Below are 56100 nucleotides of genomic sequence, written 5' to 3' on the forward strand. Positions count from 1 at the left end.
TCGACTCGCTGCGGTTCGAGATCGGCGCCAAAGAGGTCTACGTCTTCACCCCGAAGGGGCGCGTCGTCGGCCTCCCCGCCGGCGCCACGCCCGTCGATTTCGCGTACGCGGTGCACACCGAGATCGGTCACCGCACGATGGGGGCGAAGGTCAACGGCCGCCTCGTTCCGCTCGAGTCGACACTCTCCAGCGGCGATGTCGTCGAGGTCTTCACCTCGAAGAACCCCGACGCCGGGCCCAGCCAGGACTGGCTCGGCTTCGTCAAGAGCACGCGGGCGCGCAACAAGATCCGCGGCTGGTTCACGAAGGAACGCCGCGAAGAGGCCGTCGAGCAGGGCAAGGATGCGATCGCGCGAGCGATGCGACGTCAGAACCTGCCGCTCCAGCGACTCATGGGGCAGGATGCCTTCAGCGAGGTCGCACACCAGCTCCGTTACGAGGACGTCACCGCCCTGTACGCAGCGGTGGGCGAGGGTCACGTCTCGACGCAGTCGGTCATCGAGAAGGTCACCGCGCTCGTCCGAGCCGAGGAGGACACCTCCACCGGTCCGATCGAGCTGCCCGCCGTCGGCCGGTCGCGGCAGAAGCGCGACAGCGACTCGGGCGTGCTGGTGCGCGGTGCTCCCGACATCCTCGTCAAGCTCGCGAAGTGCTGCACGCCGGTTCCCGGCGATGAGATCGTCGGCTTCGTCACCCGCGGCAGCGGTGTCTCGGTCCATCGCGCGGATTGCACGAACGTCGAGTCGCTCATGCGCGACCCGGAGCGGCTGATCGACGTCTCGTGGGCACCGACGACCAAGAGCCTGTTTCTCGTGCAGATCCAGGTGGAGGCGCTCGACCGCGCGGGTCTGCTCAGCGACGTCACGCGCGTGCTCAGCGAGCACCACGTCAACATCCTTTCGGCGTCGGTGCAGACCAACAACGACCGGCTCGCGCTCAGCCGGTTCGTGTTCGAGATGGGCGACACCGTGCACCTCGATCGCGTCCTCAACGCCGTCCGGCGCATCGACGCGGTGTACGACGTCTACCGCGTCACGTCGTCCTGACCCCCGCGTCCTGCAGCCAGGCGAGCGCCTGCCGCTTGAACGGCAGAGGACCGCTGGCCGCGAGCGAGCGGCGAGCGTCGAGCGCGAGGCCGGGGAACGTCGCGATCATGGCGATCGCTGCGGCGCCGGGAGGCAGGCCCTCCGCGACATCGGCCCTCACGAGGTCGCAGAGCGTCCGGATGCGGTTCGCCACCGGCATCCCGCCGAGGCGGACGGTCTCGGCGGGAGGCAGTCGCACGTCGCGGTAGCGCAGGCGGTGGTCGAGCACGTGGTTGCGTCGCCGCTCGGTGCAGCGCTGTACGCTGTGACGCAGCGGCGGGTCGACGAGCGCGCCGTGCACCCAGGCGGCCGACTCGTGCGTCAGCGCGAGCCCGGGCGCGACGAGGGGACGCAGGGAAGCAGCACGGATCTCAGGCGTCTCGACGGCGTCGGTCGGCATGAACGCCTCGCCGACCTCGATGACGTCGCCGTCGAGACGCGCTGCCGCCAGCTCCGAGGCCGAGAGGCGATCGCCGGGGGTGTATACGAATGGCCAGACCATGGCGTCAGTCTCCCGGCCGGGAGACCGCGCCCGTGAGCTGTGCGGCCCACCTGTGGACAGGATCGCGTCCCGGCGCCGCCGTGGCGGAGAGGAGCGATTACCCGCCGAGGGCGCTGAGCCACGCCTTGCGGGCGCTCAGGGCTTCCTTCGCCTGCGCGATGGCGCGCTTGTCGCCGGATGCCTCGGCCGCGCTGACTTCGGACTCGAGCTTGGCGATCGCCTCGTGCAGCTGCGAGAGCATGTCGCCCTGACGAGCCTTGGTCTCGGGGTTGTTGTTCTTCCAGTCGGCGTCCTCGCGAGTGCGCACGGACTGCTCGATCTTGCGCAGTTCGTCGTCGAGCGCCCGCTCCTTCTCGCGGGGGAAGATGCGTCCGATTTCGTCCCAGCGACGCTGGATGCCCGTCAGGAGTGCGCGGGCGGCGGCGGTGTCCTTCTCGGCGCCGACGGCTGCGGCCTCGTCGAGCAGTGCACGCTTGGCGACGATCTTCTCCTGCGACTCTTCGGCGTCGGCCTGCTCGCGCTCGGCTCGTGCGCCGTAGAGCGCGTCGCCGGCGGCCTTGAAGCGAGCCCAGAGCGCGTCGTCGGCCTTCTTGCCGGCGCGGCCCGACTGCTTCCACTGGTCGAGCAGGTCGCGGTAGGCGCCGATGCCGTCCTCGCCGCGCGGCGCGAGCGCCTCGGCGCGCTCGATGAGTCGCTGCTTGGCATCGCGAGCGCTCTTGTGGGTCTCGTCGAGGCTCGCGTAGAACTCGCGCCGGTGCTTGTCGATGATCGACCGGGCGTCGCGGAACCGCTTCCACAGCTGCTGGCCGATGCCACGCGGCAGGCGAGGTCCGTCGGCCTGGTGGCGCTGCCAGCGGTCGAACAGGTCGGTGACCTCGGCGGAGGTCTGCTTCCACTGGATCGACTTCGGATCGCGCGCGGCGATGGCCTCGATCGCGTCGACCAGAGCGGTGCGCTCGGCGATCGCCGCGTCGAGGGCCTGCTTGGCCTCGGCCGCTTCGGTCTCGGATGCCGCATCCAGCTCGGCCTCGAGGGCGACGAGACGCGCTTCGAGGGCCGCGAGGTTGCCGACGGCGGCCGCGCCCGCGATGCGCGAGCGGAGTGTGCTGACGGTCGAGCGCAGGTCGGAGGCCGAGGCACCGCCGCGGCGGTGGCGCACCTCGATGAGCGTCACCTCGCCCGCGAGGTCGGAGAACTTGCGCTGGAAGTAGGCCAGCGCCTCCTCGGGGGAACCGTCGGGATACTGGCCGACGACGCGCCACTGGTCCCCCTCGCGCACCGAGACGGTGCCGTCGTCATCGACGCGACCCCACGGGGCGTCGTCGGCGGGGGTGATCGTGGAGTCAGGGGTGGAAGTCACGGAAGGCACCTCGTCGCGGCTCGCGCCGCATGGGGGTCAGGTCGGGGGACAGCCTAGTACGGGCGGGGTCAGGGAGTCGGGATCGTTGTCGGAGTGGGATCCGGCGTCGTCGGGACCGGCGTTCCCGGCGTCGACGGCGTCGGGGAGGGCGCCGGCGTCTCGGCCGGCACCGGGGCGCCCGGGCCCGCCGTGAAGTAGACGACCTGGGCGCCGAGGGCGGCGAGGATCAGGGCGCCTCCGGCCAGCGCGGCGACGATGTTGTCACGCGAACGACGGCGTGCGAGACCGTCGTGGTACTCGCGTCGAGCAGCGTAGACGCGGGCGCGTTCCTGCGCCGCACGATCGTCCCGGTTCTTGCCGCGACCTGCCACGATGCCTCCTCCATGCCCGGATCCGAGCCGCTCAAGCCTACGGCGCGGCTCGGTACGGCGACAAAATCCGGGTGTCCCCCTGCGCGACTAGCCTGAGGGGATGACCGATTCGAGCGCGCTCTTCTCCGGGCAGACGCCGCTCGCGGTGCGCATGCGCCCGACATCCCTCGACGAGGTGGCAGGTCAATCCCACCTGCTGCGTCCCGGGTCGCCGCTCGTGGCCCTCGCGTCACCCGACGGCAACCGCAGCGGCGCCGTCTCGGTCGTGCTCTGGGGGCCGCCCGGCACGGGCAAGACGACGCTGGCCCAGGCGATCGCCCGTTCGTCCGGCCGCCGTTTCGTCGAGCTCTCGGCGGTCACCGCCGGGGTGAAGGACGTGCGCGAGGTCATGCAGGAGGCGATGAACCAGCGCGATCTGTACGGCATCTCCACGATCCTGTTCCTCGACGAGATCCATCGGTTCACCAAGGCGCAGCAGGATGCGCTGCTGCCGGGGGTGGAGAACGGCTGGGTCCTGCTCATCGCCGCGACCACCGAGAACCCGTCGTTCTCGGTCGTCGCCCCGCTGCTGTCGCGCTCGCTGCTGCTCACCCTGCAGCCGCTGAGCGACGACGATCTCGGCGGGCTCATCGACCGGGCCGTCACCGACGCGCGTGGCCTGGCCGGCTCGATCGCGCTGGCCGACGACGCGCGCACGGCGCTCGTCCGACTCGCGTCCGGTGACGCTCGGCGCGCGCTCACGTCTCTCGAGGCCGCCGCGACGATGGCCGAGCCCGGCGACGACGACGAGGTCCCCGTCATCACCGCCGACCATGTCGCGCAGGCCGTCGATCGTGCCCTGCTCCGCTACGACCGGCAGGGCGACGAGCACTACGACGTCATCAGCGCCTTCATCAAGTCGATCCGCGGGTCCGACGTCGACGCCGCCATGCACTACCTGGCGCGGATGATCGAGGCGGGCGAAGACCCCCGATTCATCGCGCGTCGGCTCGTCATCTCGGCGTCGGAGGACATCGGTCTCGCCGATCCGCAGGCGCTGTCGATCGCCGTCGCGGCAGCCGATGCCGTCGCCTTCATCGGCATGCCCGAAGGCCGCATCCCTCTGGCCGAGGCGACGGCGTACCTCGCCACGACGGCGAAGTCGAACGCCGCCTACAACGCCATCAACGCCGCGATCTCCGACGTCCGTGCCGGCGGGTTCGGGCGGGTGCCCCAGCACCTGCGCGACGCCCATTACGCGGGAGCGAAGCGACTCGGACACGGCAAGGGCTACATCTATCCGCACGACCTCGATGTCGGGGTCGCCACGCAGCAGTACCTGCCCGACGAACTGCGGGGCCGGCGCTATTACGAGCCGACGAACCGCGGCGTCGAACGCGACATCGGCGCGCGCGTCGAGAAGCTGCGGAAGATCCTGGGGGAGTGAGCGATGACCGGAGACGTCCCCGACTGGACCCTGCTCGGGTCGTCCCTCGCGTTCGACGGCTACGTCCGCGTCCGACGAGATCGCTACCGGCTGCCCGACGGCAGTGAGAGCGACTGGGACGTCGTCGAGATCGGCGACACCGTCACGGTGGTCGCCGTCACGCCCGACGACTCCATCGTGCTGTTCGACCAGTTCCGGGTCGGCCCGCGCCGCGTGCTCGGGGAGCTTCCCGGCGGCCTCATCGACGCGGGCGAGGATGCGGCCGAAGCCGGCGTGCGCGAACTGCTCGAGGAGACGGGCTACCGCGCCGGCGCGGTGTTCGACGCCGGCGCCGAGTGGGCGGCCGCGAACGGGCGGCGCCGGCGCCACGTGATCATCGCCGCCGGCTGCGTCCGCGTCGCCGAGCCGACCTGGGGGGAGCACGAGAGCGGCCGGGTGCGGACGATCCCGGCATCCGCGCTGCTCGAGCACCTCACGACCGGCGAGATCAGCGACGGCGGACCGGCAGTGCGCGGTCTCGTCCGGTTCGCTCGTGCCGATGCGGTCGACCCCGCGCTGCAAACCGCGCAGGCACTCGTCCGCGACCTCCTCGCCGGGGCCGGTGGGGGGTCGGCGGCGGATTCGCATACCGTCGCGGCCGGGCAGGCGGCGACCGACCCCTTCGACGCGTTCTGGGAGAACGCCGAGGAGAAGAGCGCCGAGCGCCTTCGAATCGAGCTCGAGGCTCTGCTCGCCGAGGTCGCACCCGGCGCGGCGATCGCCGACTATGAGCGGGCGTCCGTGCACGACTACCTCGGCGAGGAGGCCGAGGCCATCCCGCTGTACCGCGCGGCGCTGGCAGCGGGGCTCGAGGGGGAGCGCCGGTCGTCGTGCCTCATCCAGTTGGCGAGTTCGCTGCGGAACGTAGGGGATGCGTCGGGCGCTCTGGCGCTGCTGCACCGCTTCCCCGCCGGTGACCCCCTCGTCGACGCCGCGCGGGCGTTCGAGGCGCTCGCGCTCTTCAGCGACAACAAGCCCGCGCCCGCCCTCCGTACCGCGCTCCGCGCGCTCGCCCCGCACCTGCCCGCCTACCGTCGGTCGGTCGAGTCGTACGCGAGCGAGCTCGTCGCCCCGCCCCGCATCCGCGCGATCTCGGTCGCCGTGGTGGTGAAGGACGGATACGTGCTCGCCGAGGAGTACGCCGGCCGGGTGGGACGGCCGCCGTTCCTCCGGGCACCGGGTGGCGGCATCGAATTCGGTGAGACCGCTGCGGCCGCCATGAGGCGGGAACTCCACGAAGAGCTCGCGGCCGACGTCGATGAGCTGCGACTTCTCGCCGTCAGTGAGAACATCTTCGACGCGGGCGGCAAACGCGGGCACGAGATCGCGCACGTCTTCGCCGTCCGCAGCACCGAGCTCGCTGCGCTGCCGATCACGGAGCGGCTCGACGTCCTCGACGGTGACACGTCGGTCGGCTGGTACCGCATCGACGACCTGCGACGCGGAACGAAGCCGTTCTACCCCGACGGCATCCTCGACCTCGTCGTCGCGGAGGCCCGCGGGCCGGTCTGATAGACTCGACCGGCTCGAAGCCCAGTTTTCGGGCATCCCTCTCCTCTGATCAAGACCTCTCGGCGTGCCCCGGCGTGCAGTCCGAGATGGGCGAGGAGATGGAGATACGTCCGTGAGTCGCGAACGTCGCGACCACGTCATCGGAAGGAGAACTTCGTGACCACGAAGTCTCAGGACCGCCGCAAGGTCCGCCTGTCGCGCGCCCTCGGCGTCGCGCTGACCCCGAAGGCCGCCCGCTACCTCGAGAAGCGTCCCTACGCTCCGGGTGAGCACGGCCGCACCAAGCGCAAGGCCGACAGCGACTACGCCGTCCGTCTGCGTGAGAAGCAGCGTCTGCGCGAGCAGTACGGCATTCGCGAGAAGCAGATGCGCAACACCTTCAACGAGGCTCGCCGCAAGGACGGCCTGACCGGTGAGAACCTGGTCGAGCTCCTCGAGATGCGTCTGGACGCCCTCGTCGTCCGTGCCGGCTTCGCCCGCACGACCGCGCAGGCTCGTCAGCTGGTCGTGCACCGCCACATCCTCGTCGACGGCCAGCTCGTGGACCGTCCCTCGTTCCGCGTGAAGCCGGGCCAGCTCATCCACGTCAAGGAGAAGAGCGAGTCGCTCGAGCCGTTCCAGGTCGCAGCAGCCGGCGGTCACGCCGACGTCCTGCCCCCGGTTCCGGGCTACATCGAGGTCGAGCTCGACAAGCTGCAGGCACGCCTCGTGCGTCGCCCGAAGCGCGCCGAGGTGCCCGTCACGTGTGACGTGCAGCTCGTCGTCGAGTACTACGCCGCGCGCTAAGCGGGGCGTAGTACAGCCGCCACGCGGCCAGATGCGCCGTTACGCCGCGCGCTAAGCGGGGCGTAGTACAGCCGCCACGCGGCCAGATGCGCTGTTACGCCGCGCGCTGAGTCCATGGCGCGATGACTCTCAGCATCGCCACGAAGGGCGTCGGGTTCTCCCGGCGCCCTTCGTGCTTTGCGCCTAACATGGATGCCATGAAGAACGCGCTGTGGTTCGTTTTGGGCGTCGCCGGCGGTTTCGTCGCCGCGCACGTGGTCAACAAGGATCCGCGCGGTCACGAAATGCTCGCCGAGGTCGACGCCCGGATCTCGGAGTTCACCGACCGGATCGGCGACGCGTACCGCGAGCAGGAGGCCCGTATGGAGGGCCTCGCCGCCGACGTGAAGGGCGTCGCGCCCGACGCCCTCGATGCGTCCGCTGAGGCCGCCGCCGACGCGGCCGACGCCGTCATCGAGACAGCCTCCGATGTCGCGCCCACGGCACCGGATGCCGTCGCGAAGCCCCAGCGCGCGGCCGACGAAGCCTCACACTGACCCCCGAACCGACTGCGGCGTCGCGCCCCCGGGCGCGGCGCCGATGCCTGCCTGCCGAAGGAATCCGATGAAGACCGCCGAGATCGCCCAGCGCTACCTGGACTACTTCGAGAAGAAGGGGCACACCATCGTGCCCTCCGCCTCGCTCGTCACCGACGACCCGGCGCTGCTGTTCACCGTTGCGGGCATGGTGCCCTTCATCCCCTACCTCTCGGGCGACGTCCCGGCGCCGTACGCGCGCGCCGCAGACGTGCAGAAGTGCATCCGCACGAACGACATCGAGGAGGTCGGCAAGACCCCGCGCCACGGCACCTTCTTCCAGATGCTCGGCAACTGGTCGTTCGGCGACTACTTCAAGGAGGGCGCGATCTCGTTCGCGTGGGAGCTGCTGACCAGCCCCGAGTCGGAGGGTGGGCTCGGCTTCGACCCGAAGGACCTCTGGGTCACCGTCTATGAGGAGGACGACGAGGCGCGCGAGCTGTGGCTCGAGCACTCGACGCTGCCCGACGAGCGGATCCAGCGCCTCGGCAAGGACACGAACTACTGGAGCACCGGTCTGCCGGGTCCGGCCGGGCCGTGCTCCGAGATCTTCTTCGACCGCGGACCGGCCTACGGCATCGACGGGGGGCCCGCCACCGACGACGACCGCTACGTCGAGATCTGGAACCTCGTGTTCATGCAGTACGAGATCACGGACGTTCGCTCCAAGTACGACTTCACGATCGTCGGTGAGCTTCCGAACAAGAACATCGACACCGGCATGGGGCTCGAGCGCGTCGCCTTCATCAAGCAGGGCGTCGACAACATGTACGAGACCGACCAGGTCCGCCCGGTCCTCGACAAGGCGGTCGAGCTCGCGGGCAAGACCTACGGGGCGGACCACGACGACGACGTGCGCTTCCGTGTCATCGCCGACCACGTGCGCTCGTCGCTGATGCTGCTCTCCGACGGCGTCACGCCCTCGAACGACGGGCGCGGCTACATCCTGCGCCGCCTCATGCGTCGCGCCATCCGGTCGATGCGGCTGCTGGGCGTCGACGGGCCGAGCTTCGCCGAGCTGTTCGCGGCATCGCGTGACGCGATGAAGGAGGCCTACCCGATCGTCGAGACCGACTACGCCCGGCTGTCGCAGTACGCCCTCGCCGAGGAGGCGACGTTCCTGCGGACCCTCGCTGCCGGCTCGGAGTTGCTCGACGAGTCCGTCGCCCAGGCGAAGAAGGCCGGCGGCGGGAAGCTGAGCGGCGCGCAGGCGTTCCTCCTGCACGACACCTACGGCTTCCCGATCGACCTGACGCTCGAGATCGTCGAGGAGGCGGGTCTGAGCGTGGATCGCGGCGCGTTCGACACTCTGATGCAGGAGCAGCGCGAGCGCGCGAAGGCCGACGCCCGCTCCCGCAAGGGCCAGCTCGCCGACACGAGCGTCTACCGTGACTTCCGGGCACAGGGCGAGACGGTGTTCACGGGCTATACCGAGCTGGAGACCGGGTCGACCGTGCTCGGCATCCTCGTCGGCGGTGTCTCGGTCGATCGCGCGAGCCAGGGTCAGATCGCCGAGGTGATCCTCGCCGAGACGGCGCTGTACGCCGAGTCGGGCGGCCAGGTCGCCGACAAGGGCGTCATCGTCGGCCCCGGCTACGAGCTCGAGGTTCTCGACGTGCAGAAGCCGGTTCCGGGTCTGGTCAGCCACACGGTCGAGGTCACGACCGGGGAAGTCGCCGTCGGCGAAGCGGCGACGACCGTGGTCGACGCCGCGAACCGTCGCGCCGCGCAGCAGGCCCACTCCGCGACCCACCTGGTGCACGCGGCCCTCCGTGACACGCTCGGCAAGAGCGCGACGCAGGCGGGGTCGCTCAACCGCGCCGGCTACCTGCGCTTCGACTTCTCGTGGGGTCAGGCGCTGTCGCCGGAGACGCGCACCGAGATCGAGGAGATCGCCAACAACGCGGTGCGCGAGAACCTCGAGGTCACGACACGCATCATGTCGCTCGACGAGGCCAAGGCGGCGGGAGCGATGGCGCTGTTCGGGGAGAAGTACGGCGAGACCGTTCGCATGGTCGACATCGGCGGCCCGTGGTCGCGCGAGCTGTGCGCGGGGACCCACGTCGGCTCGAGCGCCGAGGTCGGCCTCATCAACCTCATCGGCGAGTCGTCGGTGGGTGCGTCGAACCGGCGCGTCGAAGCGCTCGTCGGTCAGGACGCCTTCCGCGAGCTCGCGGCCGAGCGCGCGATCGTCTCGCAGCTCACCAGTTCGCTGAAGACCCCGCGCGACCAGCTCGCCACCCGGATCGCGGAGCTCGCGGCGAGCTTGAAGGCCGCCGAGAAGCGCATCGCGCAGTTCGAGGCGCGAGCCCTCGCCGACCGGCTGCCTCAGCTCGTGGCGACCGCAGCAGCGTCGGGGCCGTTCCAGATCGTGGCCGAGTCGCTCGGCACCGCCGGTTCCGCCGACGACGTCCGCAGCCTCGCGCTGCAGGTGCGCGATCGTCTGGGCGCCGACGCCGCGGCGATCGTCGCCCTCGGCGCGGTGGTGGGGGAGCGGCCGGTGGTCGTGGTCGCCACCAACGACACCGCGCGAAACGTCGGCGCCAAAGCCGGTGTGCTCGCCAAGGCGGCGGCCTCGGCCCTCGGCGGCGGAGGCGGCGGCCGTGACGACGTCGCCCAGGGCGGCGGGACGGATGCCGCGGCGCTTCCGGCGGCCCTCCGCGCCGTCCGCGAATCGGCGAGCGGCCTGTGAGCGCATTCCGTCCGGGCGTGCGGCTCGGCGTCGACGTGGGCACGGCCCGCATCGGTGTCGCGCGCTGCGACCGTGACGGCCTGCTCGCCGTCCCGGTGGAGACCGTGCCCCGCGGGGACGGCGATCTCGCGCGGATCACCGCTCTCGCCGCGGAGTACGAGGCGGTCGAGCTGGTCGTCGGCCTGCCTGTCGCGCTGAGCGGACGGGAGACGGCATCGACCGCCGACGCCCGCGGTTTCGCGGAAGCACTGGCCGCCGCCGGTCATCCGGTGCGTCTCGTCGACGAGCGGCTCAGCACCGTGAGCGCGCACAGCGCGCTGCGGGGTTCGGGCCGATCTCAGCGATCGTCTCGTAGCATTGTTGACCAGGTCGCCGCCGTAGTGCTCCTCCAGCAGGCACTCGACGTCGAGAAGAGCACCGGTAACCCGCCCGGTGCTTCCGTCGCATCCTCGCAGGAGCACCCCTGACATGACTGACCGCCCGCCGCACGACGGCTCCGTCCCGCTGAGCCGCCGAGCCGCTCGCACGGCCTCGCAGAACGCGGCGGAGGAGTCGGGACAGATTCCTCCCGAGCCGGTGCCCACCCCCGCCTCACGGCACCTCGGTCATCACGAGGGCGCGGAAGCCGCGCAGCAGCCGCGTCGTGCGGCCCCCGCCGCCGGCACTCTCGACGCGCTCTTCACCGGTGAGGTGAGCACGCACGAGGTCGGCGACATCCCCAGCCGGCATGACCGCGACCGGCGGAAGAGCCGGATCGCGAAGTGGACCGTGCTCATCGTGATCCTCGCGATCGTCGGCGGCATCGGCGCCGGCGCGGCGTGGGTCTGGAACACCTACGAGACGCAGATCCGGTCGGTGATGGGGTGGGAGGAGCCGAAGGACTTCGAGGCGGGTGAGGCGACCGGCGAGGTCCTCATCACCGTCGTGAGCGGCGACACCGGGTCCACCATCTCGCAGACGCTCTACGACCAGGGCGTGACGAAGACGCCGACGGCCTTCTACGACCACCTCATCGCGACCGCGCAGGACCCGCCGTTCCAGCCCGGTGTCTACGCGCTGCAGCAGCGGATGACCTCCGAGGCGGCGCTCGAACGCATCCTCGATCCCGAGAGCAAGCGCGAGAACGCGGCGCAGGTGCGGGAGGGGCTGACGGTCGAGCAGACGGTGGAGATCCTGGCCGAGGGCACGTCACTGCCCATCGAGGACTTCCAGGCCGCCGTCGCGGACCCGTCGGCCTACGGCGTGGCCGCGGACTCGCTCGAAGGATGGCTCTTTCCCGCGACGTACCAGTTCGACCCCGGGACGGCGGCGACCGACATCGTGCGGACGATGGTCGAGCGGACGATCGAGTCCCTGGACTCGGCCGGAGTGCCGGAGGATCGCCGCGAGGAGATTCTCACGACGGCGTCGATCATCCAGCGCGAGGCGCGACTGCCCGACGACTTCTCGAAGGTCTCCCGTGTGATCGCCAACCGCCTGGCCGACGGCATGCCCCTGCAGATGGACTCGACCGCCCAGTTCGGCTACGACGAGATGCACGACGGCACGGTCAGCTCGTCGGCCGAGGCGCTCGAGGACGACAATCCCTGGAACACCTATGTCCGAACGGGCCTGCCGGTGGGGCCGATCGCGAATCCGGGCGACGTGGCGATCGATGCCGCGATGAACCCGGCCGACGGGCCGTGGCTGTACTTCGTGACCTGGAACATGGACACCGGCGAGACGATCTTCTCGGCGACCTACGAGGAGCACCAGGCGGGTATCGAGCAGTGGAATGCGTGGTGCGACGCCAATGACAACCGCGGCTGCTGAGGCAGCCTCGGGCGCACCTCGACGTCTCGAGGTGTGGGGCTCGCCGATCGCGCACAGCCTGTCACCGGCCCTCCATACGGCCGCCTATGCGCAGCTCGGACTGCCGTGGCGGTACGACCGGCGCCGCGTCGACGAGTCGTCGTTCGCGCACGAGCTGGCCCATCTGCCGTCCCAGTTCCGCGGTTTGTCGCTCACGATGCCGCTCAAGGCGCTCGCGCACGACGCCGGCAGCACGCGCGATGCCGCGGCGGCCGCCACCGGCGCCGCGAACACCCTCGTGCGCACGGACGACGGGTGGGCCGCGTTCAACACGGATGTCGGCGGGCTCGCGGCGGCGCTGAGCGAGGTCGGGCCCGCGGGGGTCGACCGCGCCCGCATCGTGGGCGCCGGGGCCACGGCGACATCCGCGTTGCTCGCGCTCGAGCGCATCGGAGCCCGGCGCATCGACATCACGGCCCGGCGGCCGGAGGCGGCCGCGCCGCTGCGGGAACTCGCCGAGAGCCGCGGTCTCACGGCGACGGTCTCGGCGCTCGGCACTCCGGACGGCGAGGTCGAACTGACCGTCTCGACCCTGCCCGGCGACGCGCCGGTCGCGGACGCGGACGGTGCCCGGCTCGCCGACGCGGGCGGCACGCTCTACGACGTCGTCTACGGCACGTGGCCGACCGCACTCGGCGCCGCCTGGCTGAAGTCGGGCCGCCCCGCGCATCCCGGCGCGACGATGCTGCTGCACCAGGCCGTGCTGCAGATCCGGATCTTCGTCACCGGGTCGCCCGATTCGCCCCTGCCCGGCGAGGAGGACGTGGTCGCCGTCATGCGCCGGGCGCTCGTGGGAGGATAGACGAATGCTCCGCGTGCTCACGGCCGGCGAATCGCACGGCCCCGAACTCGTCGCCCTCATGGAGGGCCTGCCCGCCGGCGTGCCCGTCTCCCGCGCCGCCATCCAAGCCGACCTCGCTCGTCGCAAGCTCGGCTACGGTCGCGGCTCGCGGATGAAGTTCGAGGAGGACGAGCTGACCATCTCGACGGGAGTCCGTCACGGCTTCAGCCTGGGCAGCCCGATCGCTCTGCGCATCGGCAACACCGAGTGGCCCAAGTGGGTCGAGGTGATGAGCCCCGAGCCGATCGAGCTCACCGAGAAGTCGCGCGGACGCGGCGCCGCCCTCACGCGCCCGCGTCCCGGCCACGCCGACCTCGTCGGCATGCAGAAGTACGGCTTCGACGAGGCGCGTCCGATCCTCGAGCGCGCCAGCGCCCGAGAGACGGCCGCACGCGTGGCTCTCGGCGCCGTGGCGCGCTCGTTCCTCGGCGAACTGGGCATCCGCCTCGTCAGCCACACCCTCTCGATCGGTCCGGTGCGGGTGCCGGACCGATCGGCACTTCCCACCCCGGATGACGTCGACGCGCTCGACGCCGACCCGCTGCGGTGCTTCCACGCCGAGACCTCGGCCGCGATGGTGACCGAGGTCGACGCCGCGAAGAAGGACGGCGACACCCTCGGCGGCATCGTGGAGGTCCTCGCCTACGGGCTGCCGCCCGGGCTCGGTTCCCACGTGCAGTGGGACCGCCGGCTCGACGCGAAGCTCGCGCAGGCGCTCATGGGCATTCAGGCGATCAAGGGGGTCGAGGTCGGCGACGGCTTCGAGACGACCCGCCGCCGCGGCTCGGCGGCACACGACGAACTGTTCGCGACGAACGCCGGCATCGCCCGATCGAGCGACAGGGCGGGCGGCACCGAGGGCGGGATGTCCACCGGCACCGTGCTCCGTGTGCGCGCCGGGATGAAGCCGATCGCGACCGTGCCGAAGGCGCTCCGCACGGTCGACGTCGTCTCGGGCGAAGCGGCGACCGCCCACCACCAGCGTTCCGACGTCTGCGCCGTCCCGGCCGCCGGTGTCGTCGCCGAGGCGATGGTCGCCATCGTGCTCGCGGAGACCGTGCTCGAGAAGTTCGGGGGCGACAACGTCGCCGAGACCCGTCGCAACCTCGAGGGCTACCTCGCTGCGATCCCCGAGACGCTGCGCTCGTCGGCCCTCAGCGACGACGCGATCGGATGACCGGTCCGGCAATCGTCCTGATCGGGCCGATGGGGGCCGGGAAGTCGAGCATCGGGAAGAAGCTCGCTCGTGTGCTCGGCACGACCTTCACCGACAGCGACGGGCTCGTCGTCCGCGACCACGGTCCGATCGAGCAGATCTTCGCCGAGCACGGGGAGCCTCGTTTCCGCGAGCTCGAGCGGGGGGCGGTCGCCGAAGCCCTCGGCCGCGGCGGGGTCGTCGCTCTCGGCGGCGGGGCGGTGCTGCACCCCGACACGCAGCACGAGCTCGCATCGCACCGGGTGGTCCTGCTCACCGTGTCGGAGCAGACGATCGCCACCCGTCTCTCCGGCACCCGTCGGCCACTGCTGCAGGGCGACGACCCGCTGGCACGCTGGCGCGAGGTGGCCGAGGGCCGCCGCGAGCTGTACGAGCGGCTCGCCGATGCGAGCTTCGACACATCCACCGGCCGGATCCAGGACATCGTCGACGCCGTCGCGGCGTGGGCGCAGGAGGCAACGTCATGACCGACACCACCGTCATCACCGTCGCGGGCACGGCCCCGTACGACGTCACCATCGGGCGCGGCATCCTCCCGCTCGTCGGCGCGGCCCTGCCTGAGGCCGCCCGCAAGGTGCTCATCGTCCACCCGCCGACGCTGTCGGCGCAGGCCGAGCGGATGCGCGAGATGCTCGGGGCCGACCGTCAAGTGCTGCTCGCCGAGATCCCCGACGCGGAGCAGGGCAAGCGCATCGAGGTGGCCGCGTTCTGCTGGCAGGTCATGGGCCAGGCCGACTTCACCCGCACCGACGCCGTCGTCGGATTCGGCGGCGGCGCGGTCACCGACCTCGCCGGCTTCGTTGCCGCGACCTGGCTGCGCGGCATCGCCGTGGTGCAGGTCCCCACCACGGTGCTCGGCATGGTCGACGCCGCCATCGGGGGCAAGACCGGGATCAACACGGCCGAGGGCAAGAACCTCGTGGGAGCCTTCTGGCCCCCCGTCGCCGTCGTCTGCGACCTCGACCTGCTGGACGGGCTCTCCCGCAACGAGCGCGTCGCCGGGTTCGCCGAGGTCGTCAAGGCCGGCTTCATCTGGCATCCCGAGATCCTCGACCTCATCGAGGCCGACCCCGAGGCCGCCGTCGATCCGCACAGCGACGCCTTCCGCCGCAGCATCGAGCTCGCCATCGACATGAAGGCCCGCGTCGTCGGCGAGGACCTGCGCGAGGCGGGGCTGCGCGAAGTGCTCAACTACGGACACACCCTCGGCCACGCGATCGAGCACGCGGAGCGCTACCAGTGGCGCCACGGCGCCGCGATCTCGGTCGGCATGATGTTCGCGGCCGAGCTGTCGCGCCTGGCGGGGCGGCTGCCGGATGCGGCGGCGCAGCGGCACCGCGACATCCTGGAGGCCCTCGGGCTGCCGACCTCGTATCGCGCGGGCGCGTGGCGTCAGCTGCTCGCGACGATGCAGCGCGACAAGAAGACGCGCGGATCGATGCTGCGCTTCATCGTCCTCGACGACATCGCCAAGCCGACCGTGCTGCAGGCACCCGACGAGTCGCTGCTGTTCGCCGCCTATCAGGAGGTCGGCGCCTGAGCCGCCGCGACGTCGGTAGGGTGGGCGCGTGAACACCCGCCGACTGCTGCTGGTCAACGGACCGAACCTCAACTTGCTCGGCACGCGCGAGCCGGCGATCTACGGACACGAGACGCTCGCCGACGTCGAGGCGCTCGTCGCTGCGACCGCTGCCGAGCGCGGCATCGAGGTGCGGTGCGTCCAGAGCAATCACGAGGGCGTGCTCATCGACGCGATCCACGCGGCACGCGAGGACTGCGTCGGCATCGTCATCAACCCCGCCGGGCTCACTCACACCTCGGTCGTGCTGCGGGACGCCCTCGCGGGCGTGTCCCTGCCGGTGGCGGAGGTGCACATCTCGAACGTCTATGAGCGCGAGGCGTTCCGTCATCACTCCTACGTGTCCGACGTCGCCACCGTGCACGTGATCGGGGAGGGCGTGGGCGGCTACGCGCGCGCGACGCAGCAGCTGATCGACATCCTCGCGTAGAATCGATCGTCGGCCCGCCGGCCGCCCGACCTCACGAACGGAACTCCACACCCATGGCATCGACCGCAGACATCAAGAACGGCGTCGTCCTCAGCATCGACGGTCAGCTCTGGAACGTCATCGAGTTCCAGCACGTCAAGCCCGGCAAGGGTGGCGCGTTCGTGCGCACGAAGCTGAAGAACGTCGTGTCGGGCAAGGTCGTCGACCGCACCTACAACGCCGGCGCCAAGATCGAGATCGAGAACGTCGACCGTCGCGATTTCACCTACCTCTACAACGACGGCGACAACTTCGTCTTCATGGACGTCGCCGACTACGACCAGATCACCGTCGCCGCCGCCACCGTCGGCGACGCGAAGAACTTCCTGCTGGAGAACCAGCAGGTGCAGATCGCGCTCAACAACGGCAACCCGCTCTACATCGACCTCCCGGCTTCCGTCGTCCTGGAGATCACGTACACCGAGCCGGGCCTGCAGGGCGACCGCTCCTCGGCCGGCACGAAGTCCGCCACCCTCGAGACCGGTCACGAGATCCAGGTCCCGCTCTTCGTCGAGCAGGGCACGAAGGTCAAGGTCGACACCCGCACGGGTGACTACCTCGGCCGCGTGAACTGAGGCCGGGTCTTCGCCCGATGAGTGCCCGGTCCAAAGCGCGCAAGCGCGCCCTCGACATCCTCTTCCAGTCCGACGTCCGCGGCGACGACCTGGGTGTGACGCTCGCCGCCGAGGCCAAGCGTGCGGCCCTCGAGCCCGCGCGCGAGGCGTCGTGGCTGTACGCGCGCGAGATCATCGACGGCATCATCGACAACCGCGAAGACATCGACGAGCAGATCACCACGTTCGCCAAGGACTGGTCGCTCGCCCGGATGCCGGCGGTCGACCGGGCGATCCTCCGGCTCGCCGTGTGGGAGATCGTGTACAACGACGGCGTTCCGGCAGCCGTCGCGATCGACGAGGCCGTCGAGCTCGCGAAGGAGTTCTCGACCGACGGGTCGAGCGCCTTCGTCCACGGCGTCCTCGGTCGCGTGGCTCGACTGGGCTGACCGACGTCCGAGGTTCGCGCGAGAATCCTCGCATGAGGTCGGATCTGTGACCCGTCGAACGACGCCCTCCTGGCGCGCCGTCCTGTCGACCGCGGAGGCGGGGGCGACTCCCGTCGCACTCGGCGTCCAGCTGCGGCAGCGCGAGGGCGCGTCCGAGGCTCATTGGGGCCCCCGGCGCGTCCTTCCGGCGACGGCGCGCACGGTCGCCACCTCCGACGGTGAGCTGCGCCTCGCGGCCCGCCCGCTCTCGCGGAGCGGATCGAGCGGGCGGTGGGTGCAGGCCGACGAGAGCTGGGAGTCGCTCCGCCGGGGCGCCTGGCGCGTCGATCCGGCTCGAGCGCGCTGGTTCTCGACCCTCTACGGCATCGCGCACGACGCCCGGCTGCTGGGGGGCTACGGCGACTCCGAGTGGCTGACCCTCGACGGTGCGGACTCGGAACTGCTCTGGCCGCACCTGCGGGCTGCGGCCGCGCTCGGCATCCCGATCGTGTCCACGCGTCCCGACCAGGAGGTGCGCCTCGGCGAGGCCGCGGCGGTCGAGGTGCGCGTCGACGCGGCGGGCGACGGTCTGCGACTCACGCCGGTCGTGCGCATCGACGACGGTGACGTCGCAACCCACGCCCGCCCGCTGGGGCACGTCGGGGTGTACGCCGTCGACCAGATCGGCGAGTCGCTCCGGGTCGTCTTCGCACCGGCCGTCCTGGGTGCGGGGGTGCGCGCGCTGCTCGCCACCGGCGGCCCGGTGACCGTTCCGGCGACCGAGCGCGGCGAGTTCCTCCGCGAGGCCCACCCGCGACTGGCCCGCGAGACGGTCGTGGTCGCGGCGGGCGGTGTGCACCTGCCGGCGCCCGACCGCACGACAGTCGTCATCAGCGTCGACCAGCGTCCTCGCGACGAAGCGGACTACGTCATCGCCTGGCAGGTGCCCGGCGTCGGCCGCGCGCCCTGGCACGGCGAGACCGGTTCGTCCCCGGGGGAGGACGGGCTGCGGGCCGCCGTCGAGGCGGCATGGGCGAGCGCGACCGACGAGCCGTTCGCACCGGCAGGCCGGCGCACCGGCATCGATGCGGCGGAGTTCACCAACGAGGTGCTGCCGGCGCTGCAGCAGGTCGAGGGCGTCCGCGTCGAGATTTCCGGGTTGTCGCGCACCTACCGCGAGCTGTCGGGTGACCCTCGCATCAGCGTGCGGACGGTGGAGACGACCGATGCCGACTGGTTCGACCTCGGCGTGCACGTCGAGGTCGAGGGGCGCCGCATCCCCTTCCGGCCGCTGTTCACCGCACTGGCGCAGCGTCGCAAGAAGATGCTGCTCTCGGACGGCGCCTACTTCTCGTTGGCGCACCCCGCTCTGGATCGGCTGCGCGACCTCATCGAGGACTCGCGAGACCTGGTGGAGTGGGAGACCGGCAACGCGCGCGTCAGCCGGTACCAGCTGCAGGTGTGGACGGATTTCGAGGACCTCGCCGACGAGGCCGAGCCTGCGCTGCGGTGGCGCGAGGCCGTCGACCGCCTGCGCGGCAGCCAGTCCGGCTCGCCGTCCGGCGCCGAGTCCGGCTCCGAGCCAGACCAGCCGCCGCCGGCGCCCGCCGGTGTCGTGACCGCGCTCCGCCCGTATCAGCTCGAGGGCTACGGGTGGCTCGCCGCTCTGCGCGATGCGCGCCTGGGCGGCATCCTCGCCGATGACATGGGCCTCGGCAAGACGCTGCAGCTGCTCGCCCTGCTCCAGCACGAGCGCGAGCGCGGCGAGACGCGTCCCGCGCTCGTCGTCGCTCCCACCTCGGTGGTGTCGGCCTGGCGCGACGAGGCGGCTCGGCACGTTCCCGGGCTGCGGACGGTCGTCATCGGGAGCACGGGAGTGCGGCTCGACGGGGTCGACGCGGACATCGTGGTGACGTCATACGCCCTCCTCCGGTTGGACGCGGCGTCCTACGCCGAGCGCGCGTGGTCGACGGTCATCCTCGACGAGGCCCAGTACGTCAAGAATCCGCGCACGCGAGCGCATCGCGCCGTGCTCGGGCTGCGCGCCGATGTGGTGTTCGCGGCGACCGGCACCCCGCTCGAGAACGGCCTCTCCGATCTCTGGGCCATCCTCTCGCTCACGAGTCCCGGACTGTTCCCGTCCGCCCGCCGCTTCCGCGAGGAGTACGTGACCCCCATCGAGCACGGCCGGGTCGACGAGAACCTCGAGGGTGGTCCCGCGCGAGAAAGGCGGCTCGCCCGGCTGCGCCGCCGCGTCCGGCCCTTCATGCTGCGACGCACCAAGGACGTCGTCGCGGCGGAGCTGCCGCCGCGGCAGGAGCAGGATGTCCGCGTCGAGCTGTCGAGCGGTCACCGCGCCGTCTATGAGCGCGTGCTGCAGCGCGAGCGACGCAAGGTGCTCGGGCTGCTGGACGAACTCGACAGTCAGCGGTTCATCGTCTTCCGTTCCCTGACGCTTCTGCGCATGCTGGCGCTCGCCCCCGCGCTCGTGGATGCGGGCGGTCCCGGTCTCGTGCCCAGCAAACTCGACGCGCTTCGTGGCCGCCTCGACGAGGTGATCGCGGAGGGGCATCGCGCCCTCGTCTTCAGCCAGTTCACGTCGTTCCTCGACATCGTGGAGGCCGACCTGCGCGCGAGAGGTGTCGGCGTCGTACGGCTCGACGGCTCCACGACGCGGCGCCACGCGGTGGTCGAGCAGTTCCGACGCGGCGACGATCCGGTGTTCCTCATCAGCTTGAAGGCCGGGGGTGTCGGGCTGACGCTCACCGAGGCCGACTACGTCTTCCTCCTCGACCCGTGGTGGAACCCCGCCGCCGAGCAGCAGGCCATCGACCGCACCCATCGCATCGGTCAGAACCGTCCGGTGACGGTGTACCGCCTGATCGCCGCCGGCACGATCGAGGAGAAGGTCGTCGAACTGCAACGGCGCAAGGCGCGTCTCATCAGTGCCGTCCTCGGCGCCGACGGCTCGTTCTCGAACGCGCTGACCGCAGACGACATCCGGCAGCTCCTCGCCTGAGCCGGCGTCGCAGCCGCGGCAGTGCGGCGGCGTCCATCGAACTGACACGGCCCCCGCGGCCGGCTGCCGGCGGGGCCTCACGTAGACTCGATCAGTCGCAACAGGAGGTCATCGTCATGCGCATCACAGGCCTGGGACACGCCGGAATGTTCATCGAGACGGCGGGGGGCAGCATCCTCTGCGACCCTGTCGTCGGACCGAGCTTCTTCGGCTCGTGGTTCCCGTTCCCCGACAACCGCGGGCTCGACTGGGAGCGCTTCGGACGCGCCGACTTCCTCTACATCTCCCACCGGCACCGCGACCATTTCGATCCCGCGCTGCTGCGGGCGCACGTCCCGACCGACATCCGCGTGCTTCTGCCGGACTATCCGACGGACGACCTCGAGCGCGACCTGCGCGACCTCGGCTACGAGAACATCATCTACACGCAGGCGGGGGTGCCGCTCGAGTTCGGCGACCTCAAGCTCATGGTGACGCCGCTGCGCGCACCGAGCGACGGCCCGATCGGCGACTCGTCGCTTTCGGTGGACGACGGCACCGGGTCGATGCTGAATCAGAACGACTCCCACCCGCTCGACCTCGAGAAGCTGATGTCGTTCGGCAAGCCCGAGGCGTACTTCACCCAGGTGTCGGGCGCGATCTGGTGGCCGATGGTCTACGACCTGCCGCAGGACGCGAAGCAGAACTTCGCGCAGCTCAAGCGCGACGCTCAGAACAAGCGGGCGATGTACTACATCGACAAGGTCGACGCTCCGCACGTCTTCCCGATGGCCGGCCCGCCGATGTTCCTGCGCGAGGGGCTCTTCCGTTACAACGGCTGGGGCGAGCAGAACGACTCGATCTTCACCGATCAGGCCCAGTTCCTGGCGCACATGGCCGACGAGCGGCCCGGCCAGAAGGGGTACCTGTTCGTTCCCGGCACGCAGGTCGATCTGAACGACGGCGTTCTGGAGGTCACGCAGACGCTCTACACGGATGCCGAGATCGAGCGGATCTTCTCCGACAAGTGGGCCTATCTCGCCGAGCAGCGCGACAGCCGTCAGGACGAGGTGCGCGCCGAGATCGCGCTTCGTGCTCCGATCATGCCGCCCGACGAGATGCTCGCCGAGATCAAGCAGTGGTGGGAGCCGCTGCTGCGTCGTGCGCGGACGATCCGCAACGGCGTCGGGGGGATGGTGCGCTTCCGCATCGGCGACCTCGACATGGTCGTGGACTTCCCCAAGGCGAAGGTCCGCGAGTATGCCGGTGAGGAGTGCATCTACTGGTACACCATTCCCGCCGACCTCGTGTCGACCAATATCCGCGACCATGAGATCGACTGGTCCAACTCGATCTTCCTCTCCATGCAGTTCGAGGTCGGTCGAAGCGGAAAGTTCAACGAGTTCCTCACGACCTTCCTCAAGTGCCTCTCGCGCGACCGCATCGAGTATGTCGAGAACTGGTACGCCGAGCAGTCCGATCAGACCGAGGACGCCGAACTCGGCGACTGGACGGTGCAGCGTCGCTGCCCGCACCTGCGCGCCGACCTGACGAAGACCGGCAAGATCGAGGACGGCGTGCTCACCTGCTCCCTGCACGACTGGAAGTGGGACCTCGCGACCGGTCGCTGCCTGACGACGCAGGGCCATCCGATCCGCTCGAGCCGGATCATCGAGACGGCCGGCGCCGCCGGGGCGACCACCCCCGCGGCCTGACGCTCCGACCGAGCGACGGTGGTGGCCGGTCACGACGTGATCAGCCACCACCAGATGAGCAGCAGGGTCACCAGGAATCCGCCGAGCTGGTTGAGCCAGAGGAACCGGTCCCACCCGGCCGTCGCTCGTTCGCAGGTGTCGTCGGTGATGTCGCGGAACGGCCACAGCGTCACGAGGTACGGCACCGCGACAAGGGCCGCGAGCGGCCCGGGCCAGGCCGTCGCGAGCATGAGAAGGCCCGCGATGACGTAACACGCCAGTGCGAAACGCACCGTCCACCGCGCGCCCCGCACGGTCGCGATCGAGGCGATGCCGGCCTCGCGGTCGGCCAGGACATCCTGTACGGCGCCGAAGGCGTGCGACGCGATGCCCCAGGCGGCGAAGCCGAGCAGGATGAGCCCGAGCTGCCACGTCCACGTCGCACCGGCCAGGACGAGCCCGTAGACGGCGGGGGAGAAGAAGTGGATGCTGCTGGTCACCGAGTCGGCGAACGGACGCTCCTTCAGCCGCAGCGGGGGTGCGCTGTAGAAGACGACGAAGAAGAGGCTGGCCGCGAGCACGAGCCACGACACGGGCGATCCGACCGCGACCAGGTAGACCACGAAGGGCAGGCACGACAGGCCCGCGGCCCACAGCGTCGCCCGGTGCACGCTGCGATCGAGGATGGCGCCGTGGGCGCCGCCCTTCCGGGGATTGCGGAGGTCGGACTCGTAGTCGAAGACGTCGTTGATCCCGTACATCGCGAGGTTGTAGGGCACCAGGAAGAAGAGTGTGCCGATGATGAGGGTCGCGTCGATCTCGCGTGCCGTGAGCAGGTAGGCCGCCGCGAACGGATACGCGGTGTTGATCCAGCTGACGGGACGGGAGGCGACGAGCAGTTGGCGCGCGAGCACGGGGGCGTTCATCGGTTCGGCTTCTCCAGGAGGGTCGCGACGGCCGGTATCAGGTAGGCAGCGCACAGGGGGTAGGCGAAGTCCTCGATCGGGGCGAGGCCGATGCGCAGGCCGCTCAGGTGCTGGTCCGGGTAGGTGAACAGGCCCGCCGCGATCATCGCGTTGTCGAACACCGCGGTCAGGGCGATCAGCACGGCCGCGGCGGCGCTCGACCACGCCAGCCGCGCGGTGATGCCGGGCCGTCGGGCTGACGCCGCCGTCACGACGACCGTGAGCAGCACGAAGGGGATCAGGATGAGCGGATACGTCACGGCGCAGCATCCGATCCGCGCGCGTCGTCTCGCGGATGCTCGTGGCTTCTGCGGAGCTCGTGGCGGCGTCGCGCGCCGCCGTAGACGACGAGCGTCAGGTAGCTGAGGAAGAGAAGGAACACGGGTTCTTCCACCGGGAGGTGCGGGGCGAGATCGATACCGAGGAGCGACGCGCCGTCGCCCTTGACGAAGACACCCGTGGCGATGCCGACGGCATCCCACACCAGGAAGAACGCCGTTCCCAGCAGCGTCGCGACGACGGTCGTCCGCCGGTCGCGCCAGAACGCGAGCTCGAAGCGGCGATCGAGCAGCCCGACGCCGCAGAGGGAGACGAGCAGGGCGAGGAGGTACAGGCCCGGCACCGGTCAACCGGTCGGTGCCGCGGGCTCGGGCAGTGGACCGGCGGTGGTGTCGCCGCGCAGCCGCTTGACGACGAGCTCAGCGGAGATGAGGCACATGGGCAGGCCGATCCCGGGCAGGACCGAGGCGCCGGCGTAGTACAGGCCGGGTACCTTCTTCGAGGCGTTGCCGGGCCGGAAAAGTGCGCTCTGCCCGAGGGTGTGGGCGAGTCCCAGCGAGTTGCCGCGCCACGCGCCGAGGTCGCGGGCGAAGTCGCCGGGGGCGATCGTGCGGCGGACCCGGATGCGCGACGCGAGATCGGAGACCCCGGTCCACTGGGCGATCTGCGCGATGGCCCGGTCGGCGGCGGACTCGATCACGTCGTCGCCGCCGCCGTCGACGCCGCCGCGTCCGAGCTCGGGGTCGGCGGGGATGGGGACGAGCACGAACAGGTTCTCGGAGCCGTCGGGGGCGACGGTGTCGTCCGTCGCGCTCGGGCGGCAGACGTACAGCGACGCGGGGTCGGGGATGTGCGCGTCGGGGCCGGAGATCGCGTCGAAGTTCTCGCGCCAGCCGCTCGTGAACAGCAAGGTGTGGTGCGCGAGCTCGGGCAGCTCGCCCTCGACGCCCAGCAGTATGAGCAGGGCACCGAAGCTCGGTGTGCGCTTGCGCCACCAGCGCTCGGGGTACGACTGGCGCTCGGGCGGCAGGAGCACCGTCTCGGTGTGATGCAGGTCGGCGGTGGAGACGACGACGTCGGCCGCGATCTCGGTCGTGTCGGCGAGTCGCACGCCGGTGGCGGTCCCGTCGGCGGCGGTGAGGATCTGAGCGACCGCCGTGCCCGTGCGCACCTCGACGCCCCGCGCGCGGGCGAGTCGCTCGATGGCAGCGATGACCTCGGTGAAACCGCCCCGCGGGTACAGCACGGCATCATCGAGGTCGAGGTGACTCATCAGGTGGTACAGGCTCGGCACGTCGTAGGGCGAGGATCCGAGGAACACCGCCGGGTAGCCGAGAACCTGCCGGAGCATCGGATCCTGGAAGCGGCTCGCGACATGTCGGTTCAGCGAACGGGTCAGCAGCGGCGCGAGCGTGGGCACGCGCTTCAACAGATCGGGGTCGCGGAGCCCCTCGGACGACGCGTACGTGTCGTAGAGGAACTTCGACACCGCCAGGTCGTAGGCGTCGGCGGCCGAGTCGAGGTAGTCGTCGAGGCGCGCGCCCGCGCCTGCCTCCCGGCTCTCGAAGAGCGCGGTGGCCTCGGTACGCCCCGAGACGACGTCGATGTGTTCGCCGGCTCCGTCGCCGTCGGGTTCCGCGTACACCCGGTAGGCCGGAACGAGGGGGACCAGGTCGAGCTCGGCCGCGGCGCTCGTGCCGAGCAGGGCGAAGAAGTGGTCGAAGACCTCCGGCATGAGATACCAGCTCGGACCGGTGTCGAAGCGGAAGCCGTCGCGCTCCCAGGAGCCGGCGCGCCCGCCGGTCTCGTCCCGTCCTTCGACGACCGTCACGGCGTAGCCTTCCTCGGCGAGCAGCGCCGCCGTGGCGAGGCCCGCGATCCCGCCGCCGACGATGACGACGCGCGAGCCCGGTGCTGCGCCGGCGGCGCCCGCGCGCTTCATGAGCCCGCTCGCAGAGGCGCGGCGCCGACGGTCGCCCGGGCAGCGAGCCCGAGCTTGACGGTGCCCGGGACGCGGACGCGTTCATCGGTGTTCCCGGCCCGTCGCAGTCGGCGCGAGAGCGCCGTGAAGAGGTCGTGCGCCGCGGTGACGGCCCGTCGGCAGTCAGCGGGCAGGCGGGGGATGATGGCCGCGGCGGCGTCGAGGTCAGCGTCGATGCGATCGAGCACCTCGACGCGCGACGACGTTCCGGCCGCCCCGTCGACGCCGAGGTAATCGCGTCCGAGGGAACCGACGTCGTGGGGGAGATCGCGCAAGAAATTCACGTCCTGGAAGGCGGCGCCGAGGCGGCGTGCGCCGTCGACGAGAGCGGGATCGGCGGGACGCGGATGCGAACCGCCGGCGTTGACGAAGGTCTGCAGGCACATCAGCCCGACGACCTCCGCAGAACCGTAGACGTAGGAGTCGTGAGACCCGGCATCGTGGGAGGTGACCTCGAGGTCGGTGCGCATCGAAGCGAAGAACGGCCGCACGAGGTCGGCACCGATCCCGCACTCGCGGGCGGTCGAGGCAAAGGCGTGGACGATGAGGTTGGCGCTGAAGCCCTCCTCGACCGCGATCAGTGTCTCCTCCTCGAGCGCGTCGAGGACTCGTCGCTGCGCCGCGATCGGCAGCCCGGCCTGCTCCGCCGACCCGTCGACGATCTCGTCGGCCACGCGGACGAGGGCGTAGATGTTGCGCACATGCGGACGCACCCGGGGGCCCAACAACCGTGCGGCGAGACCGAACGAGGTCGAGTAGGCCGAGATCACCACGGCCGCGGCCTCGTGCGCGGTGCGGTCGTAGAGCGTGATCGCGGTGCGGTCGGTCGTCACGGGATGCGTCCTTCGATGCTGTCGGCGAGCTGTCCGATGAGCGCGCACGCCGCGGGCGGGAGCTCCGTCGCCCGGCGCCGAACCGAGGCGAGCGTCTGGGCGATCAGGGTGACGAGCTGCTCGCGAGCTCCGCTGGCGTCGAGTTCGCGCTGCGCGGCCTGCACCGCGATGGGGCCCGTGGGTGCCATCGCCAGCGCGGAGGAGACCTGCGGCCACGAGGCCGATTCCCGGGCGAAGGAGATGAGCGGCGTGCGCTTCGCCTCGCGCAGGTCGGCGCCCGCGCCTCTGCCGGCCTGCGACTCGTCGCCGAATGTCCCGATCAGATCATCGACGAGCTGGAAGGCGAGACCGAGGTCGGCGCCGACGGACATCAGCACGGCCCGATCGCCCTCGTCGGCGTCCGCGAGGACGGCGCCGGCGGCCAGGGGCGCGCAGAACGAGTACACGGCCGTCTTGTCGTGGGCGGTGCTCAACAGCTGGTCGGTCGCCGGCTCGGTCGGGACGACGGCCTGCTCGACATCGGCGAGCTCGCCGATGGCCGAGACGAGGACGGCGTCATCGAGCAGATCGAAGAGGGGCACGCGCTGGGCGGCGGCGACATCCGCGGTGGCGACGAGGCGCGCAGCTTCGTACAGCAGGATGTCGCCGGCCAGCACGGCCGCGGCATCGCCGACGCGCCCCGCGCCCTCGGTGCTCACGCCGAGGGCGCGCGCGCGCGAGCGGAACGTCCCGCCCACGTTCGGAACGCCCCGGCGCTCGGTGTCACGGTCGATGAGATCGTCGTGGATGACGAACGCGGTGTGGAGCAGCTCGAAGGCCGCCGCGACATCCCAGAGACCCGGCGCGGCGGCGCGGTCGCCCGCGAACGCGTCGAATGAGGCGATGACCAGAGCCGGGCGGAAACGCTTGCCGCCGGCTGCCGCGGCAGCGGCGGCACGGATCAGCGCCAGGGCGGACGAGCCTCGGGGGATCGCGCGCTGGGTGAGACGGGTGAGGACCTCGTCGAGCGCACGATCGACGGCGGATCTGCTGTCATCGGGCAGGGAGATCACGGTCACCGTCCAGGGTCTGCCATTCGTCTGGCCTTTTTGTTAGCTTAACTAGCGTTTGAGCCGATGATAACCAGGCTCGGAAGGTGGTGTCCAATGGTTGACTCGCACGCCGATCAGGTGTCGAAGCGGGCGGTCCGATCGGCTCTCGAGGCCGTACGCGCCTTCAGTGACGCGATGGATCGCATGCACACCGGGCTGCGGTCCGACATGGACATGAACGCCACCGACCTCTCGGCGCTGCGCATGCTCAGCATCCGCGAGCAACGGGGTGAGCTGGTCAAGCCCCACGACCTCGCACGGCACCTCGGGATCTCCAGTGCGTCCACGACGAAGATGCTCGATCGTCTCTCGAGGGAGGGCTTCATCGAGCGGGCACCGCATCCGAAAGATCGTCGGGCGCTGGTCATAGAACTGACGGAGCGATCACGCGAGGACTTCGGTCGGCACTTCTCGACCCGAATGGCGCACATGCGAAACGCCATGGCGCCTTTCAGTCCCGAGGAGCTGAGCACCGTGACGCGGTTCCTCGACGGTATGAGCGAGGCCATGCTCACCGAGTGAACACGTGCCGCATACGCGACGAAGGCCCCGTCTTTCGACGGGGCCTTCGTGTCTTCTGTTGCGGGGACAGGATTTGAACCTGCGACCTCTGGGTTATGAGCCCAGCGAGCTACCGAGCTGCTCCACCCCGCGGCACAAGAGATAACGCTAGCACGGCCTCTCGGGGTCGTCCAATCAGCGGCCCTTTCGGAGCGCGCCCGGGCGTGTCGTGACGTCGCGGCGGCGTCCGTGTTGCCGTGGTCGGCATCGGACGAGGAGGATGTCGCCATGAGCCCCGCGACTCCGGTGACACACCGTGGCGACGACGTCGCCGGCGACGGTCGCGGCGAGTCGGCCGACGAGCGCGCCGACCGCAACTGGAACGAACTGCTCCAGGAGCTGCGGGTGCTGCAGACGGGCACGCAGATCCTGACGGGGTTCCTCCTCGCGCTGGCGTTCCAGCCCGCCTTCGACGACCTCAGCGGGGCCCAGCGCGTGTTCTATCTGGTCCTGGTCGTCCTGGCGGCCCTGAGCGCCATCGTGGCGCTGTCGCCGGTCGCGTTGCACCGCGGGCTCTTCCGCCGCCGCGCCAAGCCGGCCGTCGTCGCTTTCGGTCACACGGCCCTGCTGGTCGCGCTCGTGACCGTCTCGATCCTGCTCGTCGGTGTCGTCGTGTTCGTCTTCGACGTCGTCGTCAGTCGCGCCGCCTCCTGGATCGCCGGAGGCGCGCTCGCGCTCCTGATCGCGGCCCTCTGGGTCGGGTTCCCCCTCGTCTACCGTCACCGCCGCTCGGAGGCCCGATGACAGCTCTCGCCATCGCACAGTTCGCGCCCGCCGCCGACGCGGGCGACAATCTCCGCGTGATCGGAGAGTTCGTCGCGCGGGCCCGGTCACGGGGGGCCGAGGTCGTGTTGTTCCCGGAGTACTCGAGCTACTTCGTCGACCCGTTCGACGAGACGTTGCGCGAGAACGCGCAGGAACTCGACGGCCCCTTCGTGGCGGGGTTGCACGACCTCGCGCGCGAGCACGGCGTGCACATCGTCGCGGGACTGCTCGAGCGCGCCTCGGATGCCGTACGGGTGCGGAACACGGTCGTCGCCGTCGGGCCGGGGGGAGTCGTGGCGACCTACCGCAAGCTGCATCTGTACGACGCGTTCGGCCAGCGGGAGTCGGACTGGGTGGAGCCCGGTGAGATCGCGTCGCCGCAGACGTTCGAGGTCGACGGCATCCGCTTCGCCCTGATGACGTGCTACGACCTGCGCTTCCCCGAGGTCGCGCGCGTCCTCGCGGACACCGGTGCCCACGTTCTGCTGGTTCCCGCCCAGTGGGTGCGCGGACCGCTGAAGGAACTGCAGTGGAACACGCTGCTGCGCGCCCGGGCCATCGAGAACACGGTCTTCGTCGCGGCGGCCGACCACCCGCCGCCCCTCGGCGTCGGCAACTCGGGCGTCTTCGATCCGCAGGGGGTCGAGGTCGCCGCTGTCGGCACGGCGAGCGACATCGCCGTCGCATACGTCGACGCGCACGCCGTCGACCGCGTGCGGCGAGTCAACCCGGCGCTGCAGCTGCGCCGGTTCGCGGTGGTGCCGCGCTCAGAAGGCGGCGGTGAGCCGCGCTGACGCCTCGGCGAGCACGTCCGGGCGCTTGCAGGCGGCGAAGCGGACGAGCGTGGCGTACTGCGAACGGTGCGCGCGGGACGCGAATGCGGTCAGCGGAATCGCGACGACGCCCGCCCGTTCGGGCAGCTCTCGGCAGAACGCGTCCGCGTCGCGAGCGCCCAACGGCGCGGCATCGGCGACGGTGAAGTACGAGCCCGCCGGGGTCGACACCGCGAAGCCGGCTTCCCGGAGGCCTGCGCCGAGCAGATCGCGACCCGCACGCAGCCGGTCGGCGATCCCGGTGAAGACCTCGTCGGGAAGCCCGAGCCCCATCGCGATCGCCGGCTGGAACGGGCCCGCGTTGACGTACGTGAGCCACTGCTTCACCGCGAGCACCGCGCGCACGAGCGCGGCGGGTCCAGTGACCCAGCCCACCTTCCACCCCGTGGCCGAGAACGTCTTCCCCGCGGAGGAGATCGTCAGCGTCCGCTCGGCCGCGCCGGGCAGGGTCGCGATCGGCACGTGCGGCACGTCGAAGGTCAGGTGCTCGTAGACCTCGTCCGTGACGATCACGGCGTCGTGGCGATAGGCCAGACGGACGATCTCGTCGACCGTCTCGCGCGAGAACACGGCGCCCGTGGGATTGTGGGGGTCGTTGACCAGGATGATGCGCGTGCGGTCCGTGACGGCCGTGGCGAGCTCGTCGAGGTCGGGCTGGAAGGCGGGCCAGCGCAGCGGCACGCCCACGAGGCGAGCGCCGGAGAGGGCGACGAGCGCCGCGTACGCGTCGTAGTAGGGCTCGAAGACGACGACTTCGTCGTCCGGGCCTTCGACGAGGGCCAGTATGGTCGCCGCGAGCGCCTCGGTCGCTCCTGCGGTCACCAGGGCCTGCGTGTCGGGATCAATCGCGAGACCGTACCAGTGCGACTGGTGCTCGGAGATCGCAGCGAGGAGCTCGGGCTCGCCGCGGCCCGGCGGGTATTGATTGCGTCCCGCGGCGATCGCCTTCTGCGCGGCCTCGAGCACCGCGGCGGGCCCGTCCTCATCCGGGAAGCCCTGACCGAGGTTGATCGCGCCCGTTCGCGTGGCGAGAGCAGTCATCTCGGCGAAGATCGTGGGGACGGGCTGACCGTCGTCGGTGAGTAGTCCGGCGCCGCGTGCGGCGCGACGCCAGGCGCCGGGAACCTCGTGCACGGGGCTCAGGTTACACCCATAGGGGCATCCCATCCCCGGCATAGGCAAACCACAGCATCCCGCGGCAACCTTGTCGTGCCTGGACAAAGGAGCAACCGCGATGAGCGACCAGCACACCCCCGAAGACAGCACCGCCGACGCCCGGCGTGCTCCCGAGCAGACGCCCGATGCGGCAGTGACGCCGCCGCGTGCCGAGGCGCCCGTCCCGCCGCGCCCGCCCCTGCCGGGAACGCCGGACGACGCCGGATCGGCGTTCCACACGCAGCCGACCCAGCCCTACGGTCAGCACGCTCCGCACGGAGGGGCCGCGGCCTTCGGTCAGCCGGCCGCGACGACGCCGGCGACGACGACCGCTGAGGCGCACGACCGCAGCAAGGTCGGCGGTGGGAAGATCGCCGCGATCCTCGTGGCCGCCGCCCTCGTCGGCGGAGCGGCCGGCGTCGGGGGAGCAGCGGCCGTCGGGTCGTCGTTCGTCGCGGCACCCGCCTCGCAGAGCGCAGGCCCCTCGTCGATCACGGTGAACAATCCCGACTCGGTCAATGCGACGACGGCGATCGCCACGAAGGTCCTGCCGAGCGTCGTCACCATCTCCGCGTCGTCGGGAACCTCGGGCGGCACGGGCTCGGGTGTCGTCCTGAGCGACGACGGATACGTGCTCACCAACACGCACGTGGTGACCCTCGACGGCGCCACGGGTGACCCGGAGCTCTCGGTCACGACCTCCGACGGACGGGTGTACGCCGCGACCATCGTCGGGACCGACCCGACGTACGATCTCGCGGTGATCAAGCTGACCGACGCTTCGGGGCTGACGCCCATCGAGTTCGCCGATTCGAGCAAGCTCAACGTCGGCGATCAGACCGTCGCCGTCGGCGCGCCCCTGGGGCTGTCCAACACCGTGACGACGGGCATCGTCAGCGCGCTCAACCGCTCGATCCAGATCGCTTCGTCGGCCGCCCCCGACTCCGAGGGCGACACGGAGCAGGAGTCGCCCGGTGGCCGCACACCGTTCGAGTTCGACTTCGGTCAGGGCGAGCAGACTCCCACGCAGCCGACGTCGTCCATCGCGATCTCGGTCATTCAGACGGATGCCGCCATCAACCCGGGCAACTCGGGCGGTGCCCTCGTCGACGGCAAGGGGCGCCTCATCGGCATCAACGTCGCCATCGCCAGCGCTGGCGGCACGTCGACGGAGGCGGGCTCCATCGGGGTCGGTTTCGCGATCCCCTCGACCGTGGCCGAGCGGGTCGCGAACGAGATCATCGACGACGGCTCGGCCACCCACGGGCTGCTCGGTGCCACGGTCGGTGATGCCGCCGCCGCACCCGGCGCAACACGCGCCGGTGCGCTCATCAACGAGGTCAGTGCGGGCGGAGCCGCCGCCGAGGCGGGCCTGCGGGGCGGCGACATCGTCACGGAGTTCAACGGCGTGGCCATCACCGATCAGGTCGACCTGACCGCTCAGGTCCGCGCGCTGGCCGCGGGCAGCGAAGCGGAGCTGACCTACATCCGCGACGACCGCGAGCAGACAGCGACCGTCACCCTCGGCGAGCTCCAGCAGTAGGCCGCTGCTCGCGCCGCGCATGCCGACAGGCCAGGACGCCACCCCGCGATAGGCTCGCGGGGTGGCGTCCTTCTCGTTCGGCGCGGGCAACGTGCGAAAGGTCCTGCGCATCCCGGCATACCTCGCTGGGCGCCTCGCCACCCTCGTCATTCCCCGTGATCGGTCCGCCTGGGTCTTCGGCTGCGCCGTGGGCATCGCAGACGGCGCGCTCGCACTCTGGCAGGCGGCGCCGCGACCGCGGGCGGTGTGGCTGGTGTCGACGTCTCGGCAGGCCGAGGAGGCGCGGCGGCTCGGCATCCCGACCGTGCGACGCGACACCTGGCGCGGGTTCTGGCACACGGCGCGTGCCGGCGTCGTCGTGGTGACCCATGGCCTCGGCGACGTCAACCGTTACGGCGTGGGCGGGGCCTTCCTGGTCCAGCTCTGGCACGGCATCCCGCTCAAGCGCATCGGCCTGGACGCTCCCGTGACGACGGATCCGGGCCGGCTGCGCGGCGTTCCCGGCATCCGCCGGCTGCTCGCGTGGGCGTACCGGCGCACCCAGGCTCAGATCGACCTGCTGCCCGCCGCGTCGCACCTCGTGCGGGGCCGGCTGGAGAGCGCATTCGGTCTCGACGACAGCCGCGTGCCCGTGCTCGGCGAGCCACGTGTCGACGTCCTGTCGCCGTCCGATCCCGCACGCGCGGCCGACGAGGCGCGCCGGCTGCTCGAGGCGGCCGTCCCAGGGCTCGGCGGTTCGCGCATCGTGCTGTACGCGCCGACCTGGCGAGACGGCGCACCCGATCCTGCGACCCCCGACGCGGATGACTGGAAGCACATCCTGACTGTTCTCGAAGCGCACGACGCCGTGCTCCTCGTGCGTTCGCACCCCCTCGGCGGCGGCGAGTACACACCGCCCGAGCCCACGCATCGCGTCCGCCTGCTCGGAAGCGACCTCGTGGCCGACGTCACCCCGCTGCTCGCCGCGATGGACGCGCTCGTCACCGACTACTCGTCGCTCGCCTACGACGCGGGGCTGGTGCCGCTGCCGACGCTGTTCCTGGCACCCGACGTCGAGCGCTACGGGCAGACACGTGGCTTCTACGGCACCTACCGCGAGGTCGCCGGGGCCGACGCCGCGCAGTCGTGGCCGCAGCTGTGCGCGCAACTGGACGCTCTGCTCCGCGACGACGCGGAAGCGGATCGCCGACGGAAGACGGCACATGACCTGAGCCTGCGAATGCACGCTTGGCGCGACGGGCGGAACGCGCACCGAGTGCACGCCGCAATCGTCGCCGCGGTGCCGGAGGCGGCACCGCCGTCAGGTGCGGAGCCGGATGCGGCGGGGGAGCGGTCATGATGCAGATCCGGTTCAGCGATGAAGACGTGCCCGTCGTCACCCTGAGCGGCGCGGGACCGGCGCCTGAGGCGGTCGAGCTCGTCGGGCAGCGAGCGCGGGTGCGGGGAGCCCTGGTCGCCGCGGCCGATGGATGGACCGCCCGCATCCCGCTGCACACCGCACGCTGGGCCGGCGCGACGCTCCCGCTCCCCAGCGGGCCCTACGATCTCCTGGTCGACGGCGGCCCGGTGCGCGCCGACGCCGCCCCGCCGCTGGAAGCGCCCACGCTGCGCGCGAACTGGAACGGCGTCCACGTGCTGATCGGTCCGCCGGTGGCGTCGCCCGTCGGCCCGGATTCGGATGCTGCGCTCGAGAACGCCGTCTTCTTCGAGAGCTTCTACGGCCGCAGCGCCAGCGACAACCCCCGTGCGATCGACCGTGAGCTCGCCCGCGTCGCTCCGGGAGTCACCCGGTACTGGAGCGTCGTCGACCTCTCCGTGCCCGTGCCCGACGGCGCCGTGGCCGTCATCGAGGGCAGCCCCGAGTGGCTGCGCGCGCGCGGTGCGGCGCGCCTGCTCGTGGTCAACGACTGGCTGCGCCGGCGGTTCGTCCGCCGACCCGGCCAGGTGGTGCTGCAGACGTGGCATGGCACGCCGCTGAAGCGACTCGCTCTGCACCGGCCGGGGTTCGATCCGCGCCGGACCCTCGCCGTCATCCGCGAGAGCAGGCGCTGGGACATCCTGCTGGCGCAGAATCCGTACAGCGCCCGGGTGCTGCGGGCCGCCTACGCGTTCCGGCGGAAGCCCGTGTGGGTCGAGGGGTACCCGCGGACGGACGACCTGCGCACCGGTGACGGCGCCGCGGTGCGCGCTTCGCTGGGCATCGCCCCGGACGAGCGCGTGCTGCTGTACGCCCCCACGTGGCGCGATGACCGCGAGACGATCGTCGACTTCCTCGACCTGCCCGCGTTGGCCGACGCGACGGGTGCCGTCGTGCTCGTCCGCGGCCACTCGCGCACGCTCGCGCCCGGCACCGACGAGCGGGGGACACGCGTGATCGACGTGACCTCGTACCCCGATCTGGCGGGCCTGCAGCTGGCGTCGGACGCGCTCATCACCGACTACTCCTCGGTCATGTTCGACTACTCCGTCACCGGACGGCCGATGTACTTCTTCGTTCCCGATCTCGAGCACTACCGTGGCGAGCTCCGCGGGTTCTACTTCGACCTGGCCGAATCGGCGCCCGGTCCGGTCGTGCGCACCTACCGCGAGCTCGTCGACGCCATCGTCGCCGGCGATACCGTCGACCCCGAGCGGTACGCCCGCTGGCGGGAGCGTTTCAATCCCCGGGACGACGGGCACGCGGCCGAACGCGTGGCCGCCCGCATCCTCGACCAGGGGCTCGTCTCGCGGGAGTGAACCAGGAAGCCGCGCGGGATCGACTCATGCAGTCTCGCGCGACCGACCCGGGCGATTTGCGGGACTTGGATTCCGCCCGGCCGCGTCAGGGGAGCGGTGTGTTCCTCGCGAGGCGCGAGGTGTCGACCGTGCCTCGCGCACCACGAGAGGCCCCCTGCAGGAACCCGATGCCCCACGAGAGGTGCATGGACGGGAGCACCGCGAGCGTCCACAGTCGGTCGCGCAGACCGCGCCCACCGCCGCGACCCGCCGCGACGGCCCCGATGAGGGCAGCGTAGGCGGCGACGGGGAGGTGGAGGACCGACAGCAGGATGCCGTTGCGGCCCGACACCGCTCCGACGAGCTGCACCGCAGCGACGACGACCGACGTCGCGACGGCGACGACGAGCGCCGGGGGCGCGAAAAAGCGCAGGCCGTTGCGCCGTCCGAAACGGCGAACGAGCTCGCCCCGCCATGACCCCGTCGCGCGGAACTGCCGCACGAGACGCGTCCAGCTCTCGCGCGGCCAGTACGTCACGTGGAGGTCGGGGTCGAACCACACGCGATAGCCGGCCTGGCGGATGCGGAGGTTGAGCTCCCAGTCCTCGCCCCGGCGGATGCCCTCGTCGAACAGTCCGACCTCTTCGAGCACGCTGCGTCGCATCACACCGAGGTAGGCCGATTCGGCCGGTCCTTCGGATGTGCCGCCGTGGTAGGCGCCGCCGCCGAGTCCGATCCGGGAGTTGTAGGCGCGCGCGACCGCGCGCTGGAACGGGGTGTTCCCGTCTGCGCGCATGACGCCGCCGACGTTGGCCGCGCGCACGCGCGCGAGCGTGTCGAGGGCCGCGCGGGTGTAACCGGGCTGGAGTTCGGAATGCGCATCGACGCGGACGATCGTGGGGTAGCGCGCAGCACGGATCGCGATGTTCAGGCCGACCGGGATGTGGGCGGCCGGATTGCGCACGAGCCGGATGCGCGCGTCGTCGTCGGCGAGCCGGCGCGCGACGGCGTCGGTGCCGTCGGAGGAAGGTCCGAGGGCGAGGATCACCTCGATCGGCACGTCGAGTTCTTGCGCCAGGACGCTCCGAACGGCGTGCTCGAGGTAATCGCGCTCATTGAGCACCGGGATGACGAACGAGACGCCCGCATTCCGCTCCGGCACGGGCGCCGGGCGCCACCGGTGCGCGTCGTCATGCATCCGTCGATCATGTCACGCGTCCCGCTCCGGGCCGACACGCTCGGTACCCTGGAGGGGTGGGAAAGATATCGGACGTCCGCAAAGCCGTCGGCCTCGTGCGAAGGGCCGTGTCGAACCGGACCGCCAACGCTGACGTGCGACGCTCTCTCGCGACGCTGCCGAAGCCCCCGCAGGGTCACTTCCGCATCGCGGTGTATTTCGCCGACGGCGCGGTGAACATGTACCAGATGCGGCAGTGGTACAAGCCGCTGCAGCGCCTCGCGCAGACGTGGCCGGTCGTCGTGATCAGTCGCAGTCCCACCGGCGCGCAAGCGCTGCTCGCCGACGACGCGCTGCCCGTCGCTTTCGCTCCGACGGTGCGAGCGCTCGAAGCCTTCGTCGCCTCGCAGGACATCCGGGTGGTGTTGTACGTCAACCAGAACACCCGGAATTTCCAGATGTTCCGTTACGGCCACCGGTGGCATGTGTTCATCAACCACGGCGAGTCGGACAAGATGTACATGACCACCAACCAGTTCAAGGCGTACGACTACGCGCTCATCGCGGGCGACGCGGCCCGCGAGCGGCTGGGACGTGTGCTGTGGGACTACGACCTCGACGCCCGAACCATCGCGATCGGCCGTCCGCAGGCGGACCACTTCTCCGGCGCCCTCCCGTACCCCGACGACGGGCGTTCGGTCATCCTCTACGCGCCCACCTGGGAAGGTGACCGGCCGGCTGCGCACTACGGCTCGATCGCCACCCACGGCGAAGCGCTGGCGAGCGCCGTGCTGGCGTCGCCGCGGCACCGTCTCATCTACCGTCCACACCCGCGTTCGGGCGTCGTCGACGCGGCGTATGGTGACGCGCATCGGCGCATCGTCGCGGCGATCGCGGCGGCGAACGCCGCCGACCCGCGAGCCCATCACGTCTACGACGATGGACCCGAGCTCGGCTGGCAGCTCGCATCCGCTGACCTCGCCGTCGTCGACATCTCGGCGATGATCTACGACCGGCTCGCGGTCGCCAAGCCGCTGCTGGTCACTCGGCCGAGCGACCCCGCGGCCCTCGTGGACACCGGCGGGTATCTCGCGGACGCCGCCTGGCTGGATGCCGACGCCGCGGCGTCCATCATCGCTGTCGCCGACCGGGTCGCGATCGACCCGGAGGCGTCGGAGCGCTTGCGCGGATGGTCGCGCCATTACTTCGGCGACACCTCTCCGGGCGCTGCCACCGCGCGGTTCCACGCGGCCATCGACTCGCTGATGAAGCGGTGGGACGAGTGGGATGCGCGAACCATCACCGTCGCGGACGAGCGCGACGAGGCGGAGTTCGACGACGCCTGACCTCGGCCGTGACCGCGAGGCTCAGCTCGAGCCGAAGCCGATCATGACGGCCGCAGCGAGGAAGAGCGCTGCGAGCACCAGAGCGATCATGACGAGCACGAGGTGCACGGTGAAGAACCGGGTGCGCCGCCCGTCCGCGCCGGTGGCGCGGGGGTCGCGCGAGACGCGGCGGAGGAAGGTCGGCCAGGTCACGACGTTGAAGACGGCGCCGACGATGAGGATCGTGATGACGAAGGCGGTCATGAGTCCTCCCGCTCGCCCGGGTCGGAAGCCGTCGGCTCAGCCGGTTCCGCCGTGTCGTGCGGCACGCGCCGGAAGGGACGCGACGCGATCGAGCCCGCCTGACGGCCGGCGCCGGCGAACACGCCGCCGATGCGCTGCGCCACCAGTCCGGCGCCTCGTCCGATCGGCTGATCTTTCTCGGGGAGATCGAGTGCAGCCGGGAAGCCCGCCGGAACGACGCCGAAGGCGCGACGTGCGCCCGAGATGACCCGACGACCGAGGATGTGGTTGCCGGTGCCTCCGATCGCCGCGCCGATTCCGAAGGGCAGTGCCTTTCCGACGACCGAGGCTCCGCCGGCCGCGGCGAACCGGCGCACGAATGCGCGCTTGAGCCGGTCCAGGACGGGGCCGACGGCCGTGCGGGGGAGTGACGAGGTGACCAGTTCGCCCCAGTAGGAGCTGCGCGGGGCGCCGCGACCGCTCGCCTGACGCGCGAACTGGCCCACGAGCTCGGCGCCCTCGGTGCCGAGCATGAGCGCCAGCACGAGTGCCCGCGCCCGGTCGGGATTATCGATGGGGATCCCGTGCAGCTCGGCCAGCGACTGCGCGAAGAGAGCGGTCGCTTCGAGGAAGCCCGCGGTCTCGACGCCGCTCAGGGCGATGGTGGTGGCGGTGCCGATTCCCGGGATGACCGCGGTCGCACCGACCGCTGCGCCGCCGGTGGTGACCGCTGTCAGGTAGCGGCGTTCGAGCATCTGGACGACCTGCGCAGTGGTCGCTTCGGGGTGGCGCTGCCGGATGGCCCGGAGGTGAGCGAGCACGACCGGGCGCTGCACCGCGAGGAGCCGATCGAGCGTGCGGACGGTCAGCGGATGCCGCGCATCGTCGACCTCGTCGCTGTCGCGGCGCGGAGCGTCGTCGGGCAGGGAATCGATGCGGTGCACCTTACGGGCCATGGCACCCATCATCTCGTGCCGCGACCGCGGCGGCTCGTCAGACGTAGAGGTTGGCGCGCTCGAGGTCTTCGGCGAAGTCGACCTCGACGGCGTAGAGGTCGGAGATGTCCATCGGCTCGAGCAGCAGACCGTTCTCGGCGATGGCGAGCTCGAGGCCGCGCTCGAAGTAGTCCTGGTCGTCGACCCGGCCGAGCTGGGCGATGAGAGCCTTCTTGTCGCGCGCGGAGATGTAGTTGATGCCGACCGCTTCGCCGATACCGCCGCGGACGGTCTTCGACAGCTCCTGGATGAAGCCCTCGCCGCTGACGGTGTACTTGACCTCTTCGTCGCTCACCTTCGCGGTGTTCACCGTGACGAAGGACTGGCCGCGCTCGATGAGCGATACGGCCCGCCCGAGGATGCGGGGGTCGAAGACGACGTCGCCGTTCATCCAGAGGACTCCGCCGCGACCCGAGGCCTTCAGCGCCCGCAGCAGGCTCTGCGAGGTGTTCGTCTGGTCGTAGCGGGCGTTGTAGACGTAGTCGACGTCGGGGAAGGCCTCGACGATCGTCTCGGCACGGTAACCCACGACGGTGGTGATGCGCGCGTCGTCGCCGAAAGCGGCGCGGATGTTGTCATGCTGCTGCTGCATGATGCTGCGGCCGTCGTTCAATTCGGTCAGCGGCTTGGGGAGCGAGCGGCCCAGGCGCGAGCCCATACCTGCGGCGAGGATCACGATCTGAAGGCTCACGAGTGTCTCCTGGGGTTACGAGTTAGATCAGTATTCACCGAGGTGCAACCCCGGCAGAGCATTTTTCATGGTAGCGACCCCGTCTGAGAGCTCGCCCGGACACCCCGAGGCGTTGTGCTTTCGTGACCTTGGTGGTATCCCTGTGTCGGCCGATGCTCGATGACTCCGCGCCGCGCCGCGCACGGGCCCCTTGATAGGTTTGGGGGGTGACAGACGACTCACCCGCCCCCCAGGACGAGCAGCGTGTTCCGTCGCCTGTCGACACGTCTTTGCCGCCTCTGCCCGGCATCCCCGCGGATGTCGTGGCGGCCGAGCTCGCTGTGACCGCGCCCCCTGTTCCGCAGCCCCCCGACGAGGTATCGGCCCCGCCGAAGAAGACGCCGCCGAAGCCGCGCAAGCCGCGCGGGTCGGGATCATCGGGGGCGACGAAGACCCCGCGCAAGCCGCGCTCGACCGCGGCATCGCGCGCCCCGCGTCCGACGTCGACAGCGCCGACACCGCCGCTCCCGGAGATCCCGGCCGCGGTCGCCGCGGCCGCATTCGTCTCAGCGGCGGATGAGCCCCAGCCGTCGGAGCTCGAGCCGGACCGCTCCGGACCGGATGACGGAGCGCAGCAGGCGGCACTCGAGTCCACCTCCGCGCCGGAGACCCGACCGCCGGACCCGTCGGATCACGAGCCGATGGCCGCGTCCGAGTCGGTGGACACGGAGCCCGAAGCCGAACTCGCGCCCGAACGCGAGACGGACCCCGACGCCGATTCTGCGTCGGAGCCGGAACGCGAGGGCGAACTGCAGCCGCAGCCGGACTTCGCGGCCGCGCCGGAGCCCCAGCTCGCGCCGGAGGTCGAACCCACGCCTGAGCCCGAGCCGGAGCCGGAGGTCGTGCTCGCGCCGGAGCTCGAAGCCACGCTCGAGCCCGAGCCCGAGCCCGAGCCCGAGCCCGAGCCCGAGCCCGAGCCGGAGGTCGCGCTCGCGCCCGAGCCCAATTCCGAGTACGCGCCCGAACACGAACCCGAGCTGCAGCGCGATCCCGCGTCGGCAGCTGCCGCGGACGAGCACGTCCTCGCGCCCCTGAGCTCGGCTGTGCCGCACGCGACTCAGAGCAGCCTCGACGACGGCGAATCGGTGGGCGAGGACGCCCCGGCCACCCCGGCGCTCCGGCTCCGCGGCGTCACCAAGACCTACGGCGACGCGCGCGCCGTCGACCGGATCGACCTCGAGGTCCCCGCGGGCTCGTTCTACGGCCTCGTCGGACCCAACGGAGCGGGCAAGACCACGACCCTCTCGATGATCACCGGACTGCTGCGGCCCGATGAGGGCTCGGTCGAGATCGCCGGCATCGACATCCGCCGCGATCCCGCAGGGGCGAAGCGACGGATGGGAGTGCTTCCCGACCGGCTGCGTACCTTCGACCGACTCTCCGGGCGCCAGCTGCTGTACTACTACGGCGTGCTGCGCGGTCTCAAACCCGCCGTCGTCGAGCACCGCATCGCCGACCTCGCCGCCGCCTTCGATCTGACGGACGCGCTCGGACGCAGCGTCTCGGACTACTCCGCCGGCATGACGAAGAAGGTCATGCTCGCGGGTGCGATGATCCACTCGCCCCGCCTGCTCGTGCTCGACGAGCCGTTCGAGTCGGTCGACCCCGTCTCCAGCGCCGTGATCCTCGAGATCCTGCAGAGATACGTCGCGCACGGGGGCACCGTCATCCTCTCCAGTCACGGCATGGAGCTCGTGCAGCGAGCCTGTTCGGGCGTCGCCGTCCTCGTCGGCGGCCGCATCCTCGCATCCGGCACGGTCGACGAGGTGCGCGATGGTCGCACGCTCGAGGAGAGGTTCCTCGAGCTCGCCGGCGGAACCAGCGCGCTGGAGGGCCTCGAATGGTTGCACACGTTCTCCGACTGAGGCTGGCTCTGCTCGTCGGAGCACTCCGCTTCCATCGCGCCCGGGCTCTGACGGCGCTCGTGGTCGCGGCCGTGTTCGTCGCAGCCGTCGTCTTCGCGCTGCTGCGGCTGCAGGATGCGCCGCTCGCGAGCACCCTCGTCGTGCTCGCCATCGGCGGATCCGCCGTATCGCTCTGCTTCGCCCTCGTGCCGCTCATCATGCCGATGCACGACCCCCTCGACCCCCGTGCGTTCATCGTGACCGGGCGCGACTGGCGTCTGGTCGCTGCCGCGACAACCGCCGCCATCCCGCTGAGCCTGCCGTCGGTGTCGGTGATCGCTGTGTCCGTCGTCGTCGCCCTGACCTGGGTCGCGCACGGCGTCGATCCCGTGGCCGCGGGCTTCGGGGCTGCACTGGTCGCGGCCACCCAACTGTTGCTCGCCCGGGTCGCGCTCGGGACCGCAGCCCTCGTCCTCGCCGACCGGCGTTCGCGCGAGCTGACGACGCTGCTGCTGCTCGGACTGGCGGTGATCGCCATCCCCGTCGCGGTGTTCCTGGCGTCCCTCGACTGGGACGACGGGGTCCCGCAGCCGCTCCTCTCCGCCGTCGAGACGCTCGCGGTGACGCCCATCGGCGCGGCGTGGATCCTGCCGCTCGACCCGCGGCCGGCGGTCGTCGTCGTCGCGATCCTCACCGTCGTGGCGCTGGGCGCGGTGTGGACGCTCATCGTGCGGCGCATGTTGACGCAGACCGAACGTCCCGTGTCGGTGCGCGAGCGCCGGGGCCTGGGCTGGTTCACCGTCACGCCCGGGACGCCTGGGGGAGCGGTGGCCGCTCGATCGCTCGTCTACTGGCTGCGCGATCCCCGCTATCTCGTCGACGTCGCGATCATCCCGGTGGCCTCCGTGGTCGCGGTGGTGCCGTTGGTCATCGTCGGGGTCCCGCACGAGATCGCAGCGCTGATCCCGGCCCCGCTCATCGCCCTGTTCCTCGGCTGGGTCGTGCACAACGACCTCGCGTACGACGGTTCGGCCATCTGGCTGCACATCTCCAGTGCCGTTCGCGGCGCTTCCGATCGTGCGGGACGGCTCATCCCGCTGCTCCTCGTGGCGCTGCCGCTGCTCGCGATCGCGATCCCTCTCGGCATCGGCATCCACGGCGACTGGGCGGCTCTCCCCGCAATGGTCGGCGTGTGCTCAGCGCTGCTCTTCAGCGGGCTCGGACTCTCGTCACTGTCGTCGGTCATCGCGCCCTACGCGGTCGCCCGACACGGTGACAGCCCGTTCCAGCAGCCGCAGCGAACCGGCGGGGGGCTGGCCCAGGGCGCCGTCCTGTTCGGCGCACTCATCGCGGCCTCGCCCGCGCTGTGGTGGGCGTGGCGGTACCTGTCGGGCGAAGCCGATGCGCAGTGGTGGGCGCTCGGCGTGGGCGTCGGCGTCGGCGTCGTGGTTCTCGCCGCGGGCATCCTCATCGGCGGAGCGCTGTTCGACCGGCGCGGCGACCGGCTGATGGCGTTCGCCGAGACGACCTGACCGTTCGCCGATAGAATCGCGGCATGAGCACTCCTCTCGATTCCCCCGACCAGGGCGGTCTCGCGACCCTCGACCGTGAGCTCGAAGAGCTCATCCGCGAGGAGTCGATCGAACCGGGCGACCACGAGCGGTTCTCGCACTACGTCAAGAAAGACAAGATCCTCGAGTCGGCCATGACCGGCAAGCCGGTGCGTGCGCTGTGCGGCAAGAAGTGGACGCCGGGTCGTGACCCGGAGAAGTTCCCGGTCTGCCCGACGTGCAAGGAGATCTACGAGTCGATGACGCGCTGACGCGTCGTCGCTTGCCCCGGACGCGCGGGAACGCACCCTCGCGCTGAGCACGCACCCTTGCGCTGAGCACGCACCGCGCAAGGTGCGCACTGAGCGAGAAGATGCGTGGTCGGTACGTCGTCGGTTAGCGAAAAGCGTGCCGAGTCAGTCGGCCTCGCGGTAGACGGTGGGGATCGCGGGCTCGGATCGGCTGAGCGCCAGCGCTCGCACGGGCATCTCCTCGATGACGCGGGCGTGGTGCTCGCGCGCGGCTCGGACGCCGGCGGCGCCGGTCCACGCGGCGATCGCGCGGCCCTCGACGTACAGGTCGGTCTGCAGGGGACGGGCATCGGGGTGCTCTGCGGGGGTGTCGAGCGGCTCGAACCCGTCGGAGACCACCACGACCTCCTCCGCCGCGGTGCCGCCGCTCAGGGCGCGGAACGCCGACTTCCGTCCGCCGTGCGACACCTTGTCGGCGGATGCCTTCGCGACCGAGAGCCACGAGCCGTCGTCGTTCTGCCGGGCGACGAGCTTGTAGACCATTCCGGCTGTGGGGGTGCCCGAACCGGTCACGAGGGAGGTGCCGACGCCGTACGCGTCGACAGGGGATGCCGCCAGGGCGGCGATCGCGTACTCGTCGAGGTCGCTCGTCACCGTGATGCGGGTGTCGCGCGCTCCGAGTCCGTCGAGCTGCGCGCGGACGTCGGCGGCGACGGTGGGCAGGTCTCCCGAGTCGATCCGGACGCCGCCGAGGCCGGTGCCGGCGACGCGGATCGCGGTCGCGACGCCCTCGGTGATGTCGTAGGTGTCGATCAGCAGAGTGGTGTCCACGCCGAGCGCGTCGATCTGGCTCTGGAAGGCCTGCTCCTCGCTGTCGTGGAGCAGGGTCCAGGCGTGGGCTGCCGTTCCCATCGTGGGGATGCCCCACGTGCGGCCGGCCTCGAGGTTGCTCGTCGCCCCGAAGCCGGCGATGTGGGCGGCACGGGCCGCAGCGACAGCGCTGCGCTCATGCGCGCGACGCGAGCCCATCTCGGCGAGCGGTCGGTCACCGGCGGCGATCACCATGCGCGCGGCCGCCGTCGCGACGGCGGAGTCGTAGTTCAGGATGCTGAGCACGAGGGTCTCCAGCACGACCGCCTCGGCGAAGGTGCCCTCGACCGTCAGCACCGGCGACCCGGGGAAGTACAGCTCGCCCTCGCGGTATCCGGTGATGGTGCCGGTGAAGCGGTAGTCGGCGAGCCAGGCGAGGGTGCGCTCGTCGAGCGACCCGTGATCGCGGAGGAAGCGCAGCTCCTCGTCGCCGAACCGGAAGCTCTCGATCTCTTCGAGCAGTCGGCCGGTGCCGGCGACGACGCCGAAGCGGCGCCCTCCCGAGAGGCGCCGGGCGAAGACCTCGAACACGCAGCGCCGATCGGCCGTGCCGTCGCGCAGCGCGGCCTGCAGCATCGTGATCTCGTAACGGTCGGTGAGCAGAGCGCTGGAGGCCATGAGTGCCACTGTAGCGACGCGGCATTCCGCCGCCGACACGGGATGCCGCGGCCGCGACGCCAGGTAGGCTCGATGATCGTGAACGACGCGCCCATCGGAATCTTCGACTCGGGCGTCGGCGGGCTCACCGTGGCGCGGGCCGTCTCGCAGCTGCTGCCGCGGGAGTCGCTGCTGTACATCGGCGACACCGCTCATTCGCCCTACGGGCCGAAGCCGATCGCCGACGTCCGCCGCTACGGCCTCGAGGTGCTCGACACGCTCGTCGACGAGGGCGTGAAGATGCTCGTCATCGCGTGCAACACCGCCTCGTCCGCCTTGCTGCGCGACGCACGCGAGCGCTATGAGGTGCCGGTCGTCGAGGTGATCAACCCGGCGGTCCGCGCCGCGATCTCGACGACGCGCAACGGCCGCGTCGGTGTCATCGGCACGATCGGGACCATCGCCTCCCGGGCCTACCAGGACATGCTCGAAGTCAACGAGAAGCTCGAGGTCTTCGCGGCATCCTGCCCCCGCTTCGTCGAGTTCGTGGAGGCGGGCATCACGCAGTCGCCGGAGGTGCTCGCGGTCGCCGAGGAGTACCTCGCGCCGCTTCGCGACGCGGGTGTCGACACGCTCGTGCTCGGCTGCACCCACTACCCCTTCCTCGAGGGCGCGATCAGCTATGTGATGGGCCCCGACGTCGCGCTCGTCTCGAGCGACTCGGAGACCGCCAAGGACGTCTACCGTCAGCTCGTCTCCGGTGGGCTGCTCGCGAGCGACGACGCCGTGCCGCATCACGTCTACGAGGCGACGGGCGATTCCGCCGACGACTTCCTCGCCCTCGCCGATCGGCTCATGGGCCGCGGCGTCCCCTCGGTGCGGCTCGTGCAGACGGGCGCGATCGTGCTGCCCGAGCTCGCGCCACCGGCATCCTGACCACACCCGCCGTCCGATCGGAGACCCCCTCATGACCGACTCCCTGCGCGCCGACGGGCGCACCGCCGACCAGCTCCGCACCGTGACGATCGAGCGCGGCTGGAGCGCGCACGCCGAGGGTTCCGCCCTCGTGAGCTTCGGCGGCACGAAGGTGCTCTGCACCGCGTCGTTCACCAACGGCGTTCCGCGCTGGCTGACCGGCAAGGGCAAGGGCTGGGTCACCGCCGAGTACGCGATGCTGCCGCGCGCGACCAACAGCCGCAACGACCGCGAGTCGATCAAGGGCAAGGTCGGCGGGCGGACGCACGAGATCTCGCGTCTGATCGGGCGTGCGCTCCGTGCCGTCGTCGACACCAAGGCGCTGGGCGAGAACACGATCGTCATCGACTGCGACGTGCTCCAGGCAGACGGCGGCACCCGGACGGCGGCGATCACCGGCGCCTACGTGGCCCTCGCCGACGCGATCGAGTGGGGTCGCACGCAGAAGTTCATCGCGCAGCGCTCCGTCCCCCTCGTCGACTCGGTCTCGGCGGTGTCGGTGGGCATCATCGACGGCACCCCCATGCTCGATCTCGCCTACGTCGAGGACGTCCGCGCCGAGACCGACATGAACGTCGTCGTCACCGGCCGCGGCCTCTTCGTCGAGGTGCAGGGCACCGCCGAGGGCGCCCCCTTCGACAAGCGCGAGCTCGATGCCCTTCTCGAGCTCGGCGTGAACGGGTGCGCCGAGCTGCGCGACATCCAGGCCGCGACGCTCGCATGACCGGCCGCATCGTCCTGGCGACGCACAATCCCCACAAGATCGAGGAGTTCCACGCGATCGTCGCGTCGGTCCGCCCCGACCTCGAGGTCATCGGCTACGACGGCCCCGAGCCCGTCGAAGACGGTGTCACCTTCACGGAGAACGCACTGATCAAGGCCCGTGCCGCGGCAGCCCACACCGGGCTGCCGGCCCTCGCCGACGACTCCGGGATCTGCGTCGACGCCCTCGGGGGAGCGCCGGGCGCCTTCTCCGCGTACTGGGCGGGACACAAGAAGGATGCCGCGGCCAACACGGAACTGCTGCTCGATCAGCTCTCCGACATCGCCGATCCGCGCCGCACGGCGCAGTTCGTCTCGGTCATCGCTCTCGTCGACGGCGGCACCGAGCACGTCGTCGAGGGCGTCTGGCCGGGTCGGCTCGCCACCGAGGCGGCCGGTGAGGGCGGTTTCGGGTACGACCCCGTCTTCGTGCCCGACGAGCAGGGCGAGCCCGCGCGGACGGTCGCGCAATGGTCCGCCGCGGAGAAGAACGCCGCATCGCACCGCGCCCGGGCGTTCGTCGCCCTGACCGAACTGCTCCGCTCGCTCTGACCGCACGGACCCGCCGGTGTGAGTCCGGCGGCGTGAGTCCGGCGGGGTGAGTCCGGCGGCGCTCGCTCTACTCGCGCCGGACGTCGGCGGGCACGCGATCCGGGCGCAGGCCCCGCCACCGGGCGTGCCGCAGAATGCCGCCGGGCGTGAACTCGGCGAACTCGACCTCGCCGACGAGCTCGGGACGCACCCACAGGGCGTCGGAAGCGTCGGCGCGCGGGATGCCGACGAACGGGTTCTCATCGACGCGCAGCGGATCCAGAGCGGCGGTCAGGCGTTCGAGCTCGGCGTCGGAGAATCCCGAGCCGACGCGCCCGGCATAGTGCAGCGCACCGTCGTCGTCCGGGATGCCGAGCAGCAGCGATCCGATGCCGCCCCGGCGCGAGCCCTTGCCGGGCCGGATGGCGCCGACGACGACATCCTGCGTCCGGGTGAGCTTCACCTTGAGCCACTCGTCGGAGCGGACTCCGACGCGGTAGCGGGATGCCGGGTCCTTCACGACGGCGCCCTCGAGGTCGAGCTCGCGTGCGACGGTGAGGGCCGCGTCGAGGTCGTCGGTGACCGGCGGCACGGTGAGCGGGGCCCGAGCCTCGACCGTCGCCGACTCGAGCAGTCGCCGTCGCTCCCGCAGCGGCAGGGCCGTGACGTCCCGCTCGCCGTGGCGGAGCAGATCGAACACGAAGAAGTCGACCGGGGTGCGCTCGCGCTCGCGCACGATCTCGCGGGGCTTGGCGAGGTGCATCCGGTTCTGCAGAAGCGGAAAGCTCGGCCGGCCGGTGTCGTCGAGGGCGACGATCTCCCCGTCGAGGACGAGCGGGAGCGCGCCGAGCCCCAGGTCGGCGTCGCTGCCGGTGAGCTCGGGGTACCGCTCGGTGATGTCGGTCCCGCTGCGTGCGTGCAGCCGCATCCGCTCGCCGTCCCAGTGCGCGATCGCTCGGACTCCGTCCCACTTGAACTCGACCCAGCCCCAGCGCTGCGCCGAAGCCCGAGCAGGACCGGGTGACGAGGAGACGGCGAGCATCGGCGGCACCGGGCCGGTCGCGTCCGACGCCGAGCCCGCCGGGCGTTCGGCTGCCGGTTCCGCCGCCGCCGGCATCGCGGCCGCCGCTGGCGTCGCCGCGGCATCCGTCTTCATCCGGTGCAGCAGCCACTGCGACTTCTCGCCCTCGCCGCTTGTTCGGATGAGCACGAGCCGCGCGTCTGCGGCCGCGCCTCCCGCCGTTCCGCGGAGGGTGAAGATGATCTCGTCGTCGCGCCATTTCTCGAGGTCGTAGACCCCGGTGTCCCAGATCGACATCGTCCCCGCGCCGTACTCGCCGGCGGGGATCTCGCCCGCGAACGTCAGGTACTCCATCGGGTGCGGCTCGGTCATCACCGCGAGATGGTTGCGCTCGGCGCTCTCGGGTATGCCGCGCGGCACCGCCCAGCTGATGAGCACACCGTCGCGCTCGAGGCGCAGGTCGTAGTGAAGGCGCCGGGCATGGTGCTCCTGGATGACGAAACGAGACTTCCCGCCCGCCGCGTCCCCCGTGCCGGTCGACACGGCCGCGGGCATCGGCTCGGGCGTCCGATCGGCCGACCGCTTCGCCAGATACGGAGCGAGCGGGGCCGTCCGCGCCGGGGCGAGGGGGGCGAGCAGATCGCCGACCTCGGCCGCACGACCCAGCATCTCGTCCAAGCGCAGGTGCCGGAGGTGGGGGTCGTCGAGCTCGTCCCACGTCCGCGGCGCCGCCACGGTGGGTTCGTCACGTCCGCGGAGCGAATACGGCGCGATCGTCGTCTTCGAGCCGTTGTTCTGGCTCCAATCGAGGAAGACCTTGCCGGCGCGGGCACTGCGGTTCATCTGGCTGATCACCAGGTCGGGATGGTCGGCCTCGAGAGCGCGTGCCAGTTCCTTCGCGAGGGCCGAGGCCTGATCGCTCGTCTGCGCGCCCGCCAGCGGCGCGTACAGGTGGATGCCTTTGCTGCCGCTGGTGACCGGGAAGAGTTCCATCCCCATGCCCGACAGGATGTCGCGCACCCACCGCGCCACCACGGCGCACTCGGCGAGTCCGACGCCGGGACCGGGGTCGAGGTCGAGGACGAGCCGGTCGGGCGCACCGCGCTCGCCGAGGTCGGTGAAGCGCCACTGCGGCACGTGCAGCTCGAGGCTCGCGACCTGGGCGAGGTAGACGAGCGCGGCGACCTCTTCGACGAGGGGGTAGTCCTTCGCGCCGGTGGAGTGGTCGATGGGCATCCGGGGGAGCCAGGAGGGGGCGCCCCGCTCGAGGTCCTTGGCGAAGAAGTCGGGTTTCTCCACGCCTTCGGGCCAGCGCTTCCGGGTCACCGGGCGGCGGTCGAGGTGGGGGAGCATCAGCGGGGCGATGCGGGAGAAGTAGTCGATGACCTCGCCCTTGGTCGTGCCGGTACGCGGGTACAGCACCTTGTCGAGGTTCGACAGGCGCAGGCGGCGGCCCTCGACCTGCACCGTCTGTTCTCCTGCCATGCCGACAGGGTATTGCGCTACCCGCTGGCGCCACGGCGGGGTTGCGGTGTGTACTGCCTGCATGAGATCGATCTGGAAAGGCGCCTTGACCTTCGGGCTCGTCAACGTGCCGGTGAAGGTCTATTCGGCGACCGAGGACCACGACGTCCCCCTCCACCAGGTGCACAACGCCGACGGGGGCCGCATCCGGTATCAGCGCATCTGCGAGATCGACGGCGAGGTCGTGCCGTACGCCGACATCGATCGCGCGTACGACGACGGCGACCAGACGGTCGTGCTCACGAAGGACGACCTCGCGTCGCTGCCCTCCGAGCGCAGCCGCGAGATCGACGTCGTCGAGTTCGTGCCGAGCGATCAGATCGACTTGCTGACCCTCGACAAGGCCTACTACCTCGAGCCGGACTCCTCGTCGCCGAAGTCGTACGTGCTCCTGCGGAAGACGCTCGAGCAGACCGACCGCACCGCGATCGTGCGCTTCTCGCTCCGGCAGAAGACGCGGCTGGCGGCGCTGCGCGTGCGCGGCGATATGCTCGTGCTGCAGACGCTGCTGTGGGCCGACGAGGTGCGCGAGGCGGCGTTCCCCGCCCTGGACGAGTCGGTGCGCATCTCGGCGAAGGAGCTCGAGATGTCGGCATCGCTCGTCGAGAGCTTCTCGAGCGACTTCGACCCCGAGGCGTTCACCGACGAGTACCAGGAGGAGCTGCGGACGCTCATCGACGCGAAGCTCGAGAAGGGCGACGCGCTCGACACGTCCGAGACCTTCGGCGAGAAGGCGGAGAAGGAGGGCGGCGAGGTCATCGACCTCATGGAAGCCCTCCGCGCGAGCGTCGAACGCAGCCGTGCGGCGCGCGGCGGGTCGAAGAAGGCGGATGCCGACGAGTCGGACTCGACGCCGGACGACAAGGCCGATCAGACGACATCGGAACCGGCGAAGAAGACGCCGGCGAAGAAGACGGCCGCGAAGAAGGCTCCGGCAGCGAAGAAGCCCGCCCCGAAGAAGAGCGCGAAGGCTTCCTGATCAGAGCCGCGGCGGCTCCGGGCGGTCCTCGCCGCCCGCGGACGTCACGCCGCGCGCACGGCCGTGCGGGTGCGCGTGTCCGCCGTGCTCGTGGAAGACCTCGGGGTCGAGCACCAGCTCGCGAGCCTCGTCGGCGTCGGTGTAGTCGTCGGGTCCCGCGGCCTTCTCCTTTTTCGCCTTGCGCTTCTCGGCGAAGTAGTGCCACACGATGAAGAAGACGGTGCCGACCACCGCGACGAGCAGGATCACGTCGATGTACTCTGCGACGAATTCTCCGACGCCCGGGATGAGGCTCACGAGGTAGCCGAGGATCGTCAGGCCGAAGCCCCACAGCACGGCGCCGATGAGGTTGTAGAGCGAATAGCGGTGCCAGGGCATCTTGCCCACTCCCGCGGCGACGGGCGCGAAGGTGCGGACGATCGGCACGAATCGGGCGAGGATGACGGTCACGCCGCCGTAGCGCTCGAAGAAGGCGTTCGTGCGCTCGACGTTGCGGCGGCTGAAGAGACCGGATTCCTTGCGCTCGAAGACCGCGGGGCCGCCCTTGCGACCGATGACGTAGCCGACCTCACCGCCGAGGAAGGCCGAGAGCCCGATCAGCAGCCCGACGATCCACACGTTGATGCCGAAGACGCCGTGCGGCGCGTGCGTGACCGGGTTCGACAGCAGGCCGGCCATGATCAGCAGCGTGTCGCCCGGAAGGAGGAATCCGACGAGCAGGCCGGTCTCGGCGAAGATGATGAAGCACACCACGAGCAGAGCCCAGGGGCCGGCCGCGCTGATGATGGTGGCGGGGTCGAGCCAGGGGATGAGGGCGATCTGATGCACGAGTTTCCCGTCGGGAGAGGATGACGCCAGGGCGGGCGAACGCCCGATCCGTGCGGAAGGTGGGACTTGAACCCACACGCCGTGAAGCACAGGAACCTAAATCCTGCGTGTCTGCCAATTCCACCACTCCCGCGGACGGCTCAGTCTAACCAGCTGAGACGCCGCCGACCTGTGTGAGCGTCGCACATTTCGGGACAGCCCGAAGTCGCGGAGAACCACCGACGGAGTGCTGCCTGCACAGCTAGGCGAGCTCGGCGCGCACGATGTCGGCGCCGGCGACGAGGGCGCTGAGCTTCTCGTACGCGACGGCCCGCGGCAGCGGCGCCATGCCGCAGTTGGTGCTCGGGATCAGCTTGTCGGCGTCGACGAACCGCAGGGCGCGACGGAGCGTGTCGGCGACCTCATCCGGTGTCTCGACCTCGTGGCCGGCCACGTCGATGGCCCCCAGCATCACCTTCTTGCCGCGGATCAGCTCGATGAGCTCGATCGGCACGTGCGAGTGATGGCTTTCGAGCGAGACGACGTCGATGCTCGAGCGCTGCAGGAGCGGGAACGACTCCTCGTACTGCCGCCATTCGGAGCCGAGGGTCGCCTTCCAGTCGTTGTTGGCCTTGATGCCGTAGCCGTAGCAGATGTGCACGACGGTCTCCGCGCGGAGCCCTTCGGCGGCGCGCTCGAGCGCCGCGACGCCCCAGTCCCTCATCTCGTCGAAGAAGACGTTGAACGCCGGCTCGTCGAACTGGATGATGTCGACCCCGGCGGCCTCGAGCTCTCGCGCCTCCTGGTTGAGGATCGTCGCGAACTCCCACGCCAACTTCTCGCGGCTGCGGTAGTGGTGGTCGGCGAGCGTGTCGATCATGGTCATCGGGCCGGGGAGCGCCCACTTGATGGGCTGATCGGTGTGCCGGCGGAGGAAGGCCGCGTCGTCGACGAAGACGGAGCGCCTGCGGCTCACGGCGCCGACGACGGTCGGCACGCTCGCGTCGTAACGGTCACGGATCCGCACTGTCTCGCGCCGCTCGAAATCGACGCCGTCGAGATGCTCGATGAAGGTGGTGACGAAGTGCTGGCGGGTCTGCTCGCCGTCGCTGATGACGTCGAGCCCGCGGCGGTGCTGTTCGTGCGCCGCGGCGCGCAAGGCATCCTGCTTGCCCTCTGCGAGGGTGTCGCCGCTCAACTCCCACGGCGACCACAGGACCTCGGGCTTGGCGAGCCAGGACGGCTTGGGGAGGCTGCCGACGATCGATGTGGGAAGGAGGGAGTGGGTCATGGCTGATGCTCCGTGGCTCATCGGACCGGTGTCGAGTAGCGGGCTGCCCACCGGGAGAGGACCTGGCGGTGCGGGGTGACGAAGTGCTCCTCTGCGTACTTGCCCTGCGTGGCGGCGAGCTGACTGCGCTCGACCCGGTCGTAGGTGATTCCGGTGCGCGCGAAATCGACCCGCTCGAGGCTCGGCCGGTAGACCTCGCTCGCCGGCTCCGCCGCGTTGTAGATCTCGGGCCGGTAGATCTTCTGGAACGTCTCCATGGTGCTGATGGTGCCGATCAGCTGCAGATCGGTGTAGTCGCTCAACAGATCACCGCGGAAGTAGAAGGCGAGCGGTGCCACGCTGCCCCGCGGCATGAAGTAGCGGACCTGCAGGCCCATCTTCGCGAAGTACTCGTCGGTGAGGGAGTACGCGTCCTGCTCGTACTCGACGCCGAGCACGGCGTGCCGGTTGCCGTTCCGGCGATAGGTCCTGCTGGTCGAGACGCTGATGCACACCACGGGCGGCTGCGGGAAGCGCTCGCGGTAGGCGTCGGATTCGAGGAAGTGCTGGAAGAGCTTCCCATGCAGGTCGCCGAAGTCGTCGGGAACGGTGAACTCGCCGGGGGTCTGCTGAGCCGACGGCAGGACGATGCTGAAGTCGTAGTCGCGGAGGTACGACGAGAAGTTGTTCCCCACGATGCCCTGATGGCGCTCGCCGGTCAGTCGGTCCACGATATGGATGTCGAGCACCTCGAGCAACGGGAACTCCCGGTCGTCTCCGCCGGCTGCGAACTGCAGCTGCACCGAGACGATGTCGAGCTCGGCTGCGTAGCGGTCACCGTTCGGGTTGTCGGTTCGCGCGAGGTCGTTGAGGCGGCCGTCGATCATCGCGAGGGCGCTGCGCAGATTCTCGCGACGGTGCTCACCCCGGGCGAGGTTCGCGAAGTTGGTGGTGATCCGCGAGCTCTCCGACGGCGAGTAGTCCTCGTCGAAGCGGGCGGTGGTGATGCGGAACGTGAACTCGTTCGCCATGAGCAGCCAATCGATGCCGAGCCCGGAAGAGCCGTGCGGGAAGTGTTGATCTCATGGTGCTCGGAGGGCGGTGGCATCGGGTAATTCATCCCCGCTATGCAGTGTCATAGGCTGTGGCTATGGCCGGGAGCAAGAGCGGGATCACTCTGCAGCAGCTGCACTACTTCATCGAAGTCGCCGCCGAGGGCTCGATCTCCGCCGCCGCGGATCTGCTCTACGTCGCGCAGCCCACGATGTCGGCGGCGATGAAGGACCTCGAGAGTCGCGTGGGGAGGGACCTTCTCCTCCGTTCGCCCCGGGGAGTGACCCTCACCACCGACGGCGTGGAGTTCCTCGGGTATGCCCGCCAGGTCGTCGAGCAGGCCGAGCTGCTCGAACAGCGGTACCTCGGCCGGCCGCCGTCGCGCCGCCTGCTCGGCGTGTCGACACAGCACTACTCTTTCGCCGTCGACGCCTTCGTGCGGATGGTCAGGAGCACGGGAGCCCCCGAGTACGAGTTCTCGCTGCGCGAGACCCGTACGTGGGACATCATCGAGGACGTCCGGACGCTCCGAAGCGAACTCGGCATCCTGTTCCGCAACGACTTCAACCGCAACGTCATCGACAAGCTGCTGCGCGACTCGGGCCTGGCCTTCCATCCGCTCTTCGTCGCGGAGCCCCACATCTTCGTGTCGCGGCGCAACCCGCTCGCCTCGCGCGAGCGGGCGACGCTCGACGACCTCGCCGATCTGCCGCGACTGACGTTCGACCAGGGCGCGAACAACTCGTTCTACTTCGCCGAGGAGATCCTCTCGACCCTCTCCAGCAAGCAGGAGATCCGGGTGTCGGATCGCGCGACGATCTTCAACCTCATGATCGGTCTCGACGGGTACACGATCTCGACGGGCATCATCAGCGACGACCTCGATCCCGAGATCGTCGCCGTGCCGCTCGAGGTCGACGAACGCATCGAGATCGGATGGATCGGCCGGACCGGCATCCCGCTGACCGAGCAGGCCCAGCGCTATCTCGTCGAGGTGCGGGCCGTGGTGGCGGGCTTCGGCATCGACCTGCTCGGCTGAGCCCGCTCCGCGCTCCCGGAGGTCAGACGACGGGCACCGGTGCCCCGACCATGCCGAACAGGTCCTTGGGGTCGTCGGGCTCGGCGACGAGGTCGATCGACTCGCTGTACCGGGTGTTCGCGGTCGCATCGCGGGTGTAGCGCAGGGCGGTGAAATCCTCGATGGCGAACCCGACCGAGTCGAAGATCGTGATCTCGTCGGGGGAGACGCGGCCCGGCGCGAGGCCCGCGATGACCGACCACACCTCGGTCACGGGCCAATCGGCCGGGAGCTGCTGCAGCTCACCCTCGATGCGCGTCTGCGGGGTGTGCTCGACGAACAGGCGGTTCTCGCGTACGAGGGCGAGGTCGAGTTCGGTCTTGCCGGGGCAGTCGCCTCCGATGGCGTTGATGTGCGTGCCGGCGCGCACCTCTCCGGCGCGCAGCACGACGGCGTTCGCCTTGTCGGCGGTGCAGGTCGTGACGACATCGGCGTCCGCCGCGGCCGCTGCCGCCGAGTCGGCGATCGTCACGTCGAACCCGAGGGGTCTGAGGTTGCGTGCTGTCGCCTCGGCCGCCGAACGGTCGGTGTCGAAGATCCGCAGATCGGTGATGCCGAGCTGCGAGCGGATCGCCAGGGCTTGGAACTCCGCCTGCGAACCCGCGCCGATCATGGCGTGCGTGCTGCTGCCGGGGCGCGCGAGCCACCGTGCGGCGAGTCCCGATGCCGCCGCCGTCCGCAGCGCCGTCAGGAGCGTCATCTCCGAGAGGAAGAGCGGGTAGCCCGTCATGACGTCGGCGAGCACGCCGAACGCGGTGACCGTCTGGAAACCGCGCGACGGGTTCGCGGGGTGACCGTTGACGTATTTGAACGCGTAGAGCTCGCCGTCGCTCGTGGGCATGAGCTCGATGACGCCGATCGGGGAGTGGCTCGCGACGCGCGGCTCGCGCTCGAAGCGCTCCCACCGGCGGAAGTCGACCTCCATGGCGTCGACCATCCCGGCGATGATCGCCTCCGGGCCGGTCTCGCGGACCCAGGCGACCATGTTGCTGACGCTGACGAAACGCATGAGGGATGTCCTTTCGGGAGGAGGGCTGCGGGGCCCCGCGGGTGGCGACATTCTCCCGACGGTCGGCGTCCGCCGGATTTCCGCCGCCGGAAGGAGCAAAATCACGACGGGTCGATTGCCGGTTCTCGCGGCTTCGTCGGAGGCGGTGACGCTCGGTCCCTACCGTGGCGGCACGACGGCGAGGGGAGATCGGGATGGAAACGCAGCGGCGGGGCGACGACGCGCTCGACTGGCGGATGTACCGCGGCAGCGGGCAGGTGCAGGTCGAGCGCTACTTCCGCTCCTCGACGCGGCTCGAATCGAGCGTGATGTTCTACCACCTCGAGCCGGGTGCCGAAGAGGGCGTCCACCACCACCTCGCAGACGACCCCGCGAGCTGCTCCGTCGACAGCGCCGACGAGATGTACGTCGTCACCCGCGGAGAGGTGGTCATGACGGGAGGCCCTGAGCCGATCGTGCTGCGCGCGGGCGATGCCGCCTACGCCCCGCACGGGGTGCCGCACGGCGTGCGCAATACCTCCGGCGAGCCCGCGGAGCTCGTGCTCGTCTTCGGGCCGCCCCGTGACTGACCGCCCGCCTGGCGCGCTCGGTCAGCGTCCCGCCAGCTGTTCGCCGCGTCGCGCGGTGCGCACGACGCCGTCGGCGAGCACGGGCCACAGGCCCGGCGGAATCAGGTGTCCCATGCCCGGGTGGAGCTGCAGTTCGGCCTCCTGCAGCGCCGCGGCCATGTCGATCGCGGCAGCCGAGCCGCAGACGTCGTCGTCGCGGCCGTGGAACACGAGCGCGGGTGCGGCCACCGAGCGCAGCAGG

At 70.7% G+C, this 56100-nt stretch carries 54 protein-coding genes and 2 tRNA genes (2 of these 56 running past the window's edge); 33 read left to right on the forward strand and 23 right to left on the reverse strand.

All coding sequences use genetic code 11. The features are described 5' to 3' along the window. A protein-coding gene (locus tag ACPYN5_RS06420) for a RelA/SpoT family protein (protein WP_424448142.1) crosses the window boundary here: on the forward strand, nt 1–1046 show its 3' end. Its footprint begins 1207 nt before the window's first position; 1046 of the gene's 2253 nt are visible here — the last part of the coding sequence; its start codon lies beyond the left edge, outside the window; the stop codon is at nt 1044–1046. Here ACPYN5_RS06420 and ACPYN5_RS06425 read toward each other — a convergent pair. The 3 genes from ACPYN5_RS06425 to ACPYN5_RS06435 form a co-directional block, all read right to left on the reverse strand. Further along, entirely contained in the window at nt 1033–1587 is a 555-nt protein-coding gene (locus ACPYN5_RS06425) for an SAM-dependent methyltransferase (protein ID WP_424448143.1), read from the reverse strand. The two genes, ACPYN5_RS06420 and ACPYN5_RS06425, sit on opposite strands and share 14 nt — an antisense overlap. 97 nt (nt 1588–1684) lie before the next feature. Next, complete coding sequence (locus tag ACPYN5_RS06430) at nt 1685–2947, reverse strand: DUF349 domain-containing protein (RefSeq protein ID WP_424448144.1); 1263 nt, start codon at nt 2945–2947, stop codon at nt 1685–1687. A gap of 68 nt (nt 2948–3015) precedes the next feature. Further along, nucleotides 3016–3318, reverse strand: a complete 303-nt coding sequence (locus tag ACPYN5_RS06435) for a dioxygenase (RefSeq protein ID WP_424448145.1) — start codon at nt 3316–3318, stop codon at nt 3016–3018. Nucleotides 3319–3418: 100 nt separating this feature from the next. On the opposite strand from ACPYN5_RS06435, the gene ACPYN5_RS06440 reads away from it, so the two are divergent. The 16 genes from ACPYN5_RS06440 (at nt 3419) to ACPYN5_RS06515 (ending at nt 21999) form a co-directional block, all read left to right on the forward strand. Further along, nucleotides 3419–4744 (forward strand): replication-associated recombination protein A, encoded by a 1326-nt coding sequence (locus ACPYN5_RS06440; RefSeq protein WP_424448146.1) that lies wholly within the window; start codon nt 3419–3421, stop codon nt 4742–4744. A gap of 3 nt (nt 4745–4747) precedes the next feature. Continuing rightward, entirely contained in the window at nt 4748–6295 is a 1548-nt protein-coding gene (locus ACPYN5_RS06445; RefSeq protein ID WP_424448147.1) for a tetratricopeptide repeat protein, read from the forward strand. Between the two features lie 156 nt (nt 6296–6451). After that, a complete protein-coding gene (rpsD, locus tag ACPYN5_RS06450; protein WP_091499036.1) occupies nt 6452–7081 on the forward strand; it encodes a 30S ribosomal protein S4 in 630 nt (209 codons plus the stop codon). A 197-nt stretch (nt 7082–7278) separates the two neighbouring features. Further along, entirely contained in the window at nt 7279–7617 is a 339-nt protein-coding gene (locus ACPYN5_RS06455) for an ATPase (RefSeq protein WP_424448148.1), read from the forward strand. A gap of 67 nt (nt 7618–7684) precedes the next feature. After that, on the forward strand, nt 7685–10348 hold the full coding sequence (alaS, locus tag ACPYN5_RS06460) for an alanine--tRNA ligase (protein WP_424448149.1): 2664 nt from the start codon (nt 7685–7687) through the stop codon (nt 10346–10348). Then, on the forward strand, nt 10345–10815 hold the full coding sequence (gene ruvX, locus ACPYN5_RS06465) for a Holliday junction resolvase RuvX (protein ID WP_424448150.1): 471 nt from the start codon (nt 10345–10347) through the stop codon (nt 10813–10815). The genes alaS and ruvX overlap by 4 nt, the downstream gene beginning before the upstream one ends. A 1-nt stretch (nt 10816) precedes the next feature. Beyond that, nucleotides 10817–12160, forward strand: a complete 1344-nt coding sequence (gene mltG, locus ACPYN5_RS06470) for an endolytic transglycosylase MltG (RefSeq protein WP_424448151.1) — start codon at nt 10817–10819, stop codon at nt 12158–12160. Beyond that, the gene (locus ACPYN5_RS06475; protein ID WP_424448152.1) at nt 12141–13001 is read left to right on the forward strand and encodes a shikimate dehydrogenase; all 861 of its coding nucleotides are present in this window, start codon (nt 12141–12143) and stop codon (nt 12999–13001) included. The genes mltG and ACPYN5_RS06475 overlap by 20 nt, the downstream gene beginning before the upstream one ends. 4 nt (nt 13002–13005) lie before the next feature. After that, a complete protein-coding gene (gene aroC / locus ACPYN5_RS06480; protein ID WP_424448153.1) occupies nt 13006–14217 on the forward strand; it encodes a chorismate synthase in 1212 nt (403 codons plus the stop codon). Continuing rightward, nucleotides 14214–14723 (forward strand): shikimate kinase, encoded by a 510-nt coding sequence (locus ACPYN5_RS06485; protein WP_424448154.1) that lies wholly within the window; start codon nt 14214–14216, stop codon nt 14721–14723. Before aroC ends, ACPYN5_RS06485 begins: the two co-directional genes overlap by 4 nt. Beyond that, nucleotides 14720–15796 carry a 3-dehydroquinate synthase gene (gene aroB, locus ACPYN5_RS06490; protein ID WP_424448155.1) on the forward strand — a complete coding sequence of 359 codons (1077 nt, stop codon included), beginning with the start codon at nt 14720–14722 and terminating at the stop codon, nt 15794–15796. Before ACPYN5_RS06485 ends, aroB begins: the two co-directional genes overlap by 4 nt. A 28-nt stretch (nt 15797–15824) precedes the next feature. Further along, nucleotides 15825–16265 carry a type II 3-dehydroquinate dehydratase gene (aroQ, locus tag ACPYN5_RS06495; RefSeq protein WP_424448156.1) on the forward strand — a complete coding sequence of 147 codons (441 nt, stop codon included), beginning with the start codon at nt 15825–15827 and terminating at the stop codon, nt 16263–16265. A 53-nt stretch (nt 16266–16318) separates the two neighbouring features. After that, on the forward strand, nt 16319–16879 hold the full coding sequence (efp, locus tag ACPYN5_RS06500) for an elongation factor P (RefSeq protein WP_424448157.1): 561 nt from the start codon (nt 16319–16321) through the stop codon (nt 16877–16879). A 17-nt stretch (nt 16880–16896) separates the two neighbouring features. Next, the gene (nusB, locus tag ACPYN5_RS06505) at nt 16897–17307 is read left to right on the forward strand and encodes a transcription antitermination factor NusB (RefSeq protein WP_424448158.1); all 411 of its coding nucleotides are present in this window, start codon (nt 16897–16899) and stop codon (nt 17305–17307) included. 46 nt (nt 17308–17353) lie between these two features. Continuing rightward, a complete protein-coding gene (locus ACPYN5_RS06510; RefSeq protein WP_424448159.1) occupies nt 17354–20305 on the forward strand; it encodes a DEAD/DEAH box helicase in 2952 nt (983 codons plus the stop codon). A 116-nt stretch (nt 20306–20421) separates the two neighbouring features. Next, nucleotides 20422–21999: a Rieske 2Fe-2S domain-containing protein gene (locus ACPYN5_RS06515; protein WP_424448160.1), complete on the forward strand. Its 1578-nt coding sequence runs from the start codon at nt 20422–20424 to the stop codon at nt 21997–21999. Between the two features lie 29 nt (nt 22000–22028). Here ACPYN5_RS06515 and ACPYN5_RS06520 read toward each other — a convergent pair whose 3' ends face one another. Genes ACPYN5_RS06520 through ACPYN5_RS06545 form a run of 6 tightly spaced genes read right to left on the reverse strand, consistent with a single transcriptional unit; the run spans nt 22029 to nt 27094 of the window. Beyond that, complete coding sequence (locus ACPYN5_RS06520; protein ID WP_424448161.1) at nt 22029–22904, reverse strand: prenyltransferase; 876 nt, start codon at nt 22902–22904, stop codon at nt 22029–22031. After that, a complete protein-coding gene (locus tag ACPYN5_RS06525; RefSeq protein ID WP_424448162.1) occupies nt 22901–23203 on the reverse strand; it encodes a lycopene cyclase domain-containing protein in 303 nt (100 codons plus the stop codon). Before ACPYN5_RS06525 ends, ACPYN5_RS06520 begins: the two co-directional genes overlap by 4 nt. Then, the gene (locus ACPYN5_RS06530; protein WP_424448163.1) at nt 23200–23565 is read right to left on the reverse strand and encodes a lycopene cyclase domain-containing protein; all 366 of its coding nucleotides are present in this window, start codon (nt 23563–23565) and stop codon (nt 23200–23202) included. The genes ACPYN5_RS06525 and ACPYN5_RS06530 overlap by 4 nt, the downstream gene beginning before the upstream one ends. Nucleotides 23566–23568: 3 nt before the next feature. Next, nucleotides 23569–25164 (reverse strand): phytoene desaturase family protein, encoded by a 1596-nt coding sequence (crtI, locus tag ACPYN5_RS06535; protein ID WP_424448164.1) that lies wholly within the window; start codon nt 25162–25164, stop codon nt 23569–23571. Beyond that, nucleotides 25161–26036, reverse strand: a complete 876-nt coding sequence (locus ACPYN5_RS06540; RefSeq protein ID WP_424448165.1) for a phytoene/squalene synthase family protein — start codon at nt 26034–26036, stop codon at nt 25161–25163. The genes crtI and ACPYN5_RS06540 overlap by 4 nt, the downstream gene beginning before the upstream one ends. After that, on the reverse strand, nt 26033–27094 hold the full coding sequence (locus tag ACPYN5_RS06545) for a polyprenyl synthetase family protein (protein WP_424448166.1): 1062 nt from the start codon (nt 27092–27094) through the stop codon (nt 26033–26035). The genes ACPYN5_RS06540 and ACPYN5_RS06545 overlap by 4 nt, the downstream gene beginning before the upstream one ends. Nucleotides 27095–27181: 87 nt before the next feature. Here ACPYN5_RS06545 and ACPYN5_RS06550 point away from each other — a divergent pair, with 87 nt between their 5' ends. Beyond that, a complete protein-coding gene (locus tag ACPYN5_RS06550) occupies nt 27182–27649 on the forward strand; it encodes a MarR family winged helix-turn-helix transcriptional regulator (RefSeq protein WP_424448167.1) in 468 nt (155 codons plus the stop codon). A 58-nt stretch (nt 27650–27707) separates the two neighbouring features. On the opposite strand, the gene ACPYN5_RS06555 is transcribed toward ACPYN5_RS06550, so the two are convergent. After that, nucleotides 27708–27781: transfer RNA gene (locus tag ACPYN5_RS06555), tRNA-Met, on the reverse strand. Nucleotides 27782–27916: 135 nt separating this feature from the next. On the opposite strand from ACPYN5_RS06555, the gene ACPYN5_RS06560 reads away from it, so the two are divergent. Next, complete coding sequence (locus ACPYN5_RS06560; protein ID WP_424448168.1) at nt 27917–28432, forward strand: DUF6328 family protein; 516 nt, start codon at nt 27917–27919, stop codon at nt 28430–28432. Continuing rightward, a complete protein-coding gene (locus ACPYN5_RS06565) occupies nt 28429–29247 on the forward strand; it encodes a carbon-nitrogen hydrolase family protein (RefSeq protein ID WP_424448169.1) in 819 nt (272 codons plus the stop codon). Before ACPYN5_RS06560 ends, ACPYN5_RS06565 begins: the two co-directional genes overlap by 4 nt. Here ACPYN5_RS06565 and ACPYN5_RS06570 read toward each other — a convergent pair. Then, entirely contained in the window at nt 29221–30420 is a 1200-nt protein-coding gene (locus ACPYN5_RS06570; RefSeq protein WP_424448170.1) for an aminotransferase class I/II-fold pyridoxal phosphate-dependent enzyme, read from the reverse strand. The two genes, ACPYN5_RS06565 and ACPYN5_RS06570, sit on opposite strands and share 27 nt — an antisense overlap. Nucleotides 30421–30520: 100 nt before the next feature. Here ACPYN5_RS06570 and ACPYN5_RS06575 point away from each other — a divergent pair, with 100 nt between their 5' ends. From ACPYN5_RS06575 to ACPYN5_RS06585, 3 genes are all read left to right on the forward strand, one after another. Then, a complete protein-coding gene (locus ACPYN5_RS06575) occupies nt 30521–31984 on the forward strand; it encodes a S1C family serine protease (protein ID WP_424448171.1) in 1464 nt (487 codons plus the stop codon). Nucleotides 31985–32045: 61 nt separating this feature from the next. Then, a complete protein-coding gene (locus ACPYN5_RS06580; protein WP_424448172.1) occupies nt 32046–33323 on the forward strand; it encodes a CDP-glycerol glycerophosphotransferase family protein in 1278 nt (425 codons plus the stop codon). Beyond that, complete coding sequence (locus tag ACPYN5_RS06585; protein WP_424448173.1) at nt 33320–34720, forward strand: CDP-glycerol glycerophosphotransferase family protein; 1401 nt, start codon at nt 33320–33322, stop codon at nt 34718–34720. The genes ACPYN5_RS06580 and ACPYN5_RS06585 overlap by 4 nt, the downstream gene beginning before the upstream one ends. Nucleotides 34721–34805: 85 nt before the next feature. Here the strand turns inward: ACPYN5_RS06585 and ACPYN5_RS06590 are convergent, their stop codons facing one another. Then, nucleotides 34806–35897: a glycosyltransferase gene (locus ACPYN5_RS06590; RefSeq protein ID WP_424448174.1), complete on the reverse strand. Its 1092-nt coding sequence runs from the start codon at nt 35895–35897 to the stop codon at nt 34806–34808. A gap of 56 nt (nt 35898–35953) precedes the next feature. On the opposite strand from ACPYN5_RS06590, the gene ACPYN5_RS06595 reads away from it, so the two are divergent. Continuing rightward, a complete protein-coding gene (locus tag ACPYN5_RS06595) occupies nt 35954–37222 on the forward strand; it encodes a CDP-glycerol glycerophosphotransferase family protein (RefSeq protein WP_424448175.1) in 1269 nt (422 codons plus the stop codon). Between the two features lie 21 nt (nt 37223–37243). Here ACPYN5_RS06595 and ACPYN5_RS06600 read toward each other — a convergent pair whose 3' ends face one another. Genes ACPYN5_RS06600 through ACPYN5_RS06610 form a run of 3 tightly spaced genes read right to left on the reverse strand, consistent with a single transcriptional unit; the run spans nt 37244 to nt 39130 of the window. Then, nucleotides 37244–37465, reverse strand: coding sequence for an SCO4848 family membrane protein (locus ACPYN5_RS06600; protein ID WP_424448176.1), 222 nt, complete (start codon nt 37463–37465; stop codon nt 37244–37246). Continuing rightward, nucleotides 37462–38400 (reverse strand): hypothetical protein, encoded by a 939-nt coding sequence (locus tag ACPYN5_RS06605; protein WP_424448177.1) that lies wholly within the window; start codon nt 38398–38400, stop codon nt 37462–37464. The genes ACPYN5_RS06600 and ACPYN5_RS06605 overlap by 4 nt, the downstream gene beginning before the upstream one ends. Before the next feature lie 37 nt (nt 38401–38437). Next, nucleotides 38438–39130, reverse strand: a complete 693-nt coding sequence (locus ACPYN5_RS06610; RefSeq protein ID WP_424448178.1) for a phosphocholine cytidylyltransferase family protein — start codon at nt 39128–39130, stop codon at nt 38438–38440. A gap of 206 nt (nt 39131–39336) precedes the next feature. On the opposite strand from ACPYN5_RS06610, the gene ACPYN5_RS06615 reads away from it, so the two are divergent. Genes ACPYN5_RS06615 through ACPYN5_RS06625 form a run of 3 tightly spaced genes read left to right on the forward strand, consistent with a single transcriptional unit; the run spans nt 39337 to nt 42835 of the window. Next, on the forward strand, nt 39337–41034 hold the full coding sequence (locus ACPYN5_RS06615; RefSeq protein ID WP_424448179.1) for an ABC transporter ATP-binding protein: 1698 nt from the start codon (nt 39337–39339) through the stop codon (nt 41032–41034). Then, on the forward strand, nt 41010–42545 hold the full coding sequence (locus ACPYN5_RS06620; protein WP_424448180.1) for a hypothetical protein: 1536 nt from the start codon (nt 41010–41012) through the stop codon (nt 42543–42545). Before ACPYN5_RS06615 ends, ACPYN5_RS06620 begins: the two co-directional genes overlap by 25 nt. A 23-nt stretch (nt 42546–42568) precedes the next feature. Further along, the gene (locus tag ACPYN5_RS06625; protein ID WP_424448181.1) at nt 42569–42835 is read left to right on the forward strand and encodes a DUF3039 domain-containing protein; all 267 of its coding nucleotides are present in this window, start codon (nt 42569–42571) and stop codon (nt 42833–42835) included. A gap of 144 nt (nt 42836–42979) precedes the next feature. On the opposite strand, the gene ACPYN5_RS06630 is transcribed toward ACPYN5_RS06625, so the two are convergent. After that, a complete protein-coding gene (locus tag ACPYN5_RS06630) occupies nt 42980–44302 on the reverse strand; it encodes a nicotinate phosphoribosyltransferase (RefSeq protein WP_424448182.1) in 1323 nt (440 codons plus the stop codon). 78 nt (nt 44303–44380) lie between these two features. On the opposite strand from ACPYN5_RS06630, the gene murI reads away from it, so the two are divergent. From murI to rdgB, 3 genes are read left to right on the forward strand one after another with little or no spacing between them, the layout of a single operon-like run. Then, on the forward strand, nt 44381–45217 hold the full coding sequence (murI, locus tag ACPYN5_RS06635) for a glutamate racemase (protein WP_424448183.1): 837 nt from the start codon (nt 44381–44383) through the stop codon (nt 45215–45217). A gap of 31 nt (nt 45218–45248) precedes the next feature. Then, nucleotides 45249–45980, forward strand: a complete 732-nt coding sequence (gene rph / locus ACPYN5_RS06640) for a ribonuclease PH (protein WP_424448184.1) — start codon at nt 45249–45251, stop codon at nt 45978–45980. Then, nucleotides 45977–46570 carry an RdgB/HAM1 family non-canonical purine NTP pyrophosphatase gene (rdgB, locus tag ACPYN5_RS06645; RefSeq protein ID WP_424448185.1) on the forward strand — a complete coding sequence of 198 codons (594 nt, stop codon included), beginning with the start codon at nt 45977–45979 and terminating at the stop codon, nt 46568–46570. The genes rph and rdgB overlap by 4 nt, the downstream gene beginning before the upstream one ends. Before the next feature lie 67 nt (nt 46571–46637). Here rdgB and ACPYN5_RS06650 read toward each other — a convergent pair whose 3' ends face one another. Further along, on the reverse strand, nt 46638–49055 hold the full coding sequence (locus ACPYN5_RS06650) for an ATP-dependent DNA ligase (RefSeq protein ID WP_424448186.1): 2418 nt from the start codon (nt 49053–49055) through the stop codon (nt 46638–46640). Nucleotides 49056–49116: 61 nt separating this feature from the next. Between ACPYN5_RS06650 and ku the strand changes: the two genes are divergently transcribed. Next, complete coding sequence (gene ku / locus ACPYN5_RS06655; RefSeq protein ID WP_424448187.1) at nt 49117–50073, forward strand: non-homologous end joining protein Ku; 957 nt, start codon at nt 49117–49119, stop codon at nt 50071–50073. Here ku and ACPYN5_RS06660 read toward each other — a convergent pair whose 3' ends face one another. From ACPYN5_RS06660 to ACPYN5_RS06675, 4 genes are all read right to left on the reverse strand, one after another. Continuing rightward, nucleotides 50074–50901, reverse strand: a complete 828-nt coding sequence (locus tag ACPYN5_RS06660) for a DedA family protein (protein WP_424448188.1) — start codon at nt 50899–50901, stop codon at nt 50074–50076. It lies immediately after the preceding gene. Nucleotides 50902–50952: 51 nt separating this feature from the next. Beyond that, nucleotides 50953–51034: transfer RNA gene (locus ACPYN5_RS06665), tRNA-Leu, on the reverse strand. A gap of 108 nt (nt 51035–51142) precedes the next feature. Continuing rightward, nucleotides 51143–52171 carry a methionine synthase gene (locus ACPYN5_RS06670; protein WP_424448189.1) on the reverse strand — a complete coding sequence of 343 codons (1029 nt, stop codon included), beginning with the start codon at nt 52169–52171 and terminating at the stop codon, nt 51143–51145. Between the two features lie 17 nt (nt 52172–52188). Continuing rightward, nucleotides 52189–53181, reverse strand: coding sequence for a putative oxygenase MesX (locus tag ACPYN5_RS06675; RefSeq protein ID WP_424448190.1), 993 nt, complete (start codon nt 53179–53181; stop codon nt 52189–52191). Nucleotides 53182–53300: 119 nt separating this feature from the next. Here ACPYN5_RS06675 and ACPYN5_RS06680 point away from each other — a divergent pair, with 119 nt between their 5' ends. Continuing rightward, complete coding sequence (locus ACPYN5_RS06680; protein WP_424448191.1) at nt 53301–54242, forward strand: LysR family transcriptional regulator; 942 nt, start codon at nt 53301–53303, stop codon at nt 54240–54242. A 22-nt stretch (nt 54243–54264) separates the two neighbouring features. On the opposite strand, the gene ACPYN5_RS06685 is transcribed toward ACPYN5_RS06680, so the two are convergent. Beyond that, nucleotides 54265–55290 (reverse strand): ornithine cyclodeaminase, encoded by a 1026-nt coding sequence (locus ACPYN5_RS06685; RefSeq protein ID WP_424448192.1) that lies wholly within the window; start codon nt 55288–55290, stop codon nt 54265–54267. 194 nt (nt 55291–55484) lie between these two features. On the opposite strand from ACPYN5_RS06685, the gene ACPYN5_RS06690 reads away from it, so the two are divergent. Further along, nucleotides 55485–55859, forward strand: coding sequence for a cupin domain-containing protein (locus tag ACPYN5_RS06690; RefSeq protein WP_424448193.1), 375 nt, complete (start codon nt 55485–55487; stop codon nt 55857–55859). 21 nt (nt 55860–55880) lie between these two features. Here ACPYN5_RS06690 and ACPYN5_RS06695 read toward each other — a convergent pair whose 3' ends face one another. After that, nucleotides 55881–56100: the 3' portion of an alpha/beta fold hydrolase gene (locus ACPYN5_RS06695; RefSeq protein WP_424448194.1), read on the reverse strand. The gene runs 635 nt beyond the window's last position; 220 of the gene's 855 nt are visible here — the last part of the coding sequence; its start codon lies off the right edge, out of view; the stop codon is at nt 55881–55883.

The organism is Microbacterium arborescens (assembly GCF_049707515.1).
GTDB classification, from domain to species: Bacteria; Actinomycetota; Actinomycetes; order Actinomycetales; family Microbacteriaceae; genus Microbacterium; species Microbacterium arborescens_B.

What these genes read in the sequence shown, in the direction of transcription:
- ACPYN5_RS06675 (WP_424448190.1), bottom strand. Translation starts at nt 53,181, where the DNA reads ATGGCGAACGAGTTCACGTTCCGCATCACCACCGCCCGCTTCGACGAG.
- ACPYN5_RS06590 (WP_424448174.1), bottom strand. Translation starts at nt 35,897, where the DNA reads ATGCATGACGACGCGCACCGGTGGCGCCCGGCGCCCGTGCCGGAGCGG.
- ACPYN5_RS06630 (WP_424448182.1), bottom strand. Translation starts at nt 44,302, where the DNA reads ATGGCCTCCAGCGCTCTGCTCACCGACCGTTACGAGATCACGATGCTG.
- ACPYN5_RS06680 (WP_424448191.1), top strand. Translation starts at nt 53,301, where the DNA reads ATGGCCGGGAGCAAGAGCGGGATCACTCTGCAGCAGCTGCACTACTTC.
- ACPYN5_RS06485 (WP_424448154.1), top strand. Translation starts at nt 14,214, where the DNA reads ATGACCGGTCCGGCAATCGTCCTGATCGGGCCGATGGGGGCCGGGAAG.
- ku (WP_424448187.1), top strand. Translation starts at nt 49,117, where the DNA reads ATGAGATCGATCTGGAAAGGCGCCTTGACCTTCGGGCTCGTCAACGTG.
- ACPYN5_RS06650 (WP_424448186.1), bottom strand. Translation starts at nt 49,055, where the DNA reads ATGGCAGGAGAACAGACGGTGCAGGTCGAGGGCCGCCGCCTGCGCCTG.
- ACPYN5_RS06685 (WP_424448192.1), bottom strand. Translation starts at nt 55,290, where the DNA reads ATGCGTTTCGTCAGCGTCAGCAACATGGTCGCCTGGGTCCGCGAGACC.
- ACPYN5_RS06560 (WP_424448168.1), top strand. Translation starts at nt 27,917, where the DNA reads ATGAGCCCCGCGACTCCGGTGACACACCGTGGCGACGACGTCGCCGGC.
- efp (WP_424448157.1), top strand. Translation starts at nt 16,319, where the DNA reads ATGGCATCGACCGCAGACATCAAGAACGGCGTCGTCCTCAGCATCGAC.
- ACPYN5_RS06455 (WP_424448148.1), top strand. Translation starts at nt 7,279, where the DNA reads ATGAAGAACGCGCTGTGGTTCGTTTTGGGCGTCGCCGGCGGTTTCGTC.
- ACPYN5_RS06520 (WP_424448161.1), bottom strand. Translation starts at nt 22,904, where the DNA reads ATGAACGCCCCCGTGCTCGCGCGCCAACTGCTCGTCGCCTCCCGTCCC.
- ACPYN5_RS06690 (WP_424448193.1), top strand. Translation starts at nt 55,485, where the DNA reads ATGGAAACGCAGCGGCGGGGCGACGACGCGCTCGACTGGCGGATGTAC.
- ACPYN5_RS06575 (WP_424448171.1), top strand. Translation starts at nt 30,521, where the DNA reads ATGAGCGACCAGCACACCCCCGAAGACAGCACCGCCGACGCCCGGCGT.
- ACPYN5_RS06605 (WP_424448177.1), bottom strand. Translation starts at nt 38,400, where the DNA reads ATGGCCCGTAAGGTGCACCGCATCGATTCCCTGCCCGACGACGCTCCG.
- ACPYN5_RS06585 (WP_424448173.1), top strand. Translation starts at nt 33,320, where the DNA reads ATGATGCAGATCCGGTTCAGCGATGAAGACGTGCCCGTCGTCACCCTG.
- ACPYN5_RS06475 (WP_424448152.1), top strand. Translation starts at nt 12,141, where the DNA reads ATGACAACCGCGGCTGCTGAGGCAGCCTCGGGCGCACCTCGACGTCTC.
- ACPYN5_RS06670 (WP_424448189.1), bottom strand. Translation starts at nt 52,171, where the DNA reads ATGACCCACTCCCTCCTTCCCACATCGATCGTCGGCAGCCTCCCCAAG.
- mltG (WP_424448151.1), top strand. Translation starts at nt 10,817, where the DNA reads ATGACTGACCGCCCGCCGCACGACGGCTCCGTCCCGCTGAGCCGCCGA.
- ACPYN5_RS06515 (WP_424448160.1), top strand. Translation starts at nt 20,422, where the DNA reads ATGCGCATCACAGGCCTGGGACACGCCGGAATGTTCATCGAGACGGCG.
- ACPYN5_RS06565 (WP_424448169.1), top strand. Translation starts at nt 28,429, where the DNA reads ATGACAGCTCTCGCCATCGCACAGTTCGCGCCCGCCGCCGACGCGGGC.
- ACPYN5_RS06440 (WP_424448146.1), top strand. Translation starts at nt 3,419, where the DNA reads ATGACCGATTCGAGCGCGCTCTTCTCCGGGCAGACGCCGCTCGCGGTG.
- ACPYN5_RS06550 (WP_424448167.1), top strand. Translation starts at nt 27,182, where the DNA reads ATGGTTGACTCGCACGCCGATCAGGTGTCGAAGCGGGCGGTCCGATCG.
- ACPYN5_RS06620 (WP_424448180.1), top strand. Translation starts at nt 41,010, where the DNA reads ATGGTTGCACACGTTCTCCGACTGAGGCTGGCTCTGCTCGTCGGAGCA.
- ACPYN5_RS06625 (WP_424448181.1), top strand. Translation starts at nt 42,569, where the DNA reads ATGAGCACTCCTCTCGATTCCCCCGACCAGGGCGGTCTCGCGACCCTC.
- ACPYN5_RS06600 (WP_424448176.1), bottom strand. Translation starts at nt 37,465, where the DNA reads ATGACCGCCTTCGTCATCACGATCCTCATCGTCGGCGCCGTCTTCAAC.
- alaS (WP_424448149.1), top strand. Translation starts at nt 7,685, where the DNA reads ATGAAGACCGCCGAGATCGCCCAGCGCTACCTGGACTACTTCGAGAAG.
- nusB (WP_424448158.1), top strand. Translation starts at nt 16,897, where the DNA reads ATGAGTGCCCGGTCCAAAGCGCGCAAGCGCGCCCTCGACATCCTCTTC.
- crtI (WP_424448164.1), bottom strand. Translation starts at nt 25,164, where the DNA reads ATGAAGCGCGCGGGCGCCGCCGGCGCAGCACCGGGCTCGCGCGTCGTC.
- ACPYN5_RS06425 (WP_424448143.1), bottom strand. Translation starts at nt 1,587, where the DNA reads ATGGTCTGGCCATTCGTATACACCCCCGGCGATCGCCTCTCGGCCTCG.
- rph (WP_424448184.1), top strand. Translation starts at nt 45,249, where the DNA reads ATGACCGACTCCCTGCGCGCCGACGGGCGCACCGCCGACCAGCTCCGC.
- rdgB (WP_424448185.1), top strand. Translation starts at nt 45,977, where the DNA reads ATGACCGGCCGCATCGTCCTGGCGACGCACAATCCCCACAAGATCGAG.
- ACPYN5_RS06445 (WP_424448147.1), top strand. Translation starts at nt 4,748, where the DNA reads ATGACCGGAGACGTCCCCGACTGGACCCTGCTCGGGTCGTCCCTCGCG.
- aroB (WP_424448155.1), top strand. Translation starts at nt 14,720, where the DNA reads ATGACCGACACCACCGTCATCACCGTCGCGGGCACGGCCCCGTACGAC.
- aroC (WP_424448153.1), top strand. Translation starts at nt 13,006, where the DNA reads ATGCTCCGCGTGCTCACGGCCGGCGAATCGCACGGCCCCGAACTCGTC.